This window comes from Micromonospora psammae, from assembly GCF_036902725.1.
GTDB lineage: Bacteria > Actinomycetota > Actinomycetes > Mycobacteriales > Micromonosporaceae > Micromonospora.
Map to the genome: position 1 here is coordinate 55,611 of NZ_JBAKHM010000008.1, position 55,377 is coordinate 110,987.

The 55,377-nt window shown below is 73.9% G+C and carries 57 protein-coding genes and 1 tRNA gene (2 of these 58 running past the window's edge); 33 read left to right on the forward strand and 25 right to left on the reverse strand.

All coding sequences use genetic code 11. The annotated features are described in order from the left end of the window. From V6U79_RS12815 to V6U79_RS12825, 3 genes are all read left to right on the forward strand, one after another. A protein-coding gene (locus V6U79_RS12815; protein WP_334525720.1) for a CBS domain-containing protein crosses the window boundary here: on the forward strand, window positions 1-177 show its 3' end. The gene continues 240 nt to the left of window position 1, outside the view; 177 of the gene's 417 nt are visible here — the last part of the coding sequence; its start codon lies beyond the left edge, outside the window; the stop codon is at window positions 175-177. 162 nt (window positions 178-339) lie between these two features. Next, a complete protein-coding gene (locus V6U79_RS12820; protein WP_334525717.1) occupies window positions 340-711 on the forward strand; it encodes an SCP2 sterol-binding domain-containing protein in 372 nt (123 codons plus the stop codon). Further along, entirely contained in the window at window positions 711-2,771 is a 2,061-nt protein-coding gene (locus tag V6U79_RS12825; protein WP_334614773.1) for an amylo-alpha-1,6-glucosidase, read from the forward strand. The genes V6U79_RS12820 and V6U79_RS12825 overlap by 1 nt, the downstream gene beginning before the upstream one ends. Before the next feature lie 28 nt (window positions 2,772-2,799). Here V6U79_RS12825 and V6U79_RS12830 read toward each other — a convergent pair whose 3' ends face one another. Together V6U79_RS12830 and V6U79_RS12835 are read right to left on the reverse strand one after the other, a co-directional pair. Next, window positions 2,800-3,171, reverse strand: a complete 372-nt coding sequence (locus tag V6U79_RS12830) for a VOC family protein (RefSeq protein ID WP_334525712.1) — start codon at window positions 3,169-3,171, stop codon at window positions 2,800-2,802. Window positions 3,172-3,189: 18 nt separating this feature from the next. Next, complete coding sequence (locus V6U79_RS12835) at window positions 3,190-3,837, reverse strand: alpha/beta hydrolase fold domain-containing protein (protein ID WP_334525710.1); 648 nt, start codon at window positions 3,835-3,837, stop codon at window positions 3,190-3,192. 116 nt (window positions 3,838-3,953) lie between these two features. Between V6U79_RS12835 and V6U79_RS12840 the strand changes: the two genes are divergently transcribed. Then, complete coding sequence (locus V6U79_RS12840) at window positions 3,954-4,703, forward strand: lysophospholipid acyltransferase family protein (RefSeq protein WP_334525708.1); 750 nt, start codon at window positions 3,954-3,956, stop codon at window positions 4,701-4,703. 529 nt (window positions 4,704-5,232) lie between these two features. On the opposite strand, the gene V6U79_RS12845 is transcribed toward V6U79_RS12840, so the two are convergent. From V6U79_RS12845 to V6U79_RS12870, 6 genes are all read right to left on the reverse strand, one after another. Further along, window positions 5,233-5,973, reverse strand: coding sequence for a hypothetical protein (locus V6U79_RS12845; RefSeq protein WP_334614774.1), 741 nt, complete (start codon window positions 5,971-5,973; stop codon window positions 5,233-5,235). A 74-nt stretch (window positions 5,974-6,047) separates the two neighbouring features. Beyond that, window positions 6,048-6,764, reverse strand: coding sequence for a response regulator transcription factor (locus V6U79_RS12850; protein ID WP_334614775.1), 717 nt, complete (start codon window positions 6,762-6,764; stop codon window positions 6,048-6,050). Then, window positions 6,734-7,924 (reverse strand): hypothetical protein, encoded by a 1,191-nt coding sequence (locus V6U79_RS12855; RefSeq protein WP_334614776.1) that lies wholly within the window; start codon window positions 7,922-7,924, stop codon window positions 6,734-6,736. Before V6U79_RS12855 ends, V6U79_RS12850 begins: the two co-directional genes overlap by 31 nt. Beyond that, complete coding sequence (locus V6U79_RS12860; protein WP_334614777.1) at window positions 7,914-9,089, reverse strand: sensor histidine kinase; 1,176 nt, start codon at window positions 9,087-9,089, stop codon at window positions 7,914-7,916. Before V6U79_RS12860 ends, V6U79_RS12855 begins: the two co-directional genes overlap by 11 nt. A 124-nt stretch (window positions 9,090-9,213) precedes the next feature. Continuing rightward, the gene (locus tag V6U79_RS12865) at window positions 9,214-10,056 is read right to left on the reverse strand and encodes an alpha/beta fold hydrolase (protein WP_334614778.1); all 843 of its coding nucleotides are present in this window, start codon (window positions 10,054-10,056) and stop codon (window positions 9,214-9,216) included. Between the two features lie 10 nt (window positions 10,057-10,066). Then, window positions 10,067-10,633 (reverse strand): DUF4240 domain-containing protein, encoded by a 567-nt coding sequence (locus V6U79_RS12870; protein ID WP_334525691.1) that lies wholly within the window; start codon window positions 10,631-10,633, stop codon window positions 10,067-10,069. Between the two features lie 120 nt (window positions 10,634-10,753). Between V6U79_RS12870 and V6U79_RS12875 the strand changes: the two genes are divergently transcribed. The 3 genes from V6U79_RS12875 to V6U79_RS12885 are packed head-to-tail and all read left to right on the forward strand — an operon-like array spanning window position 10,754 to window position 12,086. Continuing rightward, complete coding sequence (locus V6U79_RS12875) at window positions 10,754-11,209, forward strand: hypothetical protein (RefSeq protein WP_334614779.1); 456 nt, start codon at window positions 10,754-10,756, stop codon at window positions 11,207-11,209. A gap of 44 nt (window positions 11,210-11,253) precedes the next feature. Next, the gene (locus tag V6U79_RS12880) at window positions 11,254-11,814 is read left to right on the forward strand and encodes an SMI1/KNR4 family protein (protein WP_334614780.1); all 561 of its coding nucleotides are present in this window, start codon (window positions 11,254-11,256) and stop codon (window positions 11,812-11,814) included. 17 nt (window positions 11,815-11,831) lie between these two features. Beyond that, on the forward strand, window positions 11,832-12,086 hold the full coding sequence (locus V6U79_RS12885; protein WP_334614781.1) for a hypothetical protein: 255 nt from the start codon (window positions 11,832-11,834) through the stop codon (window positions 12,084-12,086). A 39-nt stretch (window positions 12,087-12,125) separates the two neighbouring features. On the opposite strand, the gene V6U79_RS12890 is transcribed toward V6U79_RS12885, so the two are convergent. The 3 genes from V6U79_RS12890 to V6U79_RS12900 all read right to left on the reverse strand — a co-directional run bounded on the left by V6U79_RS12890 (window position 12,126) and on the right by V6U79_RS12900 (window position 13,297). After that, on the reverse strand, window positions 12,126-12,374 hold the full coding sequence (locus V6U79_RS12890) for a hypothetical protein (protein ID WP_334614782.1): 249 nt from the start codon (window positions 12,372-12,374) through the stop codon (window positions 12,126-12,128). Further along, window positions 12,371-12,619 (reverse strand): hypothetical protein, encoded by a 249-nt coding sequence (locus V6U79_RS12895; protein WP_334614783.1) that lies wholly within the window; start codon window positions 12,617-12,619, stop codon window positions 12,371-12,373. Before V6U79_RS12895 ends, V6U79_RS12890 begins: the two co-directional genes overlap by 4 nt. Before the next feature lie 150 nt (window positions 12,620-12,769). Next, on the reverse strand, window positions 12,770-13,297 hold the full coding sequence (locus V6U79_RS12900; protein ID WP_334614784.1) for a hypothetical protein: 528 nt from the start codon (window positions 13,295-13,297) through the stop codon (window positions 12,770-12,772). A 133-nt stretch (window positions 13,298-13,430) separates the two neighbouring features. Between V6U79_RS12900 and V6U79_RS12905 the strand changes: the two genes are divergently transcribed. The 4 genes from V6U79_RS12905 to V6U79_RS12920 all read left to right on the forward strand — a co-directional run bounded on the left by V6U79_RS12905 (window position 13,431) and on the right by V6U79_RS12920 (window position 15,970). Further along, window positions 13,431-13,724: a hypothetical protein gene (locus V6U79_RS12905; RefSeq protein WP_334614785.1), complete on the forward strand. Its 294-nt coding sequence runs from the start codon at window positions 13,431-13,433 to the stop codon at window positions 13,722-13,724. A gap of 263 nt (window positions 13,725-13,987) precedes the next feature. Further along, window positions 13,988-14,548, forward strand: coding sequence for a hypothetical protein (locus V6U79_RS12910; protein WP_334614786.1), 561 nt, complete (start codon window positions 13,988-13,990; stop codon window positions 14,546-14,548). Between the two features lie 201 nt (window positions 14,549-14,749). Further along, window positions 14,750-15,112 (forward strand): hypothetical protein, encoded by a 363-nt coding sequence (locus tag V6U79_RS12915; RefSeq protein WP_334614787.1) that lies wholly within the window; start codon window positions 14,750-14,752, stop codon window positions 15,110-15,112. A gap of 312 nt (window positions 15,113-15,424) precedes the next feature. Then, window positions 15,425-15,970, forward strand: a complete 546-nt coding sequence (locus tag V6U79_RS12920; protein ID WP_334614788.1) for a site-specific integrase — start codon at window positions 15,425-15,427, stop codon at window positions 15,968-15,970. An 83-nt stretch (window positions 15,971-16,053) separates the two neighbouring features. On the opposite strand, the gene V6U79_RS12925 is transcribed toward V6U79_RS12920, so the two are convergent. Next, window positions 16,054-16,126 (reverse strand) — tRNA-Arg (locus tag V6U79_RS12925). Window positions 16,127-16,287: 161 nt separating this feature from the next. Here V6U79_RS12925 and V6U79_RS12930 point away from each other — a divergent pair. Further along, entirely contained in the window at window positions 16,288-16,968 is a 681-nt protein-coding gene (locus V6U79_RS12930; RefSeq protein ID WP_334614789.1) for a hypothetical protein, read from the forward strand. Window positions 16,969-16,977: 9 nt separating this feature from the next. Here V6U79_RS12930 and V6U79_RS12935 read toward each other — a convergent pair whose 3' ends face one another. Both V6U79_RS12935 and V6U79_RS12940 read right to left on the reverse strand, forming a co-directional pair. Beyond that, window positions 16,978-18,093, reverse strand: a complete 1,116-nt coding sequence (locus tag V6U79_RS12935; RefSeq protein WP_334614790.1) for an alpha/beta hydrolase — start codon at window positions 18,091-18,093, stop codon at window positions 16,978-16,980. A gap of 106 nt (window positions 18,094-18,199) precedes the next feature. Continuing rightward, window positions 18,200-18,622 (reverse strand): HPF/RaiA family ribosome-associated protein, encoded by a 423-nt coding sequence (locus V6U79_RS12940; RefSeq protein WP_334614791.1) that lies wholly within the window; start codon window positions 18,620-18,622, stop codon window positions 18,200-18,202. A 358-nt stretch (window positions 18,623-18,980) separates the two neighbouring features. Here V6U79_RS12940 and V6U79_RS12945 point away from each other — a divergent pair, with 358 nt between their 5' ends. The 3 genes from V6U79_RS12945 to V6U79_RS12955 all read left to right on the forward strand — a co-directional run bounded on the left by V6U79_RS12945 (window position 18,981) and on the right by V6U79_RS12955 (window position 22,473). Next, a complete protein-coding gene (locus V6U79_RS12945) occupies window positions 18,981-19,805 on the forward strand; it encodes a single-stranded DNA-binding protein (protein WP_334614792.1) in 825 nt (274 codons plus the stop codon). Between the two features lie 122 nt (window positions 19,806-19,927). Next, on the forward strand, window positions 19,928-20,929 hold the full coding sequence (locus tag V6U79_RS12950) for a cobalamin biosynthesis protein (protein ID WP_334614793.1): 1,002 nt from the start codon (window positions 19,928-19,930) through the stop codon (window positions 20,927-20,929). After that, a complete protein-coding gene (locus V6U79_RS12955; protein ID WP_334525657.1) occupies window positions 20,926-22,473 on the forward strand; it encodes a cobyric acid synthase in 1,548 nt (515 codons plus the stop codon). The genes V6U79_RS12950 and V6U79_RS12955 overlap by 4 nt, the downstream gene beginning before the upstream one ends. Before the next feature lie 388 nt (window positions 22,474-22,861). On the opposite strand, the gene V6U79_RS12960 is transcribed toward V6U79_RS12955, so the two are convergent. Beyond that, window positions 22,862-23,263, reverse strand: coding sequence for a rhodanese-like domain-containing protein (locus V6U79_RS12960; protein WP_334614822.1), 402 nt, complete (start codon window positions 23,261-23,263; stop codon window positions 22,862-22,864). A 112-nt stretch (window positions 23,264-23,375) separates the two neighbouring features. Between V6U79_RS12960 and V6U79_RS12965 the strand changes: the two genes are divergently transcribed. From V6U79_RS12965 to V6U79_RS12980, 4 genes are all read left to right on the forward strand, one after another. Further along, on the forward strand, window positions 23,376-24,044 hold the full coding sequence (locus V6U79_RS12965; protein WP_334614794.1) for a uridine kinase family protein: 669 nt from the start codon (window positions 23,376-23,378) through the stop codon (window positions 24,042-24,044). A 36-nt stretch (window positions 24,045-24,080) separates the two neighbouring features. Further along, window positions 24,081-25,433: a dipeptidase gene (locus V6U79_RS12970; protein ID WP_334525822.1), complete on the forward strand. Its 1,353-nt coding sequence runs from the start codon at window positions 24,081-24,083 to the stop codon at window positions 25,431-25,433. Between the two features lie 77 nt (window positions 25,434-25,510). Then, complete coding sequence (locus tag V6U79_RS12975) at window positions 25,511-25,717, forward strand: hypothetical protein (RefSeq protein WP_334525651.1); 207 nt, start codon at window positions 25,511-25,513, stop codon at window positions 25,715-25,717. Window positions 25,718-25,807: 90 nt separating this feature from the next. Further along, a complete protein-coding gene (locus V6U79_RS12980) occupies window positions 25,808-27,400 on the forward strand; it encodes an ATP-dependent DNA ligase (protein WP_334614795.1) in 1,593 nt (530 codons plus the stop codon). 60 nt (window positions 27,401-27,460) lie between these two features. Here the strand turns inward: V6U79_RS12980 and V6U79_RS12985 are convergent, their stop codons facing one another. Next, window positions 27,461-28,276 (reverse strand): SURF1 family cytochrome oxidase biogenesis protein, encoded by an 816-nt coding sequence (locus V6U79_RS12985; protein WP_334614796.1) that lies wholly within the window; start codon window positions 28,274-28,276, stop codon window positions 27,461-27,463. Between the two features lie 169 nt (window positions 28,277-28,445). Here V6U79_RS12985 and V6U79_RS12990 point away from each other — a divergent pair, with 169 nt between their 5' ends. Together V6U79_RS12990 and V6U79_RS12995 are read left to right on the forward strand one after the other, a co-directional pair. Beyond that, entirely contained in the window at window positions 28,446-29,810 is a 1,365-nt protein-coding gene (locus V6U79_RS12990) for a cobyrinic acid a,c-diamide synthase CobB (RefSeq protein WP_334614797.1), read from the forward strand. Beyond that, complete coding sequence (locus tag V6U79_RS12995; protein WP_334525639.1) at window positions 29,807-30,376, forward strand: GNAT family N-acetyltransferase; 570 nt, start codon at window positions 29,807-29,809, stop codon at window positions 30,374-30,376. Before V6U79_RS12990 ends, V6U79_RS12995 begins: the two co-directional genes overlap by 4 nt. Window positions 30,377-30,476: 100 nt before the next feature. Here V6U79_RS12995 and V6U79_RS13000 read toward each other — a convergent pair whose 3' ends face one another. Then, entirely contained in the window at window positions 30,477-32,609 is a 2,133-nt protein-coding gene (locus tag V6U79_RS13000) for a transglycosylase domain-containing protein (RefSeq protein WP_334525636.1), read from the reverse strand. Window positions 32,610-32,742: 133 nt separating this feature from the next. On the opposite strand from V6U79_RS13000, the gene cobC reads away from it, so the two are divergent. Genes cobC through cobA form a run of 3 tightly spaced genes read left to right on the forward strand, consistent with a single transcriptional unit; the run spans window position 32,743 to window position 36,286 of the window. Next, window positions 32,743-33,903: an Rv2231c family histidinol phosphate aminotransferase CobC gene (gene cobC / locus V6U79_RS13005; RefSeq protein ID WP_334614798.1), complete on the forward strand. Its 1,161-nt coding sequence runs from the start codon at window positions 32,743-32,745 to the stop codon at window positions 33,901-33,903. After that, window positions 33,903-35,021: a nicotinate-nucleotide--dimethylbenzimidazole phosphoribosyltransferase gene (gene cobT, locus V6U79_RS13010; RefSeq protein ID WP_334614823.1), complete on the forward strand. Its 1,119-nt coding sequence runs from the start codon at window positions 33,903-33,905 to the stop codon at window positions 35,019-35,021. Before cobC ends, cobT begins: the two co-directional genes overlap by 1 nt. Next, window positions 35,018-36,286: a uroporphyrinogen-III C-methyltransferase gene (cobA, locus tag V6U79_RS13015; RefSeq protein ID WP_334614799.1), complete on the forward strand. Its 1,269-nt coding sequence runs from the start codon at window positions 35,018-35,020 to the stop codon at window positions 36,284-36,286. Before cobT ends, cobA begins: the two co-directional genes overlap by 4 nt. 182 nt (window positions 36,287-36,468) lie before the next feature. Here the strand turns inward: cobA and otsB are convergent, their stop codons facing one another. Both otsB and V6U79_RS13025 read right to left on the reverse strand, forming a co-directional pair. Continuing rightward, window positions 36,469-39,030: a trehalose-phosphatase gene (gene otsB, locus V6U79_RS13020; protein ID WP_334525816.1), complete on the reverse strand. Its 2,562-nt coding sequence runs from the start codon at window positions 39,028-39,030 to the stop codon at window positions 36,469-36,471. A gap of 41 nt (window positions 39,031-39,071) precedes the next feature. Then, entirely contained in the window at window positions 39,072-40,472 is a 1,401-nt protein-coding gene (locus V6U79_RS13025) for an alpha,alpha-trehalose-phosphate synthase (UDP-forming) (RefSeq protein ID WP_334525628.1), read from the reverse strand. 417 nt (window positions 40,473-40,889) lie between these two features. Between V6U79_RS13025 and ettA the strand changes: the two genes are divergently transcribed. From ettA to V6U79_RS13045, 4 genes are all read left to right on the forward strand, one after another. Further along, window positions 40,890-42,566 carry an energy-dependent translational throttle protein EttA gene (ettA, locus tag V6U79_RS13030; protein ID WP_334525626.1) on the forward strand — a complete coding sequence of 559 codons (1,677 nt, stop codon included), beginning with the start codon at window positions 40,890-40,892 and terminating at the stop codon, window positions 42,564-42,566. Between the two features lie 2 nt (window positions 42,567-42,568). Next, a complete protein-coding gene (locus tag V6U79_RS13035) occupies window positions 42,569-43,015 on the forward strand; it encodes an acyl-CoA thioesterase (RefSeq protein ID WP_334525623.1) in 447 nt (148 codons plus the stop codon). Next, window positions 43,012-43,698, forward strand: a complete 687-nt coding sequence (locus V6U79_RS13040; RefSeq protein WP_334525620.1) for a DUF8185 domain-containing protein — start codon at window positions 43,012-43,014, stop codon at window positions 43,696-43,698. The genes V6U79_RS13035 and V6U79_RS13040 overlap by 4 nt, the downstream gene beginning before the upstream one ends. A gap of 131 nt (window positions 43,699-43,829) precedes the next feature. Continuing rightward, window positions 43,830-44,414 carry a type III secretion system chaperone family protein gene (locus V6U79_RS13045; protein WP_334614800.1) on the forward strand — a complete coding sequence of 195 codons (585 nt, stop codon included), beginning with the start codon at window positions 43,830-43,832 and terminating at the stop codon, window positions 44,412-44,414. A gap of 31 nt (window positions 44,415-44,445) precedes the next feature. On the opposite strand, the gene V6U79_RS13050 is transcribed toward V6U79_RS13045, so the two are convergent. The 3 genes from V6U79_RS13050 to V6U79_RS13060 form a co-directional block, all read right to left on the reverse strand. Next, a complete protein-coding gene (locus V6U79_RS13050) occupies window positions 44,446-44,874 on the reverse strand; it encodes a globin (RefSeq protein ID WP_334525614.1) in 429 nt (142 codons plus the stop codon). A 63-nt stretch (window positions 44,875-44,937) separates the two neighbouring features. Continuing rightward, window positions 44,938-46,341, reverse strand: a complete 1,404-nt coding sequence (locus tag V6U79_RS13055) for an MFS transporter (RefSeq protein ID WP_334525611.1) — start codon at window positions 46,339-46,341, stop codon at window positions 44,938-44,940. Between the two features lie 245 nt (window positions 46,342-46,586). Beyond that, window positions 46,587-47,648 (reverse strand): mechanosensitive ion channel family protein, encoded by a 1,062-nt coding sequence (locus V6U79_RS13060; protein WP_334614801.1) that lies wholly within the window; start codon window positions 47,646-47,648, stop codon window positions 46,587-46,589. A gap of 284 nt (window positions 47,649-47,932) precedes the next feature. On the opposite strand from V6U79_RS13060, the gene V6U79_RS13065 reads away from it, so the two are divergent. After that, complete coding sequence (locus tag V6U79_RS13065) at window positions 47,933-48,478, forward strand: HNH endonuclease (RefSeq protein WP_334525605.1); 546 nt, start codon at window positions 47,933-47,935, stop codon at window positions 48,476-48,478. Between the two features lie 7 nt (window positions 48,479-48,485). Here the strand turns inward: V6U79_RS13065 and V6U79_RS13070 are convergent, their stop codons facing one another. From V6U79_RS13070 to V6U79_RS13080, 3 genes are all read right to left on the reverse strand, one after another. After that, on the reverse strand, window positions 48,486-49,349 hold the full coding sequence (locus tag V6U79_RS13070) for a class F sortase (RefSeq protein WP_334614802.1): 864 nt from the start codon (window positions 49,347-49,349) through the stop codon (window positions 48,486-48,488). 12 nt (window positions 49,350-49,361) lie between these two features. After that, window positions 49,362-49,835, reverse strand: a complete 474-nt coding sequence (locus V6U79_RS13075; protein ID WP_334525813.1) for a hypothetical protein — start codon at window positions 49,833-49,835, stop codon at window positions 49,362-49,364. A 292-nt stretch (window positions 49,836-50,127) separates the two neighbouring features. Beyond that, window positions 50,128-50,580, reverse strand: coding sequence for an Lrp/AsnC family transcriptional regulator (locus tag V6U79_RS13080; RefSeq protein WP_334614803.1), 453 nt, complete (start codon window positions 50,578-50,580; stop codon window positions 50,128-50,130). A 148-nt stretch (window positions 50,581-50,728) separates the two neighbouring features. Here V6U79_RS13080 and V6U79_RS13085 point away from each other — a divergent pair, with 148 nt between their 5' ends. The 4 genes in view from V6U79_RS13085 to V6U79_RS13100 are tightly spaced (at most 20 nt apart) and all read left to right on the forward strand, a layout consistent with a single transcriptional unit that may run on beyond the window. Further along, window positions 50,729-51,616: a tryptophan 2,3-dioxygenase gene (locus V6U79_RS13085; RefSeq protein WP_334614804.1), complete on the forward strand. Its 888-nt coding sequence runs from the start codon at window positions 50,729-50,731 to the stop codon at window positions 51,614-51,616. Window positions 51,617-51,630: 14 nt separating this feature from the next. Further along, window positions 51,631-52,908 carry a kynureninase gene (kynU, locus tag V6U79_RS13090; RefSeq protein ID WP_334525595.1) on the forward strand — a complete coding sequence of 426 codons (1,278 nt, stop codon included), beginning with the start codon at window positions 51,631-51,633 and terminating at the stop codon, window positions 52,906-52,908. Further along, window positions 52,905-54,242 carry an FAD-dependent oxidoreductase gene (locus tag V6U79_RS13095; protein WP_334614805.1) on the forward strand — a complete coding sequence of 446 codons (1,338 nt, stop codon included), beginning with the start codon at window positions 52,905-52,907 and terminating at the stop codon, window positions 54,240-54,242. The genes kynU and V6U79_RS13095 overlap by 4 nt, the downstream gene beginning before the upstream one ends. Before the next feature lie 20 nt (window positions 54,243-54,262). After that, on the forward strand, window positions 54,263-55,377 hold the 5' portion of the coding sequence (locus V6U79_RS13100; RefSeq protein ID WP_334614824.1) for a 2-hydroxymuconic semialdehyde dehydrogenase. Its footprint extends 367 nt past the window's final position; the window shows 1,115 of its 1,482 coding nt (coding positions 1-1,115); its start codon is at window positions 54,263-54,265; its stop codon lies off the right edge, out of view.

Genomic DNA, 55,377 nt, shown 5'->3' on the forward strand with positions numbered 1-55,377 from the left:
AGCCAGTACGACGACGCCGTCGCGGCAGCCGACCTGATGCGCACCTACGCCGTACGCCGGTTGCCGGTGATCGACGACGGGCGGCTGGTCGGGCTGGTGTCGATGGGTGACCTGGCGGTCGAGCGGGAGCCCCAGTCGGTGCTCGCCGACATCAGCGCCGACGATCCCAACAACTGACGTCCGCCGTGGACACCCGACGCCGGTCCCCGTACGCGGGGGCCGGCGTCGCGCGTTCCGGCTCGCTGCGACTCACCCGGTCCGGGCGAGGTTGAGCGCGCACCGGACGGGGATCCCCTCACGTACGTCGTACATGCGCTGATCGACGGGGGAGAGGACCGGATGGTGGATGCGACCACGAAGTTCTTCGAGGACCTCGACGGACGGGGGTACGAGCCGCTGCTGGAGAAGACCTCCGGGACCCTGCGTTTCGACCTGCACGAGGGCGCGCAGACCACTCACTGGCTGCTCCGGATCGACCGGGGACGGCTCCACGTCAGCCAGGAGGACCAGGAGGCGGACAGCGTCATCCAGACCAGTCCGAAGCTCTTCGAGGACCTCGCCACCGGCCGGGAGCACGGCCTGGCCGCGCTGCTGCGGGGGGACATGACGGTGACCGGCGACCCCCGGCTGGTGGTCCAGGTGGAACGGATCTTCCCCAGCCCACCGGACACCCAGGGGCCGCGTCGGCACTACCGCAGGGAGGTGCACTGATGGGGGCGAGTGACACCATCCGGATCCTCGACGGCAACACCTTCGTCGTCTCGCAGGACACCGGGGACATCGAGTCGACGCCGAGCGAGCCGACCGGCCTCTTCTCCATCGACACCCGGTTCCTCTCCCACTGGGTGCTGACCGTCAACGGCGAGCGGCTCAACGCCCTCTCCTACGACGACCTGCAGTACTACGAGGCGCGGTTCTTCCTGGTGCCGGGGATGGCCACCCACTACATCGACGCCAAGCTCTCGGTCATCCGGGAACGCGCGGTGGGCGGCAGCTTCCGGGAGACGCTGACCATCCTCAACCACGACGAGAAGGCGGTGGACCTGGAGATCCGGATGGACGCCGGCTCCGACTTCGCCGACCTGTTCCAGGTCAAGGACGAGATCGTCAACAAGAAGGGCGAGATCTACACCGAGGTCGAGCCCGACCGGCTGCGGCTGGGCTACCGGCGGGGCAACTTCCGGCGGGAGACGGTGATCTCTTCGGCCGGCCCGGCCCGGTACGACAAGAACGGTTTCACGTACACCGTGCACCTGGAGCCCAACGGCCAGTGGGACACCGAGATCGACGTGCAGACCCACGCGGTCGGCCCGGGCGGACGCGACCTGCGGATGGGGCTGCGGGCGCACGGCACCGAACGGCTCGCCCTCCAGCACGACCTGGAGGAGTGGATCGCCAGGGCGCCCAAGGTGAACACCGAGCACGAACAGTTGGCGTCCACCTACAAGCGCAGCCTGATCGACCTCGCGGCGCTGCGCTTCTCGCCACTGTCGCTCGGCGGCCAGGCCCTGCCCGCGGCCGGCCTGCCCTGGTTCATGACCATGTTCGGCCGGGACAGCATCCTGACCTGCCTCCAGGTGCTCCCCTTCGTGCCCGACCTCTCCAAGACCACGCTGCGGATCCTGGCCGCGTTGCAGGGCACCCGGTTCGACGACTTCCGGGACGAGGATCCGGGCCGGATCCTGCACGAGATGCGCTACGGCGAGACGGCCGCTTTCGAGGAGCAACCACACTCGCCGTACTACGGCTCGGTGGACGCCACCCCGCTCTTCGTGGTCCTGCTCGACGAGTACGAGAAGTGGAGCGGGGACGTCGCCCTGGTCAAGGAGTTGGAGCGGGAGTGCCGCGCCGCGCTCAGGTGGATCGACGACTACGCCGACCTGGCCGGCAACGGCTACATCTGGTACGAGCGGCGCAACAGCGACACCGGCCTGGAGAACCAGTGCTGGAAGGACTCCTGGGACTCGATCTCGTACCGGGACGGCACCCTGCCGCCGTTCCCGCGGGCCACCTGCGAGGTGCAGGGCTACGCGTACGACGCGAAGGTGCGCGCCGCCCGGCTGGCCCGGGAGTTCTGGGGCGACCCCGGCTACGCCGACCAGTTGGAGCGCGAGGCGGCGCAGCTGAAGGAGCGGTTCAACCGGGACTTCTGGGTCGAGGACGGCGAGTACTACGCCCTCGCCCTGGACCCGGACGGCCGGCAGTGCGGAACGCTCAGCTCCAACATCGGGCATCTGCTCTGGAGCGGCATCGTCGACGACGACCGGGCGGAGAGGATCGCCGACCATCTGGTCGGTCCCCGGCTCTTCTCCGGCTGGGGCGTACGCACCCTCGCCGAGGGGGAGGTCCGGTACAACCCGATCGGCTACCACAACGGCACGATCTGGCCCTTCGACAACTCCTTCATCGCCTGGGGTCTGCGCCGGTACGGCTTCGCCGAGCACGCCGCCACGATCGCCAACGGCATCCTCGACGCGGCGACCTTCTTCCAGGGGCGGCTGCCGGAGGCCTTCGGCGGCTACCGGCGCGAGCTGACCAAGTTCCCGGTGGAGTACCCGACGGCGTGCAGCCCGCAGGCCTGGTCGACGGGCACCCCGCTGCTGCTGCTGCGGACCATGCTCGGACTGGAGCCGCACGAGGGGCACCTGGCGGTCGACCCGATGCTGCCGATGGGCATGGGGCGCATCGAGGTGCTGGACATCCCGGGGCGCTGGGGTCGGGTCGACGCCTTCGCCCGGGGGCGGCTGGACCTGCAGAACCTCGGCGATTGAGCTCACGTCGCCTGCTTCCCCGCGACCCTCACGGGTGGTGGGGAAGCAGGCAGAACTCGTTGCCCTCCGGGTCGGCGCAGACCGTCCAGCCGGGCAGTTCCCGGACCACCGTCGCGCCGGCCTCCAGCACCGCGGCCCGTTCCTCGGCGTCGCCGACCAGGTCGAGGTGGATCCGGCCGGGCCCGGGCTGCTCGCCGGTCGCGGTGACCGGGGCGATCCACAGGTCCGGCCGGTGCCGGTGCGGGTCGCGCAGCAGCACCGCCTCGTCCGGGGCGAGCGATCGGTCGGCGAGCTTCCGCTCGTCCTCCGGCGCCACCGGCAGCCCCGCGGCCAGACTCCAGAACGGGGCCAGCAGGTACGGGTCACGGCAGTGGATCACGATCGCGTGCAGCTCGGGCATGCCCTGACGGTAGTACCGTCACCCCGTCGTCAGGACGGTGTCGAGGAACGCCGCGGTGACCGCCAGGACGTCCGGTCGGTCCAGCGGGAGGGCGTGGCCGCCGTGGGTGAGCCAGGCGTGGGTGGGGTGCCCGGCGGCGAGCAGCGCGCCGGCGAGCGCCACGGACTGGCCGACCGGCACGGCGGTGTCCGCCCCGCCGTGCACCAGCAGCACGGGCGTGCCGCTGCCGAGGTGGTTGGCCACGGTCGAGTCGACGGTGGCCGGATCGCCCGCCGCAGGGCGGTGGCCGAGCAGGTCGGCCCACGGGTCGTCGCCGGCGCGCCGGCGACGCCACTGCTCCTCCAGCGGGTCGCTCACCGGCCAGTACGCCAGCCCGGCCGCCACGTCGCCCGGCTGTTCGACGCCGCGCAGCGCCAGGTGCAGGGCCAGCATGCCGCCGCTCGAGTCGCCGGCGACCAGCAGCGGCAGCCCGGCCGCGCTGTCCCGGGCCGCGCGCGCCGCCTCCCGTACGTCGTCGAGCTGGGCCGGCCAGTGGGCCTGGTGGGAGAAGCGGTGGGTGGCCGGCAGCACGCGCAGTCCGAGGCGGGTGAGCGCGGCACCGTCCTCCTCGGATCGACCCCGCCATCCGCCGCCGTGGATCCAGAGCAGTACGCCTCGCGCGGTCATCCCGTCATGCTCGCCCCCGCCCGCCGGGTACGCGAGCCCGCTCTGCCACGGGCAGAAGGTCGATCGACGCCGGTCGCCCCTACGGTTGCGTAACCTACGCGGGGTAAAGTTGCCGGATGCCGGAACTCGTGTACCCGCCCGTGATCGCCGCCGCCAAGACCATGTTCCGGGTCCTCGACCTGCGCCTGACCATCGAGGGCACCCACCACGTCCCGCGCTCCGGTGGGGCGGTGCTGGCCAGCAACCACGTCAGCTACCTCGACTTCATCTTCTGCGGGTACGGCGCGCAGGAGTCCCGCCGGCTCGTCCGGTTCATGGCCAAGCACGAGGTCTTCGCGCACAAGATCTCCGGGCCGCTGATGCGGGGGATGCGGCACATCCCGGTGGACCGGCGCGCGGGTGCCGGCTCGTACAGCTCGGCGGTGGGCGCGCTGCGCCGTGGCGAGGTGATCGGCGTCTTCCCGGAGGCGACGATCAGCCGCTCGCTCACCGTCAAGGAGCTCAAGAGCGGGGCCGCCCGGATGGCCCAGGAGGCCGGCGTGCCGTTGCTGCCGGTGGCGATCTGGGGCACCCAGCGACTGTGGACCAAGGGTCGGCCGAAGACCCTGACCCGTCGGCACACCCCGATCACCATCCTGATCGGCGACCCGATGGACCCGTCCGGGTATCCGGACGCCAACACCATGACGGTCGATCTGAAGAAGCGGCTCACCGCTCTGGTCGACCGGGCCCAGCAGGAGTATCCCGACAAGCCGGCCGGTCCCGAGGACGCCTGGTGGCAGCCGGCCCACCTCGGTGGCACCGCGCCCACCCTCGAGGAGGCCCTGGAACTGGACCGGCGCGCCCGGCGCACCTCCGCCTCCTGACCGTCAGACCGGGATCTGACCGCCCGCGCGCCGACCCCGTCGCCTGACGGCGGAGCTCGTCCGTCCCCCCGGGTGGTCTGACGCTCCGCTCGGCCCACGCGGCGTCCGGAACTCGTGACCGCTGCCGGGTCGCGGACCTCATCCGGACGCTTTGGACCTGATGACGTATCCGCATCAGCGGTCCGCCGGGAGCGTGGCGCTGAGCGGACTGTGGCTCGGGGCGGCCCCGGTCGCGGTCCGGCCCGGCGGCCTGCCCGGAGCGCGGCGTCGCGGGTGGCGGTGTCGGAGCGTGACCGTCGTCCGAAGCCGGTTCTGCTGAGCGCGATACCTGTCAGGTGCAGGTAGCGCGCTCGAGTGCAGCACGCTTTCGGCCGGTCCGAGCGGCCCGGTGACTCGTTTACGTCATCAGCTCCAAAGGATCCGACACTGGTCCGCCGAGCACCTGGTCGGGCCCGGCCCACCGAAGCCGCCGTCCGGCGGTCGGGCCGCACCGGCGCCCGGGTGCCGCGCCGGCTGCGCGCGCCCGGGGTCAGCCCCCCACCGCGTCCCGCGTCGGCGTCGTGGGCATGCGGTAGTAGTCCTCGCGGGAGAGGAACTCCACCGGCAGCGAGCCCGGCAGCGTCACCCGGGTCGCCCCGGCCAGCGGTACGGCCGCGGCCCGGCGGGCCAGCTCGTCCCGCTCCGGCGGGGAGAGCTCCACCACCTCGGAGTGGGTGAGCCGGTAGCCGGCCACCGATCGCCGGATCAGCGCGGCCAGCTCCGCCACCGTGCGGAGCGGGCCACCCAGGGCGAGCGCGGGCTGCTGGATCGTCCGCAGCGCGTCGCAGACCACCAGCAGTTCCGCGCCGGGCTCCTCCGCCGCGAACCCGTCCCGCGTGGCCCCGGTGGCGGCCGGCGACAGCTCGAGCCGGGACGGCCACTGCCAGCGGACCTGGCCGCTGACCAGGCGGGACAGCCGGACGCCGCGCCGGTGCCGGGCGCCGCTCCGGCCGTCCCGCCCGGAGACCACGGAGAGTTCGGCACCGGTGCAGACGTAGGCCAACCGGCGGTCGGTGACCGTCACCGTCGCCGGGCCCGGCAACACCCACTCGCGGCGGGAGGTGGTGGGACCGAGCAGGCAGCCCGCCACCGGGGCGCGGAACCGGCGCAGCACCCGCTCACCGGGCTCCGGCACCAGCTCGTAGCGCCGGTCCAGCACGGGCTGGAGCCCGTCGTCCGGTGCGTCGAACCGGTGCGGTGCGATGAAGAACGGGGACGCGTCCTCGGGCACGTCACGACCTCCCGGGGCAGTTGGTCTGCTGCCCGCAAGCCTTCCCGAGCCCGCCCGGGCTGTCATGACACCCGTTAGGGGGTCGGCCGGTCGGCGGCCGCCTGCGACCGGTAGATGCCGATCTCCTCCGGTCGGACGAGCCCGTCCTCGATCGCCCGGGCCAGCAGCGCGGCCTTGGTGGCCGCTGGCCGCCCTGCCCGGGTGTACTTGATCCGCGCCCGGTCGACGTACTGCTTGACGGTGTGCTCGCTGATCCGCATCCGGCGGGCCACCGACGCCTTCGACATCGACTGGAACCACAGCAGCAGCGCTTCGCGCTCCTGGTCCGACAGCGCCGGCCGGTCCGGCCGCGGGTCGCCCACCATCGCCCCGGCCAGCGCCGGCGGCACGTACGGGAGGTCGCTCGCCGCGGCGAGCACGGTCGCCACGCAGTGCTCCCGTCCCTCGTGCTTGGCCAGGAACGCCGCCGCCCCGGCGTCCAGCGCGGCGAGCATCGTCGCCGGGTCGGTGTGCTCCGAGTAGACCACCACCCGCCGCCCGGCGGCGCTCAGCTCGGCCAGCTTGTCGATCACCATCCGCCCGTGCAGGCGCAGGTCCAGCAGGATCACATCGGCCTCGGGGGCGGCCCGCAGCACCTGGTCCGGGTCGTCCCCGGTGGCCAGGACGCGCAGCCGGGGCTCCGTGGCGAGCCAGGCCCGCACCCCGTCGATGACCACCGGGTGGTCGTCCACGATCGACACGCCGATCGGGCGGCCCCCGCTCACGTCCTCCGCCACCGGGTCTGCGTCCATCCGATCTCCCCGTCCCGTTCGTGCACGTGTTCCACCCGGCCGTCGTCGTCGGCGGGACCGGGCGGCCCGGTCGCGGGCGGGCCGTCCACCGCGGCCGTGACCAGGCTGACCGCCACCTCGTCCGGGCCGGCGACCACGGTCAACCGCGCCCAGCCGGTCGCCTCGGCGAGGGCGGCGGTGGGCGGGTCGACCAGTCGCCGGCGGACCTGCACCGGCAGCGGCGGCGGGGTGCCGATGGCCACCAGTTCGATCGGCAGGCCGTTCCGCTCCGCCAGGTCCGCGGCGGCCCGCAGCTCGTGCAGCAGCGGGTCGGGCACGTCGTCGGACTCGGCGATCAGCCGGCGCAGCCGGGCGGCGGCGAGCACGCAGCGGCGCTGCACCCGCGGGTCGGCCGGGTCGGCCCGCCCGTCGGCCAACTCGGCCAGCACCTCCCCGGCGGCGCCGCCGACCAGGGCGAGCCGCTCCCGCCGGTCCCGCCGCGCCCGCTCGGCGGCGTCCCGTTCGGCGGCGACGGCGAGGGCTGCCGCGGCGGTGCCGGCCCGGCCCCGGGCGAGCGTGGCGATCACCGCCGCGCCGGTGAAGACCGCCACCTGCAACGACGCGGTGCCGTAGACGTACATCGCGTAGCGGGCCAGGTCCGCGGGGGCGGTCGCGCCGTACCCGAGCAGCGCGCCCAGGGCGATCAGCGCGTGCCCGGCGAGCAGGGCGAGCAACCAGTGGACCCGCCGCCCCCAGAGCACCACCACGAAGAACCAGCCGAGCGTGCCCCAGCCCCAGTTGGCCGCGGTGAAGAGGTGCGCCTGCCCGGCGGCGGCGAAGACCGCCACGTCCACCGCCAGCAGCACCGCCAGCAGCGGCCCGACCGGCGCCGCGTGGCCGCGCAGCAGCCGGGCACCGGCGTACCCGCCGGTCACGGCGACGGTCAGCCAGCCGGTGCCGACCACGACCGGCGCGGCCAGTTCCGACCGGGCGCCCAGGACCGCCGGGAGGCCGATCACCGCGTGCCAGACCAGCGCGATGGCCACCGCGGCGATCCGGGCACCCCGGTCCGAGGCCCGGGCCACGTCCACCCCCGCGCCGCCCTCGGCCCCGACCGCCGGGGCCGCCACCCCGACCGGGGGTACGACGGCCGGTGCGGCCGCCTCGAGGTCAGCCGACATGCGGCCAGCCCAGCCGGATCCGGGTGCCCGCACCAGGGGCGGATGTCACCTCGGCGCGCCCGCCCACCTCGCTCATCCGACCGCGTACCGACTCGCGCAGCCCGTACCGGTGGGCCGGGACGGCGGCCGGGTCGAAGCCGGGACCGTCGTCGACCACCTCGACCACGACGGCGCGGGCGTCTGCGGACAGGCGCACCGTCGCGGTCGAGCCGGGCGCGTGCCGGGCCACGTTGGCCAGCGCGGCGGCGGTGGCGTCGGCGAGCGCGGCGGCGACCTCCGGGGGCGCCTCGCACGGCGTCAGCTCGGCCCGCACCGGCGGCTCGGGCCGGTCGGCGAGCACCGCCCGCAACCGCTCGTCCACCGCCACCGGGCCGCCCGTCGGCGCGGACCGGGTGCCCGCCAGGTCGACGAGGGTACGCAGGTCCGCGGCGGCCCGCGCCCGCAGCAGCGCCGACCCGGCCGGCACCGCGCCCAGCCCGACCATGGTGAGCGTGGACAGGAGGGTGTCGTGCAGGTCCCGGTTCTGCTCCCGCTCCGCCTGCCGGGCGGCCCGGGCCACCAGCGCGTCCCGGCGCAGCCGCTGGTAGTCGGCGAAGGCCCGGTCGGCGCGGCCGATCCACCGGCGCATCACCGCCGTCAGCATCGCCGCCAGGCCGGTCTGCGCCAGCAGGGTCGCCGCGTGCGCGGTCGCCTCGGTGGGGTTGCCGGCGGCCCCGGCGCCGGCCGCGTAGCCGGCGGTCACCAGCAGCCCCGCCGGCACCGACCAGCGGGCCGGGGCGGTGGCCTGCGCGTTGATGACCGTGGTGCTGGCCAGCACCGCCACCCAGCTTCCCTCCCCGGGCAGCACCTCCGGCGCGACCAGGCGGGGGATGAGCAGGCAGGTCGCGGTGGTGAGCGCCACGTCGACGGCGACCAGTGCCGGACCGATGCCGACCCGCAGCGCCCGGCCGGCGTAGTGGACCGACCAGGCGGTCAGCACCGCCACGACGCCACAGAGCAGCGCGGTGTCCACCGGCGGGGTACGCACGGCCAGGGCGACCACCGCGCCGACCAGCCCGCAGGTGAGCCGCAGCAGCGCCGGGAGAGTGGTGAAGATCAGCTGAAATGCGCCGCCGGCCGGTCGGTCCAGCGACGGCGGCAGGGTCGGAGCGGATACGGCCGACATCGGGGAGGCGTCCTTCGGGCAGCGACCCGTCCGGGTCCGCACGGCGGTGCATCGACGCAGGAGAATAACACGAAACGCCGTCGTTGATCACCGTCCGTGCACGGCGCGTCGCCGGACGGATCGCTCAGCCGGCCTGCCGCCGTAGCCACTCCAACGCCGCCTCGCCGCCGGCCAGGACGGAGATGTGGCCGTCCTCCGGGCTCAGCCGCAGCTCCGCCGACGGGCAGGTACGGGCCAGCCACCGGCCGTGGTCGGCGGGTACCACCCGGTCCCGCGCACCGTGCAGGAGCAGGAGCGGCGCGGTCACCTTCGCCGGGTCGAAGCCCCACGGGGTGACGTAGGCGATGTCGTCGTCGACCAGCCCGCCCGGGCCACCGCGCACCGCCGGCCCGACGACACTGTCGAACCAGGACCATGGGCCCTGCAGCGCGGCCAGGTCGGCGGGGCTGAACTCCGGGTCGTACTCGACGCCGGACGTCTCGTACCGTTCCTTGGCCTCGCGGCCCTCGGCGGCGGCCCGCAGCGACGCCACCCCGGAGGCGGCCATGCCGGCGAACCAGTCGAACCCCGGGGCGTCGTACGGCGCCAGGCCGGCCCCGCTCACCACGCCGAGCACCCGCTCGGGCAGCAGCGCGCCGCAGGCCAGCGCGTGCGGCCCGCCGCCGGAGTGGCCCATGGTGGCGAACCGTCCGATGCCGAGGGCGTCGGCGACCCGGGCGGTGAGCTCGGCCGCCGAGGCCACGTCCCGGCCCGGCCGGCGGGTCGACCCGCCGTAACCGGGCCGGTCGTACGACACCCAGCGGATGCCGAGCCGGTCGGCGGCGGCGAAGAGCGGGGCGGGCGGAGCGCCGACGTTCGGCGTGCCGTGGTGCCAGAAGACGGCGAGCCGGTCGCCGTCACCGGGCCCGGTGTCGTAGACGTGCAGCCGGTGCCCGTCGGGCAGCACGAGATCGGTCTCGGTCACCATGCCGCTGACCCTAGGACCGGCCACCGGCGGGGATCAGCTCCTCCGGCCAGCCGGCCGGGTTGCTGACGGACTCGCGGGAGATGCCCGAACCGGTCTCCGGCCATTCCCCGAAGCGCTCCTGGTGCAGGTGGCCGAAGAAGTAGCACATCTCCTCGCAGTCGATGTCGAGCACCGCCATCGCCGGGTCGGCGCGGACCGCCTCGTAGTAGTCCCGGCCGAGGGCGACGATCCAGCCGCGGGCGTAGAGGAAGCCGTCGTCGGAGCCGTCGGTCACGTCGTGGATGTCGGCCCGGTCGATGTCGTGCAGCTTGCGTTCGAGCACCCGGTCGAGGTCGGTCAGCTCCCAGCTGGACAGCTCCGCGGAAAGGTCGCGCAGGGCGCCGAGGAACCGGTCGAGCCAGGCGTCGATCGGGTGGCCGGCACCCTCGTCGTCCTCCGGGTCACGGGTGAGCAGCGCGCGGCGCAGCGCCGCCGGCTCCGGGCCCAGCCGCTCCCAGGCCGTCTCGATCAGCGCCCAGAACCGGGCCTCGTCCGCCGCCGTCGGCCACTTCGGTGTCTGCTCAACCGTCTCGGTCACGCCGCGTACGGTAACCGGCGGGTCCGACATCGCCGGGCCGCCGAGTGCCGGCGGGTGGTCCATGAGCGCGCGGCCCCGGCCGTGGGTGCCGATTCAGTCAGGGGACGTGGAAGGGGGCCGGTGTCCGCGATCGCGTCGTTCACCGTGGTCGACCGGAGCAGGGTTCCGGAGATGGCGCGGCTGGCTCGGGAGTCGGCGTCGGCGCTCCGCGCGTACCTGAGCGAGCACGGCCGCGATCCGGGTGCGCGGTACGACTGGTCCGGCTTCTGCCTGGTGGATCTGCTGGACTACCTGGAGGAACGGGGCGTGGACCTGGAGGAGTCGGAGTTCGCCGCCGAAGCAATCGCCCTCAACGAGGTGGATGACCTGACCGTGCTGATCACGTCGGCGCACCGGAGGTTCCTGGACCGGCTCGATCCGGCCGGGCACCGCGAGGAGGAGCTGTCCGCCCACTTCGAGGAGCTGGGAAACGGCTTCGAGGAGAGCGGCAGGGCCGGCTTGGACGGCCTGAAGCTGCTGCACGACACCATCTCCCGACTGCGGGACGACGAAGTGCTGCTGTTGCACGTCGGCTGACGCGGGGCGATCTGCGACGGTGGGGGCTGGTATCCATGGGTGCCATGAGAACCAATCACGCCGACCCCGCGGACCTCGCCGCGCTCCGCGCGGCCTTGCAGGTGGACGACGGTGGTGAGTCGGCGCTGGGGTGGGAGGCCGTGCGCGCCTTCGAGGCGGAACACGGCGTCGTCCTGCCCGAGCCCTACCGGACGTTCGTCGCGGAGATCACCGACGGGTCGTACTCGGGGCCGCCGGAGTACGGGCTCGTCGGGCTGGCCGAACTGCCCGACGACTGGGGTGACGACCGGCCGGAGCGGATCCTGAGTCGCCCCTTCCCGCTGACCGCCAGCTGGCTCTGGGAGGACGACCCGAGGCCGCTGGAGGAGATCGGCCCGCTGATCGAGCCGGTCTTCAACGACGGGTCGATCGTGCTGGGCACCGACGGGTGCGGCATGTACTGGCACCTCATCGTCACGGGCCCGCATCGCGGACACATCTGGAACATCTGCGGTGAGGGCGCCACCCCCTTCGGCGCCGAGTTCGGTTACACCACCGCCGAATCCGGGTTCGTCGGATGGGTCCGGCACTGGGCCGCCCACAAGCCATGGTTCGACGCCGAGTGACGCGCGCAGCGAGGCCGGTGCTGGTCGACCAACTTGCCCGGGCGCTCGTGACAGCAATGGTCACGTTGGTCGAGTCCGTCGAGTCGGGCCGGGACGCGGAGCGCGTCGCCCTGAACACGCTGGAAGAGATCGCACACCTGCTCGGCGAGATGACGTCCGACGACCGTCAGGAGTTCCGTGACCTGTTGGAGCGGGTTGCGGCAGCGGAGCCGGAACGCGCTGACTTCGTCCGCGGTCTGCCGGGTGCGCTGGGTCTGGATGGAGCGTCGTAGCGCGGAGCCGCAGGGGTGTCTCCGCGGAGGGGCGGGGGGTCAGTCGGTGTGTCCTGGTTGGGCACCGTCGGCGCCTGCCGGGGACCCGGGCGGTACGGACAGCCGCGCGGTACCGGCTTTGCCGAGCTTCGTCGCGGGCCGAGCCGGAAAGACCGCGCCGTGGGCATCGAGGTAGGGAGCCGGTTCGAGCTGACCACCCAGTGCCGCCGCCACCGCCTGAGCAGAGGCGAGCTTGACGTCGCCGTCGCACGTGTCGACCGGCGTGTCCACGATCATCGTCAGGGTCACTCGGCTGGCGTGGCGGCCCGGTATGTGGGCGAGCGCGTAGGTGCGCCCTCCAACGCCTCGGCGGCGAGCTGCTGGTTGATCGGTCTGTCCAGCACGGCGTCCGGTCCGTACCGGTCCCGCAACCAGCCGAACGCACGGGGAGACACCAGGATCTGGTCCTCATCGGCCGGCTCGGCTTCGACGGCAACCTCTGCCACATGAGCGATCCCGGCGATGACCTGACGGAGCACGAAGACTGCCTCCACGGCGACAACATACCGAGAGCGTGCCCCAGGCCGCACGCAGCGGAGGTGACCCGCTGGGCCGGTAGCGACAAGCCGGCCTCCTGGTTGGCCACCAGGCCGCCCGCCGGCAAGGCAGGCGGCCCGGAGCGCGGTAAGGGCCGGGCCTGCGCCCTACGTCCAGCGCCCGTCGTTGCGGGTTGCCCTGGCGACCTCGAGCAGATGGGCCAGCCGGTACCGCAATACCCGCGCCTGCGCGACCGACAAAACGAGGCTGCCCGCGGCGATGCCCGCCACGCTGGTCAGGTTCACCATCGGCTCGGCGGCCGGGTGCAGGGCTTGCACAAGAGCCACGTCCACGATGAACGGTTCCGGCCGGTCGGTGTCCACGTGGCGGGAGCGGGAGCGATGCTGGCCCCGGTGCTGGCAGTCGTGTCGGTCGCACCAGCGCGGGTGATCCGGCCCGAGCCGGTCAGCAAGGGTCCCGGTCGAGAACACGTGCAGGTAACCGCAGGGCCGGTTGGTTCCGGGCGCCATGCCGATCGGTTGGGTGTCCAGCCCGGCCCGAACGCTCACGGCGGTCGCGTGGGTGAGGTGCGCGGTGCAGGTGTAGGCGCAGGCGTCGAGCGAGTCGGCGGTGTAGAGCTCGATGCGGACTGTCGCAGGTTCTCCGCAGCTGGGCAGGGTGGGTAGGGTGCTCAAGGGTCGCCTCCCGGGGCGATCAAGGCCCTCGGTCAGCGTCGTGAGCGCTGGCCGAGGGCCGCCTGATGCGGGCCAAATTAGCAAATCTTAGTTGGCCTACATGTGCAAGCGGTCACACGGACTCATAGGCCAAATGATGATCGCGGTTCTGGTCCACAACTTGGCGGGTGAGATCATCTGGCGTGTGGCCAACCGACTAGCGGATGCTGTGCGCGCGTTTCACATGGCGCAGGCGACCGCTGCTGCCTCCGCCCAGCGTGCAGCCCAGGATCGGGAGAAGGTCACTGAGGCCCGTGACCGGCTCGCGGACGCCATTGTGGAAGCCGCCCGCGACGGGATGCGCCAGATCGACATCGTGCGGGTAACCGGCTACACCCGCGAGCGAGTGCGCCAGATCCTCCGCGCCCACGGCATCACCCCGGGCTAGCCGCCGCGCAGGCTGACCGGGTGACGGGTTGCTTCCGGGTGGGGGCAACCGGTGTCGATGGGTCAACGCCAATCAGCGTTTTCGCTGTTTGAGCATGGTTTGCCCGGCAATATTCGAACCTGCGGCCTTGGGATTAGAAGAAGATCGCGGATGGCTGGTCGCTTGAAGGCCCGCCTGGTCAGCCCGTCCATCGTTGTCGGGCAGCGTCGGTGTCGGTGGATGGTCTTGGCTGTACGGATGGCTGTACAGCCAAGATCCCCTGCTTGACCCAGAGCCAGCACTTCGGGACCATGCCCGGGATTAGGCGACCGGGGGATCACATGCACTTACGCCGCAGGTTCGAGGCGACCGACGACTCTGGCTTTCTTGCTCTGGTCGACCACCACGCGTACCAGGGGTTCGTCGGTGCCGACTGGACGTACGACACGCTGTTGGCTCACTTCCGTGCCGCTATGGCGGAGCGATCTCTGCTGCTGTGGGGCGCGGGACGGGAAGACCTTTGGACTGTGGACGTGATAGTCGACGGACTCGCGCCACCAGCGGGGTTTCGGCAAACGATCGGGTCGATTCAGGTGACGGCCGGGCAGCTCCACCTGACGAATTACGAGTCTTTGACGATGGCCGCGCAGTTCAACGATGTGCACCTGCCCGAACCGCACCTCCAGGACCTGGTCTTCGAACTGCGCAACGGGATGTACCGGTGTGAGATCGTCCAGCTTGAAGACCCGGACGGCGAGCGGCGCGCTGTGCCGGACTTCGTCCTCACCCTCGCAACTGGTTCAGCAGTCGAGCCTTGGCGCGAGCCACCATGGCACGAGGCTTAGCGAGCTCGCACCCTCAGTTTGGAAGAGCGTGCTCAACTGGTCGTGATGCCCGAAACGCCTGCGCCTGGCCGGCGGCAGGGTGGCGTCTCGTGCCCGCTCGGGGGAACCACGGTTACTGGCCCACGGATGGCCCATGACGGGCCTGTACCGGCTTGGCTTATCGATGGCTCTACGAAACGGGCGGCTGTATTGTCCCGGCGCGTGAGCAGCGACGTGAATTTGCTTGTTGGTCTCAGTGAACCGGGCGATCCGCCCTCGCTGGCGCGGTTCGCGCGAGAGGTCGCAGGGGTGCTCGGCCTCGAAGAACTGGAATGGGTCGGCGACCCCAAGTGCGTACTTGGTGATGGGAAGGATTTCCGCGCTTGGCTCCGCTTCCACCCGCATGACGAGGAGCCGCACCTCAGTCACCCCTTCTGGTGTGACATAGCCACTGAGAAGGGCTCGGAGCCGGAGGTAGGCAGGAGGCTGTTCCAGGAACTGGCGGATACCGGACGCTTCCGTGTGGTGCTGTGGCTGGACGGGGTCTGCGACCGGTCGACGCATTTGCCGTGCGAAGACTGCTGACTTAGCGATACGGCCAGGAAGCCAGCGCGGCGGATCTCCTCGTCGGGCAGTCGCCAGACCGTCCAGCCTCCCCGTCCGGGGAGGCTGGTAGCCCTTGTGGTGCCCGGCGAGGTGATCCGCCCCCGGCCGATCCCTGAGGAGGGCCGGGGTTCGGGGCAGCGCCCCGAGGTCTTCTTCAAGGTCTTGTCGTCCGTCAGTGTGGCCGGCCGGCCCGGCCGATGCCGGCCGGAGGTCGCCAGCAGGCCGGGGCCGGGCCGGCGCGGCCCGCTTGCGGGCCGCCTTGATGTGTTGCGGGGGCACCGCCTGGAAGCCTTGTACGTCTGTGCCCTGACGGTCGGGCTCCGTCGTGGGGAACTGCTCGGGCTCGCCTGGTCGGACGTCGACTTCGATGCCGGCACCCTGACTGTTCGGCAAACCGTCCAGCGTGCCGAGGGCCGGTTGCAGATCGTGGCGCCCAAGACGGAGCGGTCCCGGCGGATTGTTCCGGTGCCGGCGCAGACCCTCGTCCTGTTCCGCGCGCACCGTCGGCAGCAAGCCGCGGACCGGTTGGCGGCGGGGGAGCGGTGGCAGGATCACGGCCTGGTCTTCGCGTTCAAGGTCGGAACGCCGATGGACCCCAACCACATCGACCGGACGTGGCACAAGATCCGGGCGGCGGCCGGCCTCGCCTGGCTGCGGCTGCACGACCTGCGGCACGCCTGCGCGACGTTCCTGCTCGTCTCCGGTGCCTCGCCCCGGACGGTGATGAAGGTGCTCGGTCATAGCCAGATCGGGCTGACCATGAACACCTACGCCCACGTCCTCCCGGAGATCGAGCGGGCCGCCGTGGACGAGGCCGCGAAGCACCTCTTCGGGTGACTTGGCTGTACGAATGGCTGTACGGGAGTCATGGTGATCGACGGGGCCGGGCGCGCCAAGCCGCTGACCTGCGGTGAGATAGGTGCGCCCGGCAGGATTCGAACCTGCGGCCTTGGGATTAGAAGTCCCCTGCTCTATCCGCTGAGCTACGGGCGCGCGCGTGGCTGTCGCGCCAAGAGACTACCGCCGTCCCCCGGGTGAGCGGGGGAACGGGTGGCCGTTCCGGGCGTCGATGATCAGCGTGACACGCCACCCCGCCGGTGGTCACCCGGGTTCTGCGGAACGGGGGCGCCAGTCCGGCCCGTACCCTCGGGTTCGTGCTGCTGGAACCGGATGCCGAGAACGAGGTCGCCTACGAGCTGTGCCAGCTCCTGGGGCGCGCGATCCTGCCGATCGGCCCGGCCGACGCGGCGGGCACGGCGTTCTTCCTCGAAGGTGAGGCGGGGGAGTACCTGCTGACGGCCGACGTGCTCACCATGGCCGAGGTGGGCGAGATCGGGCTGCGGGCGAGCGTCACCGAGCCGGCCGGGGTGGCCGCCGACGCGGTGGTGCTGGCCGATTTCCCCGCGCGGTGGGCGCACCACCCCGACGTCGGGGCGGCGGCCATGCCGACCGCCGGCCTGCACACCTACGCCGACGAGCACGGCTGGCGGTGGCGTACCCAGCCGGTGCCGGAGGCGGTGGCGGTCCGGGCGGACGAGGTCGCCGGGCTCGGCGCGGAACCGGTCAGCGCCTTCGTGCTGGCGGTCGGGGTCGGCGAGGACGGGTCGCGGCCGTTGGAGGTGGCGGTCGGGCGGGCGGTCCGCACGGACGACGGCGGCCTGCGGCTCACCGACGCGCTCCCCGCCGGCTACGTCGGTGCGCCGGTCTTCGGGGTACGGGCCGACGAGGCGGGGCAGGTCGGGCTGCGCTGCCTGGGCCTGGTGCTGCCCGGTGAGGGCGGCCACCCGCTCGCCACCCTCGACCGGATCGTCGCGGAGCCGCCGCCCGCGCGCTGAGCCCTGCGGTCAGCCGCCCTGCGGGAGCGCCCCCGCCCGGTCGTCGTCCTCGCTGGAGGTCCGGCCGGCAGGCGCCACGGTCGTCCTGGCCGCCGCGTCGCCGTCCGTCGTGCCGGGGCCGGCCTCCGTCGGGGCCGGGCCGGTCGTGGCCGTCGGGGTGGGGTCAGCGGACGTCGGGCCGGCCCCGAGGAACGCCTCGGCCCACCGGCCGACCTCGGCGAAGACCTTCTCCCGTACGGCGGGGCCGGAGAGCGTCAGGTCGTGCTTGCCGCCGTCGAAGCGGGCCAGGGTGACGTGGTGGCCGAGCCGGGGCGCCCAGCGGACCATGTGGTCCACGTCGAGCACGGCGTCGGCGAGCGCCGCCGAGTCGTGCCACTTGGTGCCCCGGAAGCTCCGGGTCGAGCAGGCCAGCAGCACCGGCACCCGGATGTCGAGGCCGGCGCGCAGCCGGCGCTGGGCGGTGCGGATGGCGTTGACCCAGCCGGCCCGGACGGGGAACCCGGCGAGCGGCTTCCACGCCAGGTCGTACGTCCACTCGCCGCGGTGGTCGGCGTGCAGGCTCTCGCCGTACACGGTGCCCAGGCCGAAGGGGAGGACCCGGTGCGGCGCGCGGCGGCCCAGCCGGGAGACGGCGGCCGCGAGGGGTCGACGGACCGCCCAGGGCGCGTTGAGGTCGAAGAAGGGGCTGTTGAGGAAGAGCCCGTCGACCAGGCCGGCGTCGCGTCGGGCGTCGGCCCAGAGCGAGGTGATCAGGCCGCCGGTGGAGTGGCCCATGACGAGCAGGGTGTCGTGCCCGTCGTCCTGGCGGATGATCTGCGCGGCGGCGTCCAGCTCCGGGAAGTAGTCGCTCAGGTCGCGGCAGAAGTTCGGGGTCTGGTGCGGCAGCAGGCTGCGCCCGTACTTGCGCAGGTCGAGCGCGTAGAAGTCCCAGCCGCGCTCGGCGAAGAAGTCGGCCAGGTGGGTCTGGAAGAAGTAGTCGACGAAGCCGTGCACGTAGAGCACGGCCCGCCCGGTGGGTCGGTCGGCGCGGCGGCGGACCAGGGTGGCGACCACCGGCCCCTCGTCGTCGGTGCCCAGGTCGATCGTCTGCCGCTCGTACGGCGGCCCCAGCACGTCCTGTTCCACGACCGCGACGGTACGCCCGCGAGCTACCCGGCGGTAGCCCCCGGCGGCGCCCAGCCGTCCGCCCCGCCCGGGCGCACCGCACGGACGGGAGCGGACGATCGTCTTCTCAGACCGTCTCGGCGTCCACCCGGTCGGCGTCGCCGTCGGCGTCCGCCACCTGTCCGGGCCCGGGCTGGCCCAGCTCGCGGAGGTGCTTGTTGTGCCGCGGCTCCTGCTTGGTCTTGGCGTCGTTGAGCCGCCGGCGCAGGTCGTCGCGGGCATCGTTGAGCGCCGCCCGCAGATCCTCCTCGCTGGAGGTGGTGACGATCTTCTGCCGCCCGGCGATCCAGCACTCCAGGGTGACCTTCTGCCCCCGCGCCTCCCGGTCCTTGACCGACACCTCCAGCTCGGTGGCGTCGGCGTGGAAGGCGGCCAGCCGCGCGTCCAGGGTGGCGAACTGCTCGACGATCCAGTTCCGGTCGCCCTGGGAGAAGCCCGCGCCCATCCGCAGGCACTCGGCCACGGTCGCCGGGTTCGCCACCGCGCTCATCGCCGCACCTCCCGCTCGGTGCGGACGGGGCCGATCGTACGAAGCGGGATCCGAATCATCATCGCTGGCCTTTCTCGTCGGACGTCGTGCCGTGGTCTGGCTCGGTTGATCAACTACATACCCAGTCGGGGTCGACCTCACTCCGACCGGCCCCGTCCCGATCCTGGTGGAGCCGCGGATGGCGACCTGGGGCCGGCCGGCCCTAGCACACCGGGACCGTGATCAGGTCTCTGTCCACAGCCGGTCCCGTCGTCCACAGTCCGGCGCCGCCCGGTCGCGCCGAGGGGACGCCTCCGGCCAGGCTCGGCCCGAGTCGACTCGCCACGGCAGGCTTTCTCCAGACCCCCGGGAGGGGACCATGTTCGACACCTACGTCACCGTCGTCGGCAACGTGCTGACGGCACCGGAGTGGCGCCGCACCACCCAGAGCAACACCCTGGTGGCCAACTTCAAGGTCGCCTCGACGGCCCGTCGGCTCGACCGGGACAGCGGTCGCTGGGTCGACGGCAACAGCCTGCGGGTCCGGGTCAACTGCTGGCGCAAGCTGGCCGAGGGGGTGGCCGCCTCGGTGATGGTCGGCGACCCGGTGGTGGTGGCGGGGCGGCTCTACACCCGCGACTGGACCGACGACGCGGGCAACCACCGCACCCTCTACGAGTTGGAGGCGGTCGCGGTCGGCCACGACCTGTCCCGGGGCCGCGCCCGCTTCCTGCGCAACCGGCCCGGCCTGACGACGAGCACCGTCGAGGACGGTGAGGCGGCCACCCGGGTGCACGGCGAGCCGACCGAACCGGTGCCCCACGAGCAGGCCCCCACCTCGCCGGACGACCGGCCGTTCGACGAGGAGTTCGAGCTGGCCGGCTTCGGCGCACCGCGCGCCGGCCGCGAGCTCGCCGACGAGACCGGCTTCGCGCCGGTGACCGACTCCTTCGACCGTGGCGCCGACGCCGACGCCGACGCCGACGCCGACGCCGACGCCGACGACGAGCTCGGGGCCGAGGCCGACGACCCCGGCCCCGGGGTCGACGACGAGCTCGACCCGCTCGCCGCGGACGACGAGGGGACGGGGGACGGCGCGGCGACGGGTGCGGTCGGCGAGCTGGACCCGACGCCGGAGGAGGCCGCCGGCCCGTCGTCCGGCCGGGGCCGGCGGGGGCGGGGCCGGGTGCCCGTGCCGGCCTGACGGCCGCGCCGCAGCGGGGCGTGGGCGTCCGGTTTCCGGGGCGTACGGACGGGGGGCGGGGCGGCGACGGTGACGTGCCGCCCCGCCGTACGGCTAGGCTGGCCGGCCGGAGGTGGTGAGCGGTGCGGCAGGCGACCGCCGTGGCGAACGCGGCAGGGCTGGTGGCGGGGTTCGCCCTGGACAGCGTCTTCGGCGACCCGCGCCGGTGGCACCCGGTGGCCGGTTTCGGTCGGACCGCCGGCGCCCTGGAGCGCCGGGTCTACCGGCCCGACCGGGCGGCCGGCACCCTCTTCACCGCCGTCGCGGTCGGGACGCCGGTGCTGCTCGGCGTCGCCGCGACCCTGGCGACCCGCCGCCACCCGGTGGCCCGGGCCGCGCTGATGGCGGCCGGCACCTGGACGGTGCTCGGCGGGCGCACGCTGCGGCACGAGGCCGGCGTGATGGGCTCGGCCCTGCGCGCCGGTGACCTGCCGGCGGCCCGCGGGCGGCTGGGCCACCTCTGCGGGCGGGACCCGTCCACGCTCGACGAGTCGGAGCTGGCCCGGGCGACCGTCGAGTCGGTGGCCGAGAACACCTCCGACGCCGTGGTCGCGCCGCTGGTCTGGGGCGCGCTGGCCGGGCTGCCCGGACTGCTCGGCTACCGGGCGGCGAACACCCTGGACGCGATGGTCGGCCACCGCTCGCCGCGCTACGCCCGGTTCGGCACCCCGGCCGCCCGCCTCGACGACGTGCTCAACCTGGCGCCGGCCCGGTTGACCGGCCTGCTCACCATCGCCGTCGCCCCGGTCGCCCACGGCGACCGGTCCCGCGCCTGGCGGGTCTGGCGCCGGGACCGCGACGACCACCCCAGCCCCAACGCCGGCCAGTGCGAGGCGGCGATGGCCGGCGCCCTGGGGGTCCGGCTCGGTGGGCGCAACCGGTACTTCGGCCGTTCGGAGGTGCGCCCCTTCCTCGGCGACGGGCCGCGCCCGGAGGCGCGGCACCTGAAGCGGGCCGCCCGCATCTCCGGCGCCGTCGGCCTCGCCGCCCTCGGTCTCACCGCGGCCTGGCCGCTGACCGCCGGCCGGCTGGTCTCCGCCGTCGGCCGCCGCGCCCTGCGCGCCGGACGGGGGTGGGTCCGGTGAGCGGCGGGCTGCTCGTCGCCGGGACCACCTCCGACGCCGGCAAGAGCGTGCTCACCGCGGGCATCTGCCGCTGGCTGCACCGCCGGGGCGTCAAGGTGGCGCCGTTCAAGGCGCAGAACATGTCCAACAACTCCGCCGTGGTGGTCGGCCCCGACGGCCGGGGCGGCGAGATCGGCCGGGCCCAGGCCATGCAGGCCGCCGCCTGCGGGCTCGACCCGGATCTGCGGTTCAACCCGGTCCTGCTCAAGCCGGGCAGCGACCTGGCCAGCCAGGTGGTGCTGCTCGGTGAGGCGGTGGACACCGTCACCGCCGGCAACTTCCGCGAGCTGCGGCCGAAGCTCGCCGAGACCGCGTACGCGGCCCTGGCCGAGCTGCGCGAGGAGTACGAGGTGGTGATCTGCGAGGGCGCCGGCAGCCCCGCCGAGATCAACCTCCGGGCCGGGGACTACGTGAACATGGGGCTGGCCCGGCACGCCGGGCTGCCCACCATCGTGGTCGGCGACATCGACCGGGGCGGGGTGTTCGCCTCGATGTTCGGCACGGTCGCCCTGCTCGACCCCGCCGACCAGGCGTTGGTCGCCGGTTTCGTGATCAACAAGTTCCGGGGTGACCTCGGGCTGCTCCGGCCCGGGTTGGACATGCTGCACCGGGTCACCGGCCGCCCCACCTACGGGGTGCTGCCCTGGCACCTCGACCTGTGGCTCGACGCCGAGGACTCCCTCGCGTACGGGCGGGTGCTCGGCCGGCCCGCCGCTCCGCACGGCACCGACTGGCTGGACGTGGCGGTGGTCCGGCTGCCCCGGATCAGCAACGCCACCGACGTCGAGGCGCTCGCCACCGAGCCCGGCGTCCGGGTCCGGCTCACCGTGGAGCCGGCCGAGCTGGCCGCCGCCGACCTGGTGGTGCTGCCCGGCTCGAAGTCCACCGTCGCCGACCTGGCCTGGCTGCGGGAGACCGGCCTCGCCGACGCCGTCACCGCGCACGCCGCCGCCGGCAAGCCGCTGCTCGGCATCTGCGGCGGTTTCCAGATGCTCGGCCGGGCCATCCACGACCCGGTGGAGAGCCGCCGGGGCAGCGTCCCGGGGCTCGGCCTGCTCCCCACCGAGATCACCTTCGACCCGCGCAAGACCGTGCGCCAGGCCGTCGGCGTCGCCGCCGCCACCGGCGTCCCGGTCCGCGGCTACGAGATCCACCACGGGTACGTCTCGACCGCCGACCCCGACCTGTCCCCGCTGCTGACCTACGCCGACGGCACCGGCGAGGGGGCCCGGCTCGGCGCGGTGCACGGCACCCACTGGCACGGCGCGTTCGAGTCCGACGAGTTCCGCCGCGGCTTCCTCACCGAGGTGGCCGCCCGGGCCGGGCGACACGGCTTCCGGGTCGCCCCGGACACCGCCTTCGCCGCCGCCCGCGAGCACTCCCTGGACCTGCTCGGCGACCTGGTCGAGGAGCACCTGGACACCGAGGCGCTCTGGCGGCTCATCGAGGACGGACCCCCCGCCGGTCTGCCGTTCATCCCGCCGGGCGCCCCACCGACGAGCTGACCCACGGCCGGCGCGGGCCGGTGACGCGCCTGCGGCTCACGCGGCTGGCATGCGAGGGCCTGGCGCGACTGCCTTGCAATGCCGCATCTGGCTGCCGGGGCATCCGCGCGGCGGACGCCCCGACATGCGCCACGAGCAGGAGTCGCTGCCGGGTTGGTCAGGTCGCGCGGTGCGGAGAGAAGTGCCGCCGCGAGCGTGATACCTCAGAGGTATCAAGATGCCTGTGAGGTATCACGCTCGAAGCCGTACATGCCTTCGGGTCCGGTCGTCGGTGGGAGCCGGACGGCACCCGGGAGGCCGGTCGGGCGGGAACGTCGGTGGGGTATCGGCACGGAAGGCCGGGCGGCTGCCGTGCCGGGCGGCGAGCGGCGGGGCGGCGAAAGGCCGGTCAGGGGCGGACGTCGGCGGGCTCGTCGGAGAACGGCAATCCCGCCTCCCGCCACGCCTGCACCCCGCCGATCATGTCGGTCGCGTTGCGCAGCCCCAACGCCTGCAGGCTCGCCGCCGCCAGGCTGGAGGCGTAGCCGTGCCGGCACACCACCACGATCTCCCGGTCGTACCCGGTGGCCTCGGGGATGCGCCAGGCGCTGGCCGGGTCCAGCCGCCACTCCAGCACCGTCCGGTCGATGACGATCGCGCCGGGCAGGTCGCCCTGCTCGCGGCGCTGGAGCTCGGTGCGGATGTCGACCAGCAGCGCTCCGGCCCGTACCGCCTCCACCGTCTCCTGCGGACTCAACCGGCGCAGCCCGGCCCGGGCCTGTTCGAGCAGGGCGTCCACGCCGGGGCTCATCACGTCATGCAGCACGTCCAGATCATGCCGCCCACCGGGGGCGGTCGCGTCCGGAACGGCCGCCGCGACGCCGGAACCAGGCTGACGGGGGACACCCGCTAGCGTCGGTCGGGTGACGGTGGCGGTGGTCGAGGCGTACGCCGGGCTGGCCCGGCGGCTGCTGGCCCGGCCGGCGCGGTTGGGGCGTACCCGGCTGGTGGCCGTCGACGGCCCGAGCGGCGCGGGCAAGAGCGTCTTCGCGACGCGCCTCGCGGACGCCCTCGCCGCGCTGCCCGGCGGGGCGCCGCCGCCCGTGGTGCACACCGACGACCTGCTCGACGGGTGGGACGACCAGTTCACCTTCTGGCACCGGCTGGAGGAGTGCGTGCTCGCGCCGCTGCGGGCCGGCCGGCCCGGGGCGTACCACCGGTACAGCTGGGTGCGGCGTGCCTTCCTGCCCCGGGCGGTGCCGGTGCCGGTGGCGCCGGTGCTGCTGGTGGAGGGGGTGAGCGCGGCGCGGGCGGCGGTCCGGCCGGAGCTGAGCCTCGCGGTCTACGTGACCGCCCCGGCGCGGCTGCGGCTGTCCCGCGCGCTGCGGCGCGACGGCCCCGCGATCCTGCCCGAGCTGCGTCGCTGGCACGCCGGGGAGCGGGAGCACTTCGCCGCCGACGACACCGCCGCCCACGCCGACCTGGTGGTCGACGGCGCGCCCGCGCTGCCGCACGACGCCCGGCACTACTTCGTCCACCGGGTAGGTGGCGCCACCAGCGGTGCCCTGGCCTGGCCGGGTACGGCCGGGTAAGGCCGGCATACGATGCCGGTCATGACCACTCCGATCATGTCCGAGTCCGAGGTGCGGGCCGCCGTCGAGCGGGAGATGCCCGGCGTCCGTGCCGACCTGGAACGTCTCGTCCGCATCCCGGGCATCGCCTTCGAGGGCTTCGACCACTCGCACGTGGAGCGCTCCGCGGAGGCGGTCGCCGAACTGCTGCGCGGCTGCGACCTCGACGTCAAGATCGTGCGATCCGGCGGGCAGCCCGCGGTGATCGGCAGGAAGGCCGCCCCGGCCGGCGCCCCGACCGTGCTGCTCTACGCGCACCACGACGTGCAGCCGGTCGGCGACCTGTCGCTGTGGGAGTCCGACCCGTTCGAGCCGGTCGAGCGGGACGGCCGCCTCTACGGCCGGGGCGCCGCCGACGACAAGGCCGGCATCATGGCGCATGTCGCGGCGCTGCGCGCGTTCGGCGACCGGCTCCCGGTCGGGGTGGTCCTCTTCATCGAGGGCGAGGAGGAGTACGGCTCCGACTCGCTGGAGCGGCTCCTGGAGGAGCACCGCGACGAGATCGCCTCGGACGTCATCGTGATCGCCGACTCGGGCAACTGGGACATCGGCGTGCCGGCGCTGACCACCTCGCTGCGCGGCATCGTGAACTGCTTCGTCGAGGTGCGCACGCTGGACCACGCCGTGCACAGCGGCATGTTCGGCGGCGCCGTGCCGGACGCCCTGACCGCGCTGGTCCGGCTGCTCGCCACGCTGCACGACGACGCCGGTGACGTGGCCGTCGAGGGCCTGGTCGGGCGGGAGGGCGCCGCCGTCGACTACCCGGAGGACCGGTTCCGCGCCGAGGCCGGGCTGGCCGAGGGCGTGCAGCTCATCGGTACCGGCCGGATCACCGACCGGCTCTGGACCAAGCCGGCCCTGGCCGTGCTCGGTGTCGACGCCCCGGCCACCGGCGAGGCACCGAACGCGCTGGTCCCGGCGGCCAAGGCCAAGCTGAGCGTACGGCTGGCGCCGGGCGACGACCCGAAGCGTGCCTACGAGGCGCTCCGCACCCACCTGGAGAAGCACGCCCCGTGGGGTGCCCGGGTGACGGTCAGCTTCGAACACGACGGCGACCCGTGCGTCATCGACGCCGCCGGTCCGATGTTCGACGCCGCCCGCTCCGCCTTCCGCGGCGCCTGGGACGGCACCGACCCGGTGGACATCGGCGTGGGCGGCTCGATCCCGTTCATCGCCACCTTCCAGGAGATGTTCCCGCGGGCGGCGATCCTGGTCACCGGCGTGGAGGACCCGCACGCGCGGGCGCACGGGCCGAACGAGAGCCTGCACCTGGGCGAGTTCGCCCGGGTCTGCCTGGCCGAGGCGCTGCTGCTCGCCAACGTCGCCCGGGCGGGCGGACAGGCCGGTTAGGTGTCGGAACCGTAACTTCGGGGCCGATGTCGGAGTTTGCGGTGTGTCGGGCGGCGGGCTGTTATAGCCTTTCGAACATGCGTACGAACGACGTCATGGCGCGACTGGAAGCCGCCGTCAGTGCTCTGGGAGACCTCGACGTCTCCGCGTGGCCCGAGGACACGCTCAAGGAACAGCTCGGCGACCTCTCGGCCGCGCTGGTCGCCCTCGACGGTGTGCTCTCCCGGGTCGCCGAGGAGGTCCGCGCCCGGGGCCTGCGCATCGAGGAACCCGTCTCCGCCTGACCCGCACGGCCGCGTGCCGTGCGGGTCGCCGCGTCCGCGAAACGACCCGGGCACGGCAATGCCCGGGTGGTGTCGGGGGTGGCTGGCAGGATGAGGGCCGTGCGGTTCCTCGACCTGGCGGCCACCTCCGCGGCGGTCGGCGCCACCAGTGGCCGGCGGGCCAAGGTGGCGCTGCTCGCCGAGGCGCTGCGGGCGCTCGACCCGGCCGAGGTGCCGGCCGGCTCCGGCTACCTCGCCGGCGAGCTGCGCCAGCGGCAGACCGGCGTCGGCTGGGCCGGCCTGCGTGACCTGCCCGCCCCGGCCGCCGAGGCCACCCTGACCGTGGCCGCCGTCGACGCGGCGGTCGAGCGGATCGCGGCGGTGCGGGGGGCCGGCTCGCAGGCCCGTCGGCGGGAGCTGCTCGGCGCGCTCTTCGCCGCCGCCACCGCCGACGAGCAGCGGCTGCTGGTCGGGCTGTTCAGCGGCGAACTTCGGCAGGGTGCCCAGGCGGGGCTGCTCGCCGACGCGATCGCCGCGGCGGCCGAGGTGCCGGTGGCGGCCGTGCGCCGGGCCCTGCTGCTCGCCGGTGACCTGCGCGCCGTCGCGGTGGCCGCGCTCTCCGGAGGCGCCGCCGCGCTGGCCGGCTTCAGCCTCCAGGTGGGCCGCCCGCTCGCGCCGATGCTGGCGCAGAGCGCTCCCTCGGTCGACGCGGCCCTCGACGCCACCGGCGTCCCGGCGGTGGTCGACGTCAAGCTGGACGGCATCCGCATCCAGGCGCACCGCTCCGGCGACGAGATCGCCGTCTTCACCCGCAGCCTCGACGAGATCACCACCCGGGTCCCCGAGGTGGTCGCCGCCGTCCGGGCGTTGCCCGCCCGCGAGCTGGTCCTCGACGGCGAGGCGATCGGGCTGGACGCCACCGGCCGGCCCCTGCCCTTCCAGCAGACGTCCAGCCGGGCCGCCCGGCGCATCACGCCCAGCACCACCGGTCGCTTTCCGGTCGCCCCGGCCGTGGTCGCCGCCGCCGAGACCACCGGCGCGACGGTGCTCACGCCGTACTTCTTCGACCTGCTGCACCTCGACGGCGAGGATCTGATCGACCTGCCCGGCCGGGAGCGGTGGGCCGCCCTGGCCGGCGCGGTCGACGAGTCGCTGCTGGTGGGGCGCCTGGAGGTGGCGGGCCCCGAGCAGGCCGCCGCGGCCTTCGCCGCCGCGCTCGACGCCGGCCAGGAGGGCGTCGTGGTCAAGGCGCCGGACGCGCCCTACGACGCGGGCCGTCGCGGCGCGGCGTGGGTGAAGGTCAAGCCCCGACACACCCTCGACCTGGTGGTGCTGGCGGTGGAGTGGGGCAGCGGCCGACGACAGGGCTGGCTCTCCAACCTCCACCTCGGCGCCCGCGACCCCCGCACCGGCGACTTCGTGATGCTCGGCAAGACCTTCAAGGGCCTCACCGACGAGCTGCTGCGCTGGCAGACCGAGCGGTTCCTGGCGCTCGCGGTCGAGCGCGGCGACTGGGTGGTCCGGGTCCGCCCCGAGCAGGTCGTCGAGATCGCCTTCGACGGGGTGCAGACCAGCTCGCGTTATCCCGGCGGGATGGCGCTGCGGTTCGCCCGGGTGGTGCGGTACCGCGACGACAAGGCCGCCGCCGAGGCCGACACCATCGACACGGTCCGGGCGATCCACACCGGTCGGGCCGGCGGCTGAGTCGACCGCAGCCGGGTCACCGCACGTCGGGGGCGGACCGGACGGGGGCCGGTCGACGGATCAGGCGGACGCCGCCGGTTCGGCGGCCCGGTCGACCGGGGCCTTCGGCGTGTCCAGCCCGGCCGCGCGGCGGGCCTCACGGCGGGCCACCCAGCCGTAGCCGACGAGCGACATCGCCGCGAAGATCCACCACTGGATGACGTAGCCGAAGTTCTGCCAGTTGTTGGTGTGCCCGATCGGCACCGCGCGGAAGGACGGGTCGTCCGCCGGGGTCTGCTCGTCCAGCAGCAGGTAGGCCCCGTGCAGCGGGTACGGCAGCTCCCGGGCCAGCTTCCCGACGGCGATCCGGCGGGTCTCCAGCCGGCCGTCGCGCCGGCTCACCTCGCCCCCGCCGGGCTCGCTCGGATGCACCCGGCCGACCACCGTCACCTCGCCGGCCGGCAGGTCGGGGACCTGCGGCATGGCCACCGCGCCGCCGGGCGCCGGCGGGATCCAGCCCCGGTCCACCAGCACGGCGGTGCCGTCGGCGAGCACCAGCGGGGCGAGCACCTCGAAGCCGACCTTGCTCTCGACCGTCCGGCCGCGGACCAGGACGACGTTGTCGGCGTCGTACCGGCCGGTGGCGGTGACCCGGCTCCACTCGACCCGCTCGGCGGGCGCCGCCCCGACGGAGCCGGCCCCGCCGGTCGGCGCCGGCAGCGCGTCGCGCAGCGGCGCGGGGGCCATCCGGCTGCCGGCGTCGATGCGTTCGTTGACCGCCGTACGCGCGTGGTAGCGGTCCAGCTGCCAGTTGCCGAGCATCACCATCACCGCGGCGGCGACCAGGGTCAGCGCGAGCGCGCCCAGCCAACGTGGGGTCAGCAGGAACCGGTACACAGCACGAGGCTACCCGTATGACCGGCACCACTGACCGCGACGGCCCGGTGGGACGGGCCACTCGGTGGCCGCCGTGCGTCGGTGCGGACGGGTATGGTCACGCGAGCGGATCACCGTCCCCTTCCTCCCGGTCCGCGCACCACCCCCTGTCGCCTGCGAGGAGTCGCTGATGACCGCCGTGCCGCGCCTCGTGCTCAGCGCGCCGTCCTCCGGACACGGCACCAACGCCCTCTCCATCGGCCTGCTCGCCGCCCTCGCCGACCGTGGGGTCGACGTCGCCGGTTTCAAGCTCGGCCCGGACCACGTCGACGCCGCCTACCTCGGGCTGGCGGCCGGTCGTCCCGGCCGCAACCTGGATCCGCGGCTGGTCGGCGCCGAGCGGCTGCTGCCGCTCTTCGCGCACGGCGCCGCCGGGGCCGGCCTCGCCCTGGTGCAGGGCACGATGGGCCTCTACGACTCGGTCGCCGGGCGTCCGGAGACCGAGTCGACCGCGGCCGTGGCCACCGTCCTGCGCAGCCCGGTGGTGCTGGTGGTGGACGTGGCCGCGATGGGCCAGTCGGTGGCGGCCCTGGTGCACGGCTTCCGCTCGTACGACGAGCAGCTCTGGCTCGGCGGGGTGGTCCTCACCCAGGTCGCGTCCCCCCGGCACGAGACGATGCTGCGGCAGGCGCTCGACGACATCGACGTGCCCGTCTACGGCGCCCTGCGCCGGCACGAGCTGCCCCCGGTGCTGCCCTCCCGGCGGCACGGCGTGGTGCCCGTGGTGCGGCGGGACGCCGAGGCGGTCCGGGCGGTGCGTCGTCTCGGCGAGGCGGTGGCCGGCACGGTCGACCTGGAGCGGTTGCTGGCGCTGGCCCGGTCCGCGCCGGCTCTGACGGTCGAGCCGTGGTCGCCGGCCGCCGGGGAGCCGGACGGCGGCGCCCCGGTGGTGGCCCTCGCCGCCGGCCCGGGCGGCAGTTACAGCTACGCCGAGACGGCCGAGCTGCTCCGCGCGGCCGGGGCCGAGGTGGTCGCCGTCGATCCGCTGCGCGACGAGGCGCTGCCCGCCGGGGCCCGCGCGCTGGTCGTCGGCGCCGGCCTGCCCGAGTCGTACGCCCGGGAGCTCTCCGCCAACCGCCGGCTCTGCATCGCGGTGGCCGAGCTGGCGCGCACCGGCCGTCCGGTGCTCGCCGAGGGCGCCGGCCTGCTCTGGCTGGCCCGCGAGCTGGACGGGTTGCCGATGTGCGGGGTGCTCGACGCGGTCGGCGCCACCCGGGACGGCCTGGTGGTGGGCTACCGCGAGGCGACCGCCCTCAGCGACAGCGTGGTCACCGGGACGGGCACGGCGGTGGTCGGCTACAAGCAGCACGGCGCGGTGCTCACCCCGCGCGCCGGCCAGCGGGCCGCCTGGAGCTGGGACGGCGGCTCCCCGGAGGGCTTCGTCTGGCGGGGTGTGCACGCCTCGCAGCTCGGCCTGCACTGGGCGGCCCGGCCGGGGATCGCCACCCGGCTGGTGGCGGCGGGGGTGGCCGAGGGTGTGGGAGCGCCCGCGTGATCGGGCAGGTCGCGGTGCGCCGGTTCCCGGCGCTGACGGTCTCCACCCCGCGCATCGAGGTGCGCCCGCTGACCGCCGGGGACGCCGAGGCGGTCGACGAGATCTTCGCCGACCGGCAGACCCAGCGGTGGTTGCCGGTGGCCGAGTCGGCGGGGCGGATCGAGGGGCACGCCTGGTGCACGGAGCTGGCCCGGCAGCGGCGGGACAGCGGGGACGGTGACCACTACGCGGTGGTGCGGCGGGAGGACGCCCGGGTGGTGGGCTGTCTGTGGACGCGGCGCACCGACTGGGGCGCCCGGGTCACCGAGGTGTCGTACGCGCTCGCCCCGCACGCCCGGGGCTTCGGGCTGGCCGCCGAGGCGGTGGACGCTTTGGCCATCGCGCTGATCCTGGAGCACGGGCTGCAACGGGTGGAGGTGCGGGTGGCGCCCGGCAACGTGGCGTCCCGCCGGGTGGCCGAAAAGGCCGGCTTCAGCTACGAGGGCCTGCTGCGCAACGCCGGGTTCGTCCGCGGCGCCCGGGTCGACCTGGAGCTGTGGTCGCTGGTGCGGGCCGACCTGCACTAGGGACCGCCCCGGGAGCGCGAACCCCCTCCGGAGTGGACGCTGGACGGGGTTCGCGCCAGGAACCGCACCGTTCCTGACGCGAAGCTCGTGGCCGCCCCGGTCACCCCACCATGCGGTCGGAGGGTGGGGTGAAGTCGCGGGTCGGGCTGCCCTTCAGGGCGTCGCGCAGCGTCTGGGCGACCGCGTGGATCGGGATCTGCGACTGGCCGTCGCCGACGGCGTTGAACGGGTTGTCCGGATCGGCGATGAAGCTCGCCGCGGCCAGTTCGGGGGTGTACCCGACGAACCAGGCCGACCGGGTGCTGTCGGTGGTGCCGGTCTTGCCGGCCACCGGACGGCCCACCGTGCCCCGGACGCTGTCCGCGGTCGACCAGCCGCCGCAGCTGCCCCGGGCCGGGGTGTCACCGGTCGGGCAGCGGGCGGCGTCGGTGGCGGCCCGGGCCGCGTCCGCGTTCACCACCTGCCGGCAGCGCGGCTTGGCGACCTCCCGCTCGATCCCCCCGAACGTGCGGTACGTGGCGGGGGTGCCGTCCCGGTTGGTGATCGAGTTGACCGGCATCGCCTCGCAGTACCGGCCGTCGGCGGCGATCGCGGCGTAGGCGTTGGCCATCTCCAGCGGGGTGGCGTCGGAGACGCCCAGGGTGAACGCGCCCCACTTGCTGGCCTTCGCCGGGGAGGCGTGGTCCCGGTCCACGTCGGTACGCCAGCGCAGGCCGAGCTGCTCGGCGAGGCGGACCGCGCGGTCCGCGCCGACCTCCTCCTCCAGCTTGACGAAGTACGTGTTCACCGACTTGCCGAAGCCGGACCACATGGTCTGCCGGCCGGTCATGGCGGCGCTGGCGTTGGAGGGGGCCCACCCGTCGTACACCTCGGAGCGGTACCGGTACGGCGAGTCGTACTCGGTCGACAGGGGCATCCCGGCGTCCAGCGCGGCGAGCATCGGAAACATCTTGAACGTGGAACCGGCCTGGTAGCCGGGGAGGCTGCCGCCGCCGAGCAGCGGCGCCACCGTGTTCGGGTAGTTGGCCTTGACCCTGGGGTCGGCCTCCGGGTTGGAGGAGGGGCCGTTCTCGCTGAGGTCCAGCGAGTAGTTGCGGTTCACCGCCATCGCCTTGATCCGGCCGGTGCCGGGTTCGGCCACCACGATGCCGTTGGCGAAGGGGCTGCCCACGCCCTCCTTGGCGCTGACGTTCTTCTCGGCCGCCGCCTGGGTCCTCGGGTCGAGACTGAGCACGATCCGGTAGCCGCCCCGGCGCAGCTTGTCCATGCGTTCCAGCCGGTTCTCGCCGAACGCGGGCTGGGCGCTCCACCAGTTCTTCACGTAGTCGCAGGCGAAGCCCCAGGTCTGGTACCTGCTCGGCAGCGAGGTGCAGTCGTTGGGCGGGTTGGTCACCCGGGTCCGGATCGGTTCGGCCTTGGCCGTCGCGGCGGCGTCCGGGGAGAGGTAGCCGAGCTGCGCCATCCGCTCGAGCACGTAGTTGCGCCGGTCGGTGGCGTCCTTCTTGTCCGAGGTGATCGGGTCGTACTCGGAGGGGGACTTGACCAGGCCGGCGAGGGTGGCCGCCTCGACCGGGGTGAGGGTGGCCGGGGTCTTGGAGAAGAAGATCTCGGCGGCGGCGTAGATGCCGTACGCCCGGTGGCCGAAGTACGCCGAGTTGAGGTAGCGCTCCAGGATCTGCTCCTTGCTGAGCTCCTTCTCGATGTCCAGCGCCATGCGCATCTCCTTGACCTTGCGCAGGCTGGTCTGCTGGGTCGCTTCCTGGACCTCTTTCGGGGTGGTGGCGCTGTCCCGCAGCGCCATCCGGACGTACTGCATGGTCAGGGTGGAGGCGCCCTGGGAGACGCCGTTGGAGCGGGCGTTGGCCACGAAGGCGCGCGCGACGCCCTTCGGGTCGACGCCGCGGTGCTGGTAGAAGCGGTTGTCCTCGGCGGCGACGATCGCCTGCTGGATGTTCGGCGACATGTCCGACAGCTTCGTGTACTGCCGGTACTCCTCGTAGAACATGGTCAGGATCGTCCTGCCGTCCGGGGCGTAGAGGTACGACGTCTCGGCCGGCAGCGCGGTGCGCAGGATGTTGGTCTTGTGCTCCATCGCGTGTGCGGTGGCCTTGGCGCCGAGACCGGTGAAGGCGGCCACCGGGTAGGCCACGGCGGCGATCACGAGGCCGGCGATGAGGCCGGCGCGGAGGAGCGGAACGGAACGACCAGCGGCAGCAAGGGGTCGGTTGCTCACAGGGTCAAGTTATGACATTTCCGATTCGGAAATGAGAAGAATTCATAAACGGCCGTCCGTGCTGGCCGGTGGTGACGTGGCCCACGCCGGGATCCGCTGTCCCGTACGGCGGCTTCCCGGCAGGATCGCGGACATGCGTGGTCAGCTGATCGGTGCGGAGTGGGGCGCCGAGGACGAATCGAGGCCGGAACGGGACGCCGGGACCCCCGGGTCGGTGCCGGACCCCGGGCCGACGCCGGGCGCCGACGGCGAGCCGGACCTCGGGCACCACGGGGACGCCGAGGCCACCCCGGGCCTGATCGACCTGGCCGTCAACGTCCGCCGCGACCCGATGCCGGAGTGGTTGGCCGACCCGCTCACCGCCTCGTTGGCCGACCTGGCCGCGTACCCCGACCCCCGGGCCGCCCGGGCGGCCGTCGCCGCCCGGCACGGCCGTCCCCCGGAGGAGGTGCTGCTCACCGCCGGCGCCGCCGAGGGCTTCGTGCTGCTCGCCCGGGCGCTGGCCGGGGTGCGCCGACCGGTGGTGGTGCACCCCCAGTTCACCGAGCCGGAGGCGGCGCTGCGGGCCGCCGGGCATCCGGTGGAGCGGGTGCTGCTCGACCCCGCCGACGACTTCCGCCTGGACCCGACCCGGGTGCCGGCCGACGCCGACCTGGTGATGGTGGGCAACCCGACCAACCCCACCTCCGTGCTGCACCCCGCCGCCGACCTCGCCGCCCTGGCCCGGCCGGGCCGGGTGCTGGTGGTCGACGAGGCGTTCGCCGACACCACCCTGACGCCGGGCGTCGACGGCGAGCCGGAGTCCCTCGCCGGCCGGCGGGACCTGCCCGGCCTGGTGGTGGTCCGCAGCCTCACCAAGACCTGGGGCCTGGCCGGCCTGCGGATCGGCTACCTGCTCGGCGAGCCGGCGCTGCTGGACCGGCTCGCCGCCGTCCAGCCGCTCTGGGCGGTCTCCACGCCGGCGCTCGCCGCCGCCACCGCCATCGCGTCGCCGACCGCCGTCGCGGCCGAGCGCGCGATCGCCGCGCGCCTGGCCGCCGACCGCGACCACCTGGTCGCGCGCCTGTCGGCCCTGCCCGGGGTACGCGTCGCGGGCCGCCCGGCCAGCGCCTTCGTCCTGATCCACCGGCCCGGCGCCGACCGGGTACGCGAGCAGCTGCGGGCGCGCGGCTGGGCGGTGCGGCGCGGCGACACCTTCCCCGGGCTCGGCCCGGACTGGCTGCGGATCGCGGTCCGCGACCCGGCGACGACCGACGCGTTCACCGCGGTTCTCGCAGAAATCCTGGAGGCATGATGCTGGAGACCACCATCGCGGCGATCGGGCCGCTCGACGAGCCGGCGATGGCCGCCGCCCGCGACCTCCAGGGGCGGCTGACCAAGCCCGCCGGTTCCCTCGGCGCGCTGGAGGACCTCTCCGTTCGCCTCGCCGGGCTGGCCGGTTCCTGCCCGCCGCCGCTGCCCGAACCGGCCGCGGTGGCGATCTTCGCGGGCGACCACGGCGTGCACGCCCAGGGGGTGACCCCCTGGCCGCAGGAGGTCACCGCCCAGATGATCGCCAACTTCCTGGCCGGCGGGGCGGTGGTCAACGCGTTCGCCCGCCAGGCCGGCGCCTCGGTCACCGTGGTCGACGTCGGCGTGGCGACCCCGCTGCCGATCGATCCCGCCGCCGGCCCGGACGCGCCCGCCGGCGCGCCGGGCGGGGTCGACGGGACGGCCGCCCGCGCGGGGTCGCGGCTGGTCGCCGCGAACGTCCGGCGCGGCACCCGGGACATGACGATGGTCGCCGCGCTCACCCGGGACGAGGCCCGGGCGGCGGTGGAGACCGGCATCCGGATCGCCGGGGAGCTGATCGACGCCGGGGCGGGCATCCTGCTCACCGGGGACATGGGCATCGGCAACACCACCCCGGCGGCCGCCCTGATCGCCGTCTTCACCGGCGCCGACGCCGCCGAGGTGACCGGGCGGGGCACCGGCGTGGACGACGAGACGTACCGGCGCAAGGTCGGCGTGGTCCGGTCGGCGCTGGACCGGCACCGGCCCGAGCCGGCCGACCCGCTGGGCGTGCTGGCCGCCGTGGGCGGCCTGGAACACGCGGCGCTGGCCGGCCTGATCCTCGGCGCCGCGGCCCGCCGGGTGCCGGTGCTGCTGGACGGCGTGATCGCGGCCGCCGCCGCGCTCGCCGCGGCGGCCCTCGCCCCGGACGCGGTCGGCGCGATGGTCGCCGGGCACCGCTCCGCCGAGCCGGGCGCCACCGCCGCGCTGCGCCACCTCCGGCTGGACCCGCTGATCGACCTCGGCCTGCGGCTCGGCGAGGGCACCGGCGCGCTGCTGGCCCTGCCGGTGGTCACCGGCGCGGTGCGGGTGCTGCACGAGGTCGCCACCTTCGACTCGGCGGGGGTCTCCGAGAAGTGAGCGCCAACCCGTACCCCCTCGGCCTGCGCCTCGCCGGGCGGCGGGTGGTCGTGGTGGGCGGGGGAGCGGTCGCCACCCGTCGGGTGCCGGCGCTGCTGGACGCGGGCGCCGACGTCCTGCTGGTCGCTCCGGAGCTGACCCCCGCGCTGCGCGGCCACGTCGATGCCGGCCGGCTGCGCTGGGAGCCGCGCCGCTTCGCCCCCGCCGACCTGGACGGCGCCTGGCTGGTCCAGGTCGCGGTCGACGATCCGCTCGCCGCCGCGTCGGTCAGCGCCGCCGCCGCCGAGCGCCGGATCTTCTGCGTACGGGCCGACGACCGGGCCGCGGCCACCGCGTGGACCCCGGCGGTGACCCGGCACGGTCCGGTCACCGTGGCGGTGCTCGGCGGCGGCGACCCGCGCCGGGCGATGGGGGTGCGGGACGCGATCCGTGACCTGCTCTCCGCGAGCAGGGGTCTCCCGTCGACGCCCCCGGCCGTCGACACCCCCACCCGGGGCAGGGCCGCCCCGGTGGGGCCGGCACCGGCCGGCGCGCGGCCGGCCGGGCGGGTGGCGCTGGTCGGGGCGGGCCCCGGCGACCCGGAGCTGATCACGGTCAAGGGGTGGCGCCTGCTCACCGAGGCCGACGTGGTGGTCGCCGACCGGCTGGTGCCCGGGCTGCTCCTGGACGAGCTGCGCCCCGACGTCGAGCTGGTCGACGCCTCGAAGATCCCGTACGGGCCGTCCCGGGCCCAGGAGGAGATCAACCGCATCCTGGTGGACCGGGCACTGGCCGGCAAGGTCGTGGTCCGGCTCAAGGGGGGCGACCCGTACGTCTTCGGCCGGGGCGGCGAGGAGTTGCTCGCCTGCGCCTCAGCCGGCGTACCGGTGACCGTGGTGCCCGGGGTGACCAGCGCGGTCGCCGTGCCGGCGGTGGCCGGCATCCCCGTCACCCACCGGGCCGTGGCGCACGAGTTCACCGTCGTCTCCGGGCACGTCGCGCCGGACTCCCCGACCTCGCTCGTGCGCTGGGAGGCCCTCGCGGGGCTGCGCGGCACCCTGGTCGTGCTCATGGGGTTGAAGAACCTGGCCGCGATCACCGCCACCCTCGTGGCGCACGGCCGGGACCCGGCCACCCCGGTCGCGGTCGTCCAGGAGGGCACCACCAGCGGCGAGCGGACCCTCCGCTCGACGCTGGCCGCGGTCGCGGCGGACGTGGTGACGGCGGGTCTGCGCCCACCCGCGATCGTGGTGATCGGCGACGTGGTCGGCACCCTCGACACCTGACCCACCCCACCCGCCCCGCCGCCGACCGTCACCGCCGGCCCTCACCGTTTGCGGCGTGTCGCGGTGTCCGCCTGCCCGGAGACCGCGACACGCCGCAAAGCGCGGTGACGGCGTGCCGGCGGGCGGATGCGCGACGGCGGCCGGGGAACGGGTCCCCGGCCGCCGTCGTGGCGCTGGTCAGGTCACTGCTTGAGCATGTTGTCCAGCATCAGGGCGCAGCGGATCAGGCCGAGGTGGCTGTACGCCTGCGGGTGGTTGCCCAGCCCCCGCTCCGCGAGCGGGTCGTACTGCTCGGGGAGCAGCCCGGTCGGGCCGGCGGTGTCGATCATCTGGGTGAACAGCTCCTCCGCGTCGGTGCGGCGGCCGGTGCGCAGGTACGCCTCGATCAGCCACGCCGTGCAGATGTGGAAGCCGCCCTCCCGGCCGGGCAGGCCGTCGTCCCAGTGGTACCGGTAGACGACCGGGCCGCTGCGCAGGTCCGCCTCGATCTTGAGCACGGTCGAGAGGAAGCGCGGGTCGTCGCCCGGGAGCAGCCCGGAGAGCCCGATCCAGAGCGAGGAGGCGTCCATGTCCTCGTCGCCGTACGCGACGCTGTACGCCTCGACCTGCTCGTGCCAGCCGTTCTCCAGCACGTTGGCGCCGATCCGGTCGCGCAGCTCCACCCACTCCGGCCGGTCCTCGCCGCCGTGCTGCCGCATCACGTGCAGCGCCCGGTCCACGGTCATCCAGCACATGACCTTGGAGAAGACGTGGTGCCGCGGGGGGAGGCGGGCCTCCCAGATGCCGTGGTCCGGCTCGTGCCAGCGGCGGCGTACCGCCTCGACCATGTTCTCCAGCACCCGCCACTCGTCCTCGCGGACCGAGCCCCGGGCGTCGGCCACGGCGGCGAGCAGGTCGGCGATCGGGCCGAAGACGTCCAGCTGGAGCTGGTGGTTGGCGAGGTTGCCGACCCGGACGGGTCGGGAGCCGGCGTACCCGGGCAGGGTGTCGATGACCGCTTCCGCGCCCAGCTCGTACCCGTCGACGGTGTAGAGCGGGTGCAGCCGCTCGGGGTGCCCGCCGGTGCGTTCGATGCAGCCGTCCACCCAGCGCAGCAGCGCCTCGGCCTCCTCGATCGACCCGAGGTCGACCAGGGCCCGGGCGGTCATCGCGGCGTCCCGCAGCCAGCAGTAGCGGTAGTCCCAGTTGCGGACGCCGCCCAGCTCCTCCGGCAGCGAGGTGGTCGCCGCGGCGAGGATCGAGCCGGTCGGCTGGTGGCAGAGGCCGCGCAGGGTGAGCGCGCTGCGGGCGACCAGGTCCCGGGCGGTGGTGGGCAGCCGCAGCGAGGCCACCCAGTCCTTCCAGGGCTGTTCGGCGGCGGACTGGCGCTCGTGGATCGGCACCGCGTGGTGTTCCAGGCTGTGCGTGCCGAAGCGCAGCTCCAGCACGACCTGCCCGCCGGCGGCGGAGAGGTCCACCACGGCCTTGGCGGTCTCGTACCCGCCGTCGTTGCCGACCTCCCACTCGACGCCGGGGGCGTAGAGCGCGATCGGCTCGTTGGAGCCGAGCACCAGCAGGCCGTCGTCGAGGGGTTGCAGCTGGACCTGGACCTGACCGAACTCGGGGCGCGGGGCGAAGTCGATCCGGGCCCGCCCGGTGCCGGTGAGCACCCGCACCAGGGTGGAGTCGCCGGTGATGACGGCCGGGCCGTCCGGGGTGGTCTCCCGGGCGGGCAGGTCCAGCCAGTCGGTGACGGTGAGACCGGACCAGCGGGTCTCCACGGTCATGGTGCCGCTGCGGTAGCGCTGCCCCAGCGGGATGCCGCCCCGCTCCGGCCCCACCGTGAAGTGCCCGGCCGGGCTGCCGCCGACCAGGTCGGCGAAGATCGCCGCCGAGTCGGGCTTGGGGTGACAGAGCCAGCTGACCTTGGCCTCGGGGGTGACCAGGGCGACCGTCCGGCCGTTGGCGAGCATCGAGTGCCGCTCGATCGGCACGGCGCGTTCGCCGAAGAGCCAGTGCCGGCGGGTCTCCAGCAGCAGCCCCAGGGCCCGGGCCGCGTCGAGCGGGTCGGCCACCCGGAAATGGGCCTGCGTGTCCCCGGGACCGATCTTGATGCCGATGTCCGGCCCGTGCAGGTTGCCGAAGGCGTTCTCGTCGGTGACGTCGTCGCCGATGAAGAGCACCGCGCTGGCCGAGAGCTGGGTACGCAGCTGGTCGACGGCGGTGCCCTTGTGGGTGGCGACCACCGACAGCTCGATGACCTCCTTGCCCTGGGTGACCGTGACGTCGTCCCACTTCGCGGGGCCGTTGCGGACCGCGTCGATGGCGGCGGCGGCGATCTGCGGGTCGACCCCGCGGGTGTGCACGGCGACGCTGGCCGGCTTGCGCTCCAGCCGTACGCCGGGGTGTGCGGTGGCGATCTCGCGCAGCGCGTCGCGCAGCCGGGTGCGGACGGCGACCAGCTCGGGGGAGAGTCGCTCGACGAAGCCGATGTCGAACTCGGAGCCGTGGCTGCCGACCAGGTGGACCTCGCTGGGCAGCCGGGAGAGCGCGGCCAGGTCACGCAGGGCGCGGCCGGAGACCACCGCGACGGTGGTCTGGGGCAGCGCGGCGAGCGCCCGGACCGCGGCCACCGACTCGGGCAGCGGCACGGCCATGCTCGGGTCCTCCACGATCGGCGCGAGGGTGCCGTCGTAGTCGCAGGCGATCAGGAGCTGCGGGACCCGGGCGATCCGCCCGATGGCGGCGCGCAGCTCGGGGTCCATGGTGCCGGCCGCGGGGGTGACGATGTCGCTGGCGGCGGCGTTCACGCGGTCTCCGTTCCGGGCGCGCCGAGCTCGTTGAGGAACGACCGGGCCCAGTGGCCCACGTCGTGGGTGCGCAGGTGACGTTGCATTATCCGCATTCGGCGACGGGCCTCCGGCTTCTCCACGTGTACGGCCCGTAGCAGGGCGTCCTTGACCGCGTCGGGGTCGTGCGGGTTGCACAGGAACGCCTGGCGCAGCTCGGTGGCGGCGCCGGCGAATTCACTGAGCACGAGTGCGCCGCCCTGGTCGGCGCGCGATGCGACGTACTCCTTGGCCACCAGATTCATTCCGTCTCGCAGGGGGGTCACCATCATGACGTCGGCCGCGGCGTACATCGCGGCCAGTTCGGAGCGACTGTACGACTGATGCAGATAATGCACCGCAGGCACCCCGACCCGTCCGAATTCGCCATTAATCCGACCGACCTCGCGCTCGACCTTGACGCGGAGTGCCTGATAATGCTCCACCCGCTCCCGGCTCGGCGTGGCGACCTGCACCATGACGGCGTCGGGGACTGTCAACTTTCCGTCGGCGAGGAGCTCCCGGAAGGCCTTCAGCCGCAGCTCGATGCCCTTGGTGTAGTCCAGCCGGTCGACGCCCAGGATGATCGTCTTCGGGTTGCCCAGCTCCTCGCGGATCTGCTTGGCCCGGGCCTGGATCGCCGGGTCGGCCGCCATCCGCTCCATTTCCCTTGTGTCGATGGAGATCGGGAAGGCGCCCGCCTTCACCTGCCGACCGTCGACCTGGATCATCTGGCCCTCGTAGCGCAGGCCGAGCAGGTGCCGGGCCAGCCGGACGAAGTTCTGCGCGGCCAGCCGCTGCTGGAAGCCGACCAGGTCGGAGCCGAGCAGGCCGCGCAGGATCTCGGTGCGGAAGGGCATCTGCATGAACAGCTCGATCGGCGGGAACGGGATGTGCAGGAAGAAGCCGATCTTCAGGTCCGGGCGCAGCTCGCGGAGCATCGACGGGACCAGCTGGAGCTGGTAGTCCTGCACCCAGACCGTCGCGCCCTCCGCGGCTACCTCCGCCGCGGCCTCCGCGAACCGCGCGTTGACCAGGCGGTACGCCTCGCGCCAGCGGCGCTTGTAGGCCGGGGTCTCGACGGCGTCGTGGTACAGCGGCCAGATGGTGGCGTTGGACTGGCCCTCGTAGTACCGCTCCAGCTCCTCGGCGCTCAGCGGCACCGGGTGCAGCCGGATGCCCTCCAGGTCGAACGGCTCGGGGGCGGCGCCGGTGCCGCCGGCCCAACCGACCCAGGTGCCCTGGTGCTCGGCGAGCACCGGGTGCAGCGCGGTGACCAGCCCGCCCGGGCTGCGTCGCCACTGCCGCCCCTCGGGTGTGCTCACCTCGTCGACCGGCAGTCGGTTCGCCACTACGACAAAGGAGCTACGGACGGTCACGATCGGCCACCTCCGGGTGCTGACGGGTCCACCGCGATGAGCGTACTGAGCGTAGCTGCGGCGTCTGAGGCCCCGTGCCGGAGTTCCCTACCCGTCCCACGGTCGCTGAACCATCTTAGTGATCTTGTCGACAAGCCGCGTCGGCGACCCTCGACGGCCCTCTCCCGGCCGGCATCGCGGCGGCGCTGCCCGGCCGTCCGTCGTGGTCGCCGCCACCCCTCAGGGGTGCCCGGGCCGGCCGGTGCGGCCCGCCACCGTACTGCTCGGGCGGGGTGATGTGGGCGGAGCGCGTCGTACCTGTCAGGATTGACGACGGCGTGCGCGCGGCCGGCTCCCGGCCGGCGGCGGCGGGCGGAGGTCGCAGCCCGTGCCGTGCCCGCCAATCGGCGACAGCAACCGACGGAGGTAGCCCGCACCGTGGCCCAGTTCATCTACGTCCTGGAAAAGGCGCGCAAGGCGCACGGCGACAAGGTCGTGCTCGACAACGTGACGCTGAACTTCCTGCCGGGGGCCAAGATCGGTGTGGTCGGCCCGAACGGCGCCGGTAAGTCCAGCCTCCTCAAGATCATGGCAGGCCTGGACAAGCCGAGCAACGGCGAGGCCCGGCTCATGCCCGGCTACACCGTCGGCATGCTCGCCCAGGAGCCCCCGCTCAACGACGCCAAGACCGTCCTCGGCAACGTCGAGGAGGCGGTCGCCGAGACCAAGGCCAAGCTGGAGCGGTTCAACAAGATCGCCGAGCAGATGGCCACCGACTACTCCGACGAGCTGATGGAGGAGATGGGCAAGCTCCAGGAGGAGCTCGACCACCTCGACGCCTGGGACGTCGACTCCAAGCTCGAACTGGCCATGGACGCGCTGCGCTGCCCGCCGCCGGACGCCGACGTGACCCAGCTCTCCGGTGGTGAGCGCCGCCGGGTCGCCCTCTGCAAGCTGCTGCTGGAGGCGCCCGACCTGCTGCTGCTCGACGAGCCCACCAACCACCTGGACGCCGAGAGCGTGCAGTGGCTGGAGCAGCACCTGGCCAAGTACGCCGGCACCGTCATGGCCATCACCCACGACCGGTACTTCCTCGACAACGTGGCCAACTGGATCCTCGAGCTGGACCGTGGCCGGACCTACCCGTACGAGGGCAACTACTCCACCTACCTGGAGAAGAAGGCCGCCCGGCTGGCCGTCGAGGGGCGCCGCGACGCCAAGATGAAGAAGCGGCTCACCGAGGAGCTGGAGTGGGTCCGCTCCAACGCCAAGGCCCGCCAGACCAAGTCCAAGGCCCGCCTCGACCGGTACGACGAGATGGCCACCGAGGCGGAGAAGACCCGCAAGCTGGACTTCGAGGAGATCCAGATCCCGCCGGGCCCGCGCCTGGGCAACACGGTGATCGAGGCGCAGGCGCTCACCAAGGGCTTCGGCGACCGGATCCTGATCGACAACCTCAGCTTCTCGCTGCCGCGCAACGGCATCGTCGGCATCATCGGTCCGAACGGCGTCGGCAAGACCACCCTGTTCAAGACCATCGTCGGGCTGGAGCAGCCGACCGACGGCCAGGTCCGGGTCGGCGACACCGTCTCGCTGTCGTACGTCGACCAGAACCGGCAGGGCCTCGACGGCGACAAGACCGTCTGGGAGGTCGTCTCCGACGGCCTCGACTACCTGATGGTCGGCAAGGTCGAGATGCCGTCGCGGGCGTACATCGCCGCGTTCGGCTTCAAGGGCCCGGACCAGCAGAAGCCGACCAAGGTCCTCTCCGGCGGCGAGCGCAACCGGCTCAACCTCGCGCTGACGCTGAAGATCGGCGGCAACGTGATCCTGCTCGACGAGCCGACCAACGACCTGGACGTGGAGACCCTCTCCAGCCTGGAGAACGCGCTGCTGGAGTTCCCCGGCTGCGCCGTGGTCATCTCCCACGACCGAATGTTCCTGGACCGGGTCGCCACGCACATCCTGGCCTGGGAGGGCGACGACGAGAACCCGGCCAAGTGGTTCTGGTTCGAGGGCAACTTCGAGGCGTACGAGAAGAACAAGGTCGACCGGCTCGGCGCCGAGGCGGCCCGCCCGCACCGGGTCACCTACCGCAAGCTCACCCGCGACTGAGCATGGCGGACCGGTTCGTCTACCACTGCACGCTGCGCTGGTCCGACCTGGACGCGTACGGCCACGTCAACAACTCGCGCTTCCTCACCCTCTACGAGGAGGCCCGGGTGGCGTTGATGTTCGCCGGCGGCCGGGCGTGGGGAGTGGGCACCCTCGCCGACGGGGTGGTCATCCGCCGGCACGAGGTCGACTACCTGCGCCCGGTCGACTACGCGCTCGGCCGGGCCACCGCGGCGGCGGCGCCGACCGTCCGGATCGAGCTGTGGGTCGAGGAGATCCGGGCCTCCCGGTTCACCGTCGCCTACGAGCTGTACGACGGTGACGTGCTGGCCAGCACCGCCCGCTCGGTGCTGGTCCCGTTCGACCTCGGTCGCCGGACGCCCCGGCGGATCAGCGACGACGAACGGACCTTCCTGCTGTCGTACGCGGCGGCGGGCGGGTCGGCGTGAGCGGCGCGCCGGTGGCGACGCCGGGGCACGGTCTGGCGGGGGTGGCCGACGCGGGCGCCTTCCTGGCCCGGCTGGTCCGGTTCGACCCGGCCACGGTGGTCCGGTTGCGTCCCGTCGGCGGCAGCGGTCGTACGGCGCTCTGGGCCCGCCTGCCGTGGGACGTGCTCGTGGTCCGGACGGTGGCCGGCGTCGCCCCCGGAGACGTGACGGTGGCCGCCACCGACCTGCTGGCCCGGTTGGAGTCGGCGGAGTCGACGCTGCCGGCCCGCCGGGACGCGCAGTGGCGGTGGCCGCTGCCGCCGGCGGCGAGCCGGCAGGTGGAGCTGCTGCCCGCCGGCGAGCTGCGGCGGATCGCGGCGGCGGCGGCGGGCACCCTGCGGACCGCCAGCACCGAGGGGGTGGGCGGCCGCGCGGTCGGGCAGCGGGTGCTCCGCGACGCGCTGCTGGACCACGTCGCGGTGACGGTCGTCCCGGACGAGCCACCGGGCGAACCGGTGGAGGTCAGCCAGCGGCTCGTGCAGGGCGTGGTCCGGATGGGGTTCCTCGGCCCCGCCGAGGCCGCCGACGTCCAGGTGCGGGTGGCCGGCCGATGGGTCGGACTCGTGGGACCGTACGGGGCGGCATGGTCGCGGAAGGTCTCGGATCTTGCCATCCGCCCGGCCGCTGATCGTCCGAACGGCTGATCCCGCGTCATTCTTCCGGCCTGGGGCTGTCGTTGGGGGGGTGCTTCAACCCGGCTGTCCGGGTACCGTCCATCCTCGGATCCAACGCACCGTAGGCGACTGGATCCGCTGGGGAGTGAGGTGCGCGAGCGATGCCGTGGTGGTCATGGCGCCCTGGTCCCGCCGCCGGCGGTGACCCGGAAACCCGAAGCGGGGTCACAGTGGACAGCGCCGTCCGGGTCGGACCCCCGTCACCGCGCCAGCCGGGGGACGACGCTGCGGCCGCCGACCGGCCCGTGACCGCGGACATGCCGGTCACCGTCGAGCCGGTCACCCTGCGCCGGGTCTGCGACGCGCTCGACCTGCTCGACGTGCGCTACCTCGCCGACGGGGACGGCAACCTGCTGGCCATGTGGGAGCGGCACGCGGTGCTGGTCACTCTGGAGGGCCCGGAGGACGAGATCCTGGTGATGCGGGCCCGTCCACACGCGACGGTGCCGCCGGACTGGGCGGACCGGGCCTACCGGGTGGTCAACGAGTGGAACCACACCAGACGGTTCTGCAAGGCCTACATCGGTGACCCGACCGAGCGCGGCCAGCTGCCCATCTACGCCGAGCTCCAGGTGCCCTTCGGCGCCGGCGCCCACGACGCCCTGCTGGTCGAGCTGCTGGACTGCGGCGCCGCCGTGGCGTCCACGTTCGTGGACTGGCTGCACGACGAGGGTGCCCTGCTCTGAGCGGTCGGCCGGCGTCCGGGCGGGGGCGCCCCTACCCGTCCTGGGCCGGGTCCTCCATCACGTTGACCATGAAGTAGGCGGCCCGCTCCAGGTAGTCCCAGAGCGCGCCGGCGACCTCCGGCGGCAGGTCCAGCCGGTCGACCGCCCGGCGCATGTGGTGCAGCCACGCGTCCCGCTCCACCGCGCCGATCCGGAACGGGGCGTGCCGCATCCGCAGCCGCGGGTGGCCGCGCTGCGCGGAGTAGGTGTTGGGGCCGCCCCAGTACTGCATCAGGAAGAGCGTCAGCCGGTCGGCGGCCGGCCCGAGGTCCTCCTCCGGGTACATCGGGCGCAGCAGCGGGTCGGTGGCGACGCCGGCGTAGAACTCGTCGACCAGCTTGCGGAAGGTGGGCTCGCCGCCGACCGCTTCGAAGAGGGTCCTCGACGCACCGGGCCGGTCGGACTCAGCTGCGGGATTCACCGTTCCATCCTGCCAGGTGCCCGGGGCGACCGGCGGGCGCGGACCGGTGCGGAGGGCTGCCGATCACGTCACAGCGTGGCTGCGGCGGCCCCGCTCACCGGAGCGGCCCTCCGGCGCGGAGCGCCCGGGCGGCCCGGTGCGGGGCCGAGCGGCGGCGGGAGCGGGCGGGTGTCCGCCGGCGGCGACCTCGTTGACCCGGTGAGCGGCGTCGACCGCCGCGTCGATCGTCGCGGCGTCCGGCCAGCGCAGGCTGACCACCAGCATCAGCAGCACACCGGCGGCGCTCCACGCGCCGACCACCGCCGGAATGGAGAAGTGCTCCGCCAGCAGGCCGGTCACCAGGACCGCACCGCCCTGGATCACCTGGATGCCGGTGGCCATCACGCCGAAGGCACGGGCCCGGTAGTGGACGGGCAGGGCGCGGACGAAGAGCCCGTTCGCGGTCGGGACCAGCCCGGCGACGGCGAAACCGCAGGCGGCGGCGAGCAGGGCCACCACCAGGGGCGGCGGGTCGAGCAGCGCGGGCACCAGCATCAGCGGGGCGAGCACCGCCAGGGGACGGACCAGGCGCAGCCGGCGGGCCGGTCCGACCGCCCGCCCGATCAGCAGTCCGCCGAGGATGTAACCGACCGGGTTGGCGGCCATGATGACCGCCTGCGCGGCGCCGCCGTTGAGGCCGCCACCGCCGTGCTCGCCGGCCCAGCCGGCGGCCAGGCCCTCCGGGACGATGGAGAAGAGCACGGCGCTGAAGACGAGCACCGCGATCGCCCGCAGGACCGGGGTGCCGAAGACGATCTGGAAGCCCTGCCCGGTCTCGCGCAGCAGGTGGCTGCGGTGCGCCTGGGTCAGCACCGGGGCGCGGTCGCGGACCCCGAAGCGCACCAGCGCGGCGGAGGCGGCGAAGGTGGCCGCGTTGAACAGCAGCGCCACGGTGGGGTCCACCGCGGCCAGGGCGGCGCCGACCAGGTAGCCGACGACCTGGGCGGCCTGGCCGGCGCTGGCGCTCAGCGACAGTCCCAGCACCAGCTGGTCACCGCGGAGGACGGCCGCGGTCAGTGCCGACCGCGCGGCCTGGCTGGGCGGGCTGGCCAGCGTGGTGGCGAAGAGCAGGGCCAGGATCGCCCACACCGGTAGGCCGGGGATGGCGATCAGCGCCAGCAACGCCATCCGGATCAGGTCGCAGGCGACCATGACCTGGCGGTGGCGGTGCCGCTCGGCCAGCGCCGCGAGCAGCGGCCCGCCGACGAGCCAGGGCAGGTAGCTGACCGCGAACGCGGCGGCGGAGAGGGCGACGGACCGGCTCTGCTGGTAGACCAGCACGGTGACCGCCGCCCGCGCGACGTAGTCGCCGACCCAGGCGAGCACGCTGGCCGAGAAGACCGCTCGGAACTCGGAGTGGCCGAACACCTCACGGAAGGTGGCGGGCTCGTCCGGAGAGGGTCGCTCGTCGGACACCGTCGCCTCCATCGTGCCCCGATCCCGGCCGGTCGTGCCGGCCTGGGGGGACCCCGTCGTAGATCTACGGATCAGCGAGGACATGATCACGCTCCGGCGGGAGCGCGTGCACCGGATTCTGCCCGATCGTCTGACAACTGGCTAGGGCGAACGGTTTGGTCGTCGCATGCCCGACTGAACGAACGGACGATACCCGAGGGCCCGCTCGGTCCGCGACCCCCGGATTTCGGCCCTCCGTCGGCGGGACTTCACGTCGGTCAGGTGGCACCGCCCTGACCGGTGGCCGGGGTGCCGGCGGTCCCGCCCGCCAGCGGCGGCAGGCCCGGATAGAGCCGGGCGGCGGCGATCCGGGCGGTGATCCCCGAGTTCTCCAACGCCTCGGCCAGCCGGCGGCGCAGCTCCCGGCCGACGGCGTACTGCCCGTCGGCGGTCGTCTTGACCACCGTCCGGATCACCGCCCCGTCCACGGTCATCTGCTCGACGCCCAGCACCTCGGGGGCCTCGACGATCTCCGGCGCCAGCTCCGGGTCCAGGGCGACCGAGGCGGCCGCGGTCCGCAGCACGGCCGTCGCCTCCTCGGTGCCCGCGAAGCCGATCGGCAGGTCGACCACGACCAGGGCCCAGCCCTGGCTCTTGTTGCCGACCCGGACGATCTCGCCGTTGCGGATGTACCAGAGCACCCCGCGCCCGTCGCGGACCGTGGTGACCCGCAGGCCGACCGACTCCACCACCCCGGTCGCCTCGCCGAGGTCCACCGTGTCGCCGACGCCGTACTGGTCCTCGATGAGCATGAACAGGCCGGCGATCAGGTCCTTCACCAGGCTCTGCGCGCCGAAGCCCAGGGCCACCCCGGCGATGCCGGCGCTGGCCAGCAGCGGAGCCAGGTCGAAGCTGAACTCCTTGAGCACCATCAGCAGCGCGATGCCGAAGACGAACGCGGTGACCAGACTGCGCAGCACCGACCCGATCGCCTCGGCGCGCTGCCGCCGCCGCTCGGGAATGAACTCGGCCGGGTCGACCGCCGCGCTCGGGATCCGCTCCCGCAGCGGCCGGAGCATGGTCGGCACCGCGCCGTCGGTGGTGGTGCGGACCAGCCGGTTGATCGTCCGGTGCACGGCCCACCGGGCGACGACCGCCAGCAGCAGGATCAGGACGACCCGCAGCGGCTTGAGCAGGATCCAGTAGCTGCCCTCGGCGAACCAGACCGAGTCGGTCACGTCCAGCACGGACTTGCACCAGGTGTCGTTGAGGCAGTTCTGCGAGGGCGTCGGCCTGGGCAGGATCGGTTCGGCGAGGGGGATCGGATCGGCGGCGCTCATCCTGCCTTCGTACCCCAGGCCCGGTCGCCGGTCGCGGCCGACCCACCGGGCGAGCGGCCCGCGCCACCGTCGGCGGACCAGGGGTACGGAACCGGTCATCCTCACACAGTTGGAAAGTGCTTCACGTGAGACCCCGGATTAGTGCGTGCAATCCGGGGTCCGATCAGGGACTATTGGCGCAACGGACGTCGGTGGTCCCGCCGGCGTCGGTCGTGGTTCCCCGCTGCGCGGGCGCGGCCGGCGTTGCCAGCGGTGGGAGCGGCTGGACCGGGAGGGTGAGCACGATGCCTGACATACGACCCACGGTGGGCTCCGGCGCGCTGGTTCTCAACGCCACCTACGAGCCGCTGTGTGTCGTGTCCGTGCGTCGCGCCGCGATCCTGGTGCTCTCGGCCAAGGCCGTCTGCGTCGCCGACGGCGACGGCGTCCTGCACAGCGCCCGCAACGCGCTCCCGGTGCCGTCCGTCGTCCGGCTGACCCGGTTCGTGCGGGTGCCGTACCGCACCCACGTGGGGCTCTCCCGGCGAGCCATCTTCGCCCGGGACGGCTGGCGCTGCGCCTACTGCCGCGGCCCGGCCGAGACCATCGACCACGTCTTCCCGCGCAGCCGCGGTGGCCGGCACGCCTGGGAGAACGTGGTCGCCGCCTGCGCCCGCTGCAACCACACCAAGGGCGACAAGACCCCGGCCGAGCTGGGCTGGCGGCTGCACAGCCTGCCGGCGCCCCCCAAGGGGACGGCCTGGCGGGTGCTCGGTCACCGGGCACCCGACCCGCGCTGGGCCGACTGGCTCGACCTGCGGGAGCCGGCCCGCGAGCCCGAGGCCGCCTGACCCGTCGTCAGTCGCCCCGGGCCTTCACCAGCGAGGCGTACACCACCACGTTGTCGGCGTACCCGGTCTCGCCGCCGACCCACCGGCCGCCGCAGGTGATCAGCCGCAGGTTCGGCCGGCTGAAGTCACCGAAGATCTCGTCGGCCGGCAACCGGTCCTTGTCGTAGCGCTCCACCTGGTCGACCTCGAAGACGGCCACCCGGCGGTCCTCCCGGGTCACCTCGACCGTGTCCCCCTCCCGCAACTCCTTGAGACCGTGGAAGACCGCCGGCCCGGTGGTGGTGTCGACGTGCCCGACGATCACCGCCGGCCCGTACTGGCCGGGGGTGGGGCCCTGGTCGTACCAGCCTGCCTCCTGGGCGCGGGCGGTCTCGGGAGCGGCGATGCTGCCGTCGCGGGCGACGCCCACCTGGTGCACCGGTGCCCGCAGGTCGAGCTCACCGATCGTGATCTCGGTGGGCGGGCTGGCCGGCAGCACCGGAAACTTCTTCGGCGGAGGGCGCAGCCCCGCGATGAACCGGTCCGGCAGCACGCTCAGGCCGGTGACCTGCTCGACGCCGAGCATCGCGACGATCAGCGCCATCAGGCTGGCGATCACCAGCACCGGCACGCCCGGCCCTCGGCCCCGGTAGCGGCCCGGCCGGGCCGTCCGGCCCAGCCCGGCCGTCCGGCCCGATGGAGCCGGACGGCTTGGCGGCGGTCGTACCGGATTGGCCCGCGGGTCCGGCGTGGCGACGCTGGCGGAGCAGGCCTGGCCGGCGACCCGGCGGAGCCGTCCGGCGGCCCGGCGGGCGAGCCGGCGGGCGAGCCGGGCCGCGACCCGTGCCCGGTCCCGACCCGACCTGCGCTCAGGCGTGGGTGCGCCGGCCATGGCGGTGACGGGTCAGGAGCGGGTGCCGGCGCTACGACGGCCGCCGCCGAAGACCCCGAGGCCGGCCACCACCGCCAGCACGGCCAGGCCGCCCACCAGCAGCAGCGAACCGGGGCCCCGGTCGGCGGTGCCGCCGGCCCCGGTCGCCGGACCCTTGGTCGGCTGGGCCATCTGCAGCACGGTGAGTTTGGTCGACGCGGTGTTGCCGTTGTCGCAGCGCAGGTCGACCGGGTAGTCGCCCGGTTCCTTGCTGCCCGGCACGGTGACCGCGCCGGTGAGGAAGCCGTTGTCCGGCCGGAGCATCACCCGGCCGAAGGCGTCGCTGTGCACGTCGGCCTGCTCGTTGTTGGCGTTGTCGCAGCTGGCCCGGATGCTGACCCGGCTGCCGGCCTGTGCGCTGTTCGGCGTGACCTCGACGAAGACCTCCTCGCCGGCCCGAGCCGGCGACGCCGTCGCCAGGATGAACGCCCCGACCAGGCCGAGCATGCTCAGCACGGCTGTCAGGGCACGATGTGCCACGAGCCCCCGCATGATTCCCCCCTCCCGGTGCGGTGCACCGGAATCCTGCTGACGGGCAGTGGAGGCTGTTTTCCCGCTGGCCCCCGGGCAAACCCGCCCCGGCCCCACCAGCCCGCCCGCCCCGCCCGCCGGCCCGCCCCGCCGGCCCGCTCGGCAAGATCGCGCTGAATCCTGGAAGTAGTGGCTTCCCGAGCCGGGTGAGGGGACTACATCCAGGATCGAGCACGATCTTGCCCGGCGGGGGCGGCGGCGGGCGGCGTCAGCGGCGGGGCGGTGGGGTGAGCGGGGCGACCGGGTGCCAGTCGAGCGGGGTGGAGAGCACCATCGTGCTGGACGGCTGCCCGTACGGGGCGAGTCGGTCGATGACCGCCTCGAAGTCCCCGATCGACCCGGCCGCGACCTTGAGCATGCTGCACGCGTCCCCGGTGATCCGGTGGATCTCCCGGATCTCCGGCCAGTCGGCGACCTCGGGGTCGTGCAGGATGCAGCGCGCGCCGTAGCAGGACATCCGGATCAGCGCGACCACGGCGCGGCCGGCCCGGGTCAGGTCCACGTGGGCGTGGTAACCGGTGATCACCCCGGACTCCTCCAGCCGGCGGACCCGCTCGGCCACCGCCGGTGGGGAGAGGTGCACCCGGCGGGACAGCTCGCTGAACGACAGCCGCGCGTCGGTCTGGAGTTCCCGCAGCAGCGCCCAGTCCATCTCATCCACGCAGGCACTTTACCTTCCTGAGGTCGAGACGGGTAAGGCCCTTCCGCGCAGAAGGTGATCAGCGGTGAGTGCCGTTGAATCGGCATTCCATTCGGCATTCTCACCGCGAGATCATGTCGTCACCCCGGCTCTTGGAGGAGGCGACACGATGGAACAGCCCACCCTGGCCGCGGTGGTGCGCCCGGCGACCCCGCAGCAACGCACCGCGCGGGCGGCCCGCAACGGCGGCGAGCCGACCCTGGAGTTCACCGATCGGGTCCCGTACGACGCGTACGTGCACGCCAGCACCCTGCACTCGCTTCAGCAGCCGCTCAGCTCCGATCCGGGCGAGATGTCCTTCCTGATGGTCAGCCAGATCATGGAGCTGTACTTCGGGCTGACCTGCCACGAGCTGCGCCAGGCCCAGCAGGACCTGCGGGCCGACCGGGTCTGGGAGGCGCTCGCCCCGCTGCGGCGGGCCGCCCTGCACCTGGAGGGGCTCAACGCCGCCTGGCGTGGGCTGCGCTGGATGACCCCGGCCGACTTCAACCGGTTCCGCAACCTGCTCGGCGAGGGCTCCGGATTCCAGTCCGCGATGTACCGCCACCTGGAGTTCCTGCTCGGCCTGCGGGACCCGGCTCTGATCCGCCCGTTCCGCCGCCAGCAGGAGGTCTACGACGGGCTGTGCGCGACCCTCGCCGCGCCGAGCCTCTGGGACGACGTCGTCGCCCTGCTCGCCCGGCAGGGCCACGACCTCCCGGCCGACCTGCTCGACCGGGACGTCACCGTCGAGCACCGGTCGCATCCCCTGGTCGAGGCGGCCTGGCTGGAGATCTACGGCGACGAGGGGCCGGACAACCACCTGCGGCTGCTCGGCGAGGCGCTCACCGAGGTGGCCGAGCAGTTCGGCGACTGGCGGTGGAACCACATCAAGGCCGTCCAGCGCACCATGGGCGCCAAGGTCGGCAGCGGTGGTTCCGCCGGGCTGGCGTGGCTCCAGCGCAGCATGGCCCGGGTGGTCTTCCCGGAGCTGTGGTCGGCTCGGACGGCGATGTGAACGGGGGACGGACCATGCGGACCGACGAGCAGGAGGCGCGCCGCCTCGACCGGGCCGATCCCGGACACCGCCACCTCTTCCACGTGCCGGCCGCTGACGGGGGGCGCTACTCCGAGGCCGCGTACCTGGCCGGCAACTCGCTCGGACTGCAACCCCGGGCCACCCGGGACGAGCTCCTCGCCGACCTGGACGCGTGGCGCCGGCTCGGGGTGGAGGGGCACCTGGAGGCGGCGCGGCCGTGGCTGCCGTACCACGAGCTGCTGACGGCGCCCGCCGCGCGACTGGTCGGCGGGTCGCCGGCGGAGACCGTGGTGATGAACTCCCTCACCGTCAACCTGCACCTGCTGATGGTGAGCTTCTACCGGCCGGCGGGGAAGCGGACCCGGATCGTCATCGAGGACACCGCCTTCCCGTCGGACAGCTACGCGGTACGCAGCCAGGCCCGCTTCCACGGCCTGGACCCCGACGCCACGGTGGTCCGGCTGACCCCGCGCGCCGGTGAGGACACCCTGCGCACCTCCGACGTGTGCGAGTTCCTGGCCGCCGAGGGCGACACCGTCGCGCTGGTCCTGCTCGGCGGGGTCAACTACCTCACCGGCGAGCTGATGGACATCCCGGCGATCACCGCCGCCGGTCGGGCCGCCGGCGCGGTCGTCGGCTGGGACCTGGCGCACGCGGTCGGGAACGTGCCGCTGGCCCTGCACGCCTGGGACGTCGACTTCGCCGCCTGGTGCTCCTACAAGTACCTGAACTCCGGCCCGGGCGCGCTCGCCGGGGTCTTCGTCCACGAGCGACACCTGGGCGACCCCGACCTGCCCCGCTTCGAGGGCTGGTGGAGCACCGAGGCGGCCACCCGGTTCGAGATGACCCCGGTCGCCCGGCCGCCGGCCACCGTCGAGGCGTGGCAGATCTCCAACCCGCCGATCTTCGCGATGGGTCCGGTGCGGACCTCGCTGGAGCTCTTCGACTCGGTCGGCATGGCGGCGCTGCGGGAGCGCAGCATCCGGCTGACCGGGTTCCTGGAGAAGCTGCTCGACGAGGTCACCGGAGGCCGGCCGCTGACCGTGGTCACCCCCCGGGACCCGGCGCGGCGCGGCTGTCAGCTCTCGGTGCGGATCGGCGCGGGCAGCGCGAACGAGCTGGCCAAGCGGCTGCGCCACGAGCACGGCGTGATCGCCGACGCCCGGGAGCCGGACGTGGTCCGGTTCGCCCCGGTGCCGCTCTACTCGACGTACCACGACTGCTGGCGGGTCGCCGACGCGCTGGCCGCGACGGTGGAGGGCATCGCATGACGGAGCGACGGGACGAGATCGCGGTGGTCGGCGCCGGCCTCGCCGGCTGCCTGCTGGCCTGTTTCCTGGCCCGGCGCGGCTACCCGGTGGCGCTCTACGAGCGGCGGCCCGACCCGCGTACCGGGCGGGTCGAGCGGGGACGCTCGATCAACCTGGCGCTCTCCGAGCGCGGCCTCGACGCGCTGCGCCGGATCGGCCTGGACGAGCAGGTGATGGCGGACGCGCTGCCGATGCGCGGCCGGATGATCCACCCGGTGGCGGGGGCGGCGCAGTTCCAGTCGTACAGCGTCTCCGGCGACCGGGCGATCAACTCGATCAGCCGGGGGACGCTCAACAACGCGCTGCTCACCGCCGCGGCGGCGCTGCCCGGGGTTCGGCTGGCCTTCGACCACCGGCTGGTCGGGCTCGACCCGGCCACCGGCGCGATGACCTTCGAGACCCCGCAGGGCAAGGTCGCCGCCACCGCGTCGGTCGTCCTGGGCGCCGACGGCGCCGGCTCCGCCGTGCGCGGGCAGCTCCTCGGGTACGACGTGCTGACCGAGAGCCTGGACTTCCTGGACTACGGCTACAAGGAGCTCACCATCCCGCCGCTCGCCGGCGAGTTCGCCCTCGACCCGGAGGCGCTGCACATCTGGCCGCGCGGCACCTCGATGATGATCGCGTTGCCCAACCCGGACCGCTCGTTCACCTGCACGCTCTTCTGGCCGACCCACGGCACCGCCAGCTTCGCCTCACTGGGCAGCCCGGCCGCGATCGAGCGGCACTTCGCCACCCACTACCCGGACCTGCTGCCGCTCGCCCCGAACCTGGTCGACGACTACCAGCACAACCCGGTCGGCGTGCTCGGCACGGTGCGCTGCACCCCGTGGCAGGTGGGCGGGAAGGTCGGCCTGCTCGGCGACGCGGCGCACGCCGTCGTGCCGTTCTACGGCCAGGGCGCGAACTGCGCCTTCGAGGACGTCGTCGAGCTGGACCGCTGCCTCGACGAGTGCGGTGACGAGTGGTCGGCCGCGCTGCCGTTGTTCCAGCGGCGGCGCCAGGACAACGCCGAGGCGATCGCCCGGATGGCGCTGGCCAACTTCGTGGAGATGCGGGACAAGGTCGCCTCGCCGGTCTTCCGGACCCGCAAGCGGGTCGAACACGCACTGGAACGGGCCCTGCCCGGCCGGTACGTTTCGCAGTACGAGCTGGTCTCCTTCTCCACCGTCCCGTACGCGGAGGTGCGCCGCCGGGTACGGCGGCAGTACGCGGTGGCGGGGGCGGTGGTCGCCGGGGCGGTGGCGCTGCTGGCCACCGGGATCGGTGCGGCGATCGGCCGAGGGAGGCGGGGATGACGCGCTGGGATGCCCGGCTGATGGCCGGGCGGGCCCCCGACGGGCCGGCGCTGCTGCGCAACTTCGTCGGCGGTGAGTTCGTCGACGCCGGCACGCGTTTCACCAAGCGCAGCCCGGTCACCGGCGAGCCGGTCTTCGAGGTGGTCGAGGCATCCAAGTCCACCGTGGACGACGCGGTGGCCGCGGCCCGGTCGGCGCTGCGCGGACCGTGGGGCCGGATGGGGGAGCGGGAACGCGCCGAGGTGCTGCGCCGGGTCGCCGACGAGCTGGAACGCCGCTTCGACGACCTGGTCACCGCCGAGGTCGCCGACACCGGCAAGGCCATCTCGCAGGCCCGCACCCTCGACATCCCGCGCGGCGCGGCGAACTTCCGGGCCTTCGCCGAGATCGCGGCGACCGCACCGACCGAGTCGTTCACCACGGTCACCCCGACCGGCGGCCGGGCGCTCAACTACGCCGTCCGCAAGCCGGTCGGCGTGGTCGCGGTCATCGTGCCGTGGAACCTGCCGCTGCTGCTCCTCACCTGGAAGGTCGCCCCCGCCCTGGCCTGCGGCAACGCGGTGGTGGTCAAGCCCAGCGAGGAGACCCCCGCCTCGGCGACGCTGCTCGCCGAGGTGATGGCCGCCGCCGGTGTGCCCGACGGGGTGTTCAACCTGGTGCACGGCTTCGGGCCGGACTCGGCCGGGGAGTTCCTCACCCGGCACCCGGACGTGGACGCGATCACCTTCACCGGTGAGTCCGCCACCGGCGGCGCCATCATGCGCGCCGCGGCGGACGGGGTGAAGGCGGTCTCCTTCGAGCTGGGCGGCAAGAACGCCGGTCTGGTCTTCGCCGACGCCGACCTGGACGCCGCGGTGGCCGGCTCGGTCCGGTCCAGCTTCACCAACGGCGGCCAGGTCTGCCTCTGCACCGAGCGGATCTACGTGCAGCGGCCGGTCTTCGAGGAGTTCACCGACCGGCTGGCCAGACGCGCCGACGAGCTGGCGTACGGCTGGCCGGCCGACGAGGCCACGGTGAACATGCCGCTGATCTCGCACCAGCACCGGGACAAGGTGCTCGGCCACTACGACCTGGCCCGCGCCGAGGGGGCCGAGGTGCTGGCCGGGGGCGGGATGCCGCGCTTCGGCGACGCCCG

Excerpts from the sequence above, each read along its gene's own strand:
- V6U79_RS12820 (WP_334525717.1), top strand. The coding sequence starts at position 340 with ATGGTGGATGCGACCACGAAGTTCTTCGAGGACCTCGACGGACGGGGG.
- V6U79_RS12825 (WP_334614773.1), top strand. The coding sequence starts at position 711 with ATGGGGGCGAGTGACACCATCCGGATCCTCGACGGCAACACCTTCGTC.
- V6U79_RS12830 (WP_334525712.1), bottom strand. The coding sequence starts at position 3,171 with ATGCCCGAGCTGCACGCGATCGTGATCCACTGCCGTGACCCGTACCTG.
- V6U79_RS12835 (WP_334525710.1), bottom strand. The coding sequence starts at position 3,837 with ATGACCGCGCGAGGCGTACTGCTCTGGATCCACGGCGGCGGATGGCGG.
- V6U79_RS12840 (WP_334525708.1), top strand. The coding sequence starts at position 3,954 with ATGCCGGAACTCGTGTACCCGCCCGTGATCGCCGCCGCCAAGACCATG.
- V6U79_RS12850 (WP_334614775.1), bottom strand. The coding sequence starts at position 6,764 with ATGGACGCAGACCCGGTGGCGGAGGACGTGAGCGGGGGCCGCCCGATC.
- V6U79_RS12855 (WP_334614776.1), bottom strand. The coding sequence starts at position 7,924 with ATGTCGGCTGACCTCGAGGCGGCCGCACCGGCCGTCGTACCCCCGGTC.
- V6U79_RS12860 (WP_334614777.1), bottom strand. The coding sequence starts at position 9,089 with ATGTCGGCCGTATCCGCTCCGACCCTGCCGCCGTCGCTGGACCGACCG.
- V6U79_RS12865 (WP_334614778.1), bottom strand. The coding sequence starts at position 10,056 with ATGGTGACCGAGACCGATCTCGTGCTGCCCGACGGGCACCGGCTGCAC.
- V6U79_RS12880 (WP_334614780.1), top strand. The coding sequence starts at position 11,254 with ATGAGAACCAATCACGCCGACCCCGCGGACCTCGCCGCGCTCCGCGCG.
- V6U79_RS12905 (WP_334614785.1), top strand. The coding sequence starts at position 13,431 with ATGATGATCGCGGTTCTGGTCCACAACTTGGCGGGTGAGATCATCTGG.
- V6U79_RS12940 (WP_334614791.1), bottom strand. The coding sequence starts at position 18,622 with ATGAGCGCGGTGGCGAACCCGGCGACCGTGGCCGAGTGCCTGCGGATG.
- V6U79_RS12945 (WP_334614792.1), top strand. The coding sequence starts at position 18,981 with ATGTTCGACACCTACGTCACCGTCGTCGGCAACGTGCTGACGGCACCG.
- V6U79_RS12960 (WP_334614822.1), bottom strand. The coding sequence starts at position 23,263 with ATGAGCCCCGGCGTGGACGCCCTGCTCGAACAGGCCCGGGCCGGGCTG.
- V6U79_RS12970 (WP_334525822.1), top strand. The coding sequence starts at position 24,081 with ATGTCCGAGTCCGAGGTGCGGGCCGCCGTCGAGCGGGAGATGCCCGGC.
- V6U79_RS12975 (WP_334525651.1), top strand. The coding sequence starts at position 25,511 with ATGCGTACGAACGACGTCATGGCGCGACTGGAAGCCGCCGTCAGTGCT.
- V6U79_RS12980 (WP_334614795.1), top strand. The coding sequence starts at position 25,808 with ATGAGGGCCGTGCGGTTCCTCGACCTGGCGGCCACCTCCGCGGCGGTC.
- V6U79_RS12990 (WP_334614797.1), top strand. The coding sequence starts at position 28,446 with ATGACCGCCGTGCCGCGCCTCGTGCTCAGCGCGCCGTCCTCCGGACAC.
- cobC (WP_334614798.1), top strand. The coding sequence starts at position 32,743 with ATGCGTGGTCAGCTGATCGGTGCGGAGTGGGGCGCCGAGGACGAATCG.
- cobT (WP_334614823.1), top strand. The coding sequence starts at position 33,903 with ATGCTGGAGACCACCATCGCGGCGATCGGGCCGCTCGACGAGCCGGCG.
- otsB (WP_334525816.1), bottom strand. The coding sequence starts at position 39,030 with ATGGACCCCGAGCTGCGCGCCGCCATCGGGCGGATCGCCCGGGTCCCG.
- V6U79_RS13035 (WP_334525623.1), top strand. The coding sequence starts at position 42,569 with ATGGCGGACCGGTTCGTCTACCACTGCACGCTGCGCTGGTCCGACCTG.
- V6U79_RS13045 (WP_334614800.1), top strand. The coding sequence starts at position 43,830 with ATGCCGTGGTGGTCATGGCGCCCTGGTCCCGCCGCCGGCGGTGACCCG.
- V6U79_RS13055 (WP_334525611.1), bottom strand. The coding sequence starts at position 46,341 with ATGGAGGCGACGGTGTCCGACGAGCGACCCTCTCCGGACGAGCCCGCC.
- V6U79_RS13060 (WP_334614801.1), bottom strand. The coding sequence starts at position 47,648 with ATGAGCGCCGCCGATCCGATCCCCCTCGCCGAACCGATCCTGCCCAGG.
- V6U79_RS13065 (WP_334525605.1), top strand. The coding sequence starts at position 47,933 with ATGCCTGACATACGACCCACGGTGGGCTCCGGCGCGCTGGTTCTCAAC.
- V6U79_RS13070 (WP_334614802.1), bottom strand. The coding sequence starts at position 49,349 with ATGGCCGGCGCACCCACGCCTGAGCGCAGGTCGGGTCGGGACCGGGCA.
- V6U79_RS13075 (WP_334525813.1), bottom strand. The coding sequence starts at position 49,835 with ATGCTCGGCCTGGTCGGGGCGTTCATCCTGGCGACGGCGTCGCCGGCT.
- V6U79_RS13085 (WP_334614804.1), top strand. The coding sequence starts at position 50,729 with ATGGAACAGCCCACCCTGGCCGCGGTGGTGCGCCCGGCGACCCCGCAG.
- kynU (WP_334525595.1), top strand. The coding sequence starts at position 51,631 with ATGCGGACCGACGAGCAGGAGGCGCGCCGCCTCGACCGGGCCGATCCC.
- V6U79_RS13095 (WP_334614805.1), top strand. The coding sequence starts at position 52,905 with ATGACGGAGCGACGGGACGAGATCGCGGTGGTCGGCGCCGGCCTCGCC.